Annotated in this window: 48 protein-coding genes (2 of these 48 cut by a window edge); 12 read left to right on the top strand and 36 right to left on the bottom strand. The window is 49.1% G+C overall.

Annotated elements, in window-relative coordinates:
* Window positions 1-571: the 5' portion of a CDP-diacylglycerol--serine O-phosphatidyltransferase gene (pssA, locus tag VC28_RS12540; protein ID WP_049630937.1), read on the bottom strand. Its footprint begins 260 nt before the window's first position; 571 of the gene's 831 nt are visible here — the first part of the coding sequence; its start codon is at window positions 569-571; its stop codon lies off the left edge, out of view.
* Window positions 572-663: 92 nt separating this feature from the next.
* On the bottom strand, window positions 664-1680 hold the full coding sequence (gene ilvC / locus VC28_RS12545) for a ketol-acid reductoisomerase (protein WP_049630938.1): 1017 nt from the start codon (window positions 1678-1680) through the stop codon (window positions 664-666).
* A 156-nt stretch (window positions 1681-1836) separates the two neighbouring features.
* Between ilvC and ilvY the strand changes: the two genes are divergently transcribed.
* A complete protein-coding gene (gene ilvY, locus VC28_RS12550; RefSeq protein WP_049630939.1) occupies window positions 1837-2703 on the top strand; it encodes an HTH-type transcriptional activator IlvY in 867 nt (288 codons plus the stop codon).
* 4 nt (window positions 2704-2707) lie between these two features.
* Here the strand turns inward: ilvY and VC28_RS12555 are convergent, their stop codons facing one another.
* The 9 genes from VC28_RS12555 to VC28_RS12595 all read right to left on the bottom strand — a co-directional run bounded on the left by VC28_RS12555 (window position 2708) and on the right by VC28_RS12595 (window position 13503).
* Window positions 2708-3268 (bottom strand): DNA-3-methyladenine glycosylase, encoded by a 561-nt coding sequence (locus tag VC28_RS12555; protein ID WP_049630940.1) that lies wholly within the window; start codon window positions 3266-3268, stop codon window positions 2708-2710.
* Between the two features lie 3 nt (window positions 3269-3271).
* Complete coding sequence (locus VC28_RS12560) at window positions 3272-4177, bottom strand: DUF6999 family protein (protein WP_049630941.1); 906 nt, start codon at window positions 4175-4177, stop codon at window positions 3272-3274.
* 3 nt (window positions 4178-4180) lie between these two features.
* Window positions 4181-6070 (bottom strand): StlD/DarB family beta-ketosynthase, encoded by a 1890-nt coding sequence (locus VC28_RS12565; RefSeq protein ID WP_049630942.1) that lies wholly within the window; start codon window positions 6068-6070, stop codon window positions 4181-4183.
* Window positions 6071-6073: 3 nt separating this feature from the next.
* A complete protein-coding gene (locus VC28_RS12570) occupies window positions 6074-6937 on the bottom strand; it encodes a fatty acid desaturase family protein (RefSeq protein ID WP_049630943.1) in 864 nt (287 codons plus the stop codon).
* 5 nt (window positions 6938-6942) lie between these two features.
* A complete protein-coding gene (locus VC28_RS12575; RefSeq protein WP_049630944.1) occupies window positions 6943-7695 on the bottom strand; it encodes a sterol desaturase family protein in 753 nt (250 codons plus the stop codon).
* A 24-nt stretch (window positions 7696-7719) separates the two neighbouring features.
* A complete protein-coding gene (locus VC28_RS12580) occupies window positions 7720-8649 on the bottom strand; it encodes a hypothetical protein (RefSeq protein WP_049630945.1) in 930 nt (309 codons plus the stop codon).
* Between the two features lie 172 nt (window positions 8650-8821).
* The gene (locus VC28_RS12585) at window positions 8822-11200 is read right to left on the bottom strand and encodes a translation initiation factor IF-2 associated domain-containing protein (RefSeq protein WP_049630946.1); all 2379 of its coding nucleotides are present in this window, start codon (window positions 11198-11200) and stop codon (window positions 8822-8824) included.
* A 76-nt stretch (window positions 11201-11276) separates the two neighbouring features.
* Window positions 11277-11768 (bottom strand): acetolactate synthase small subunit, encoded by a 492-nt coding sequence (gene ilvN, locus VC28_RS12590; protein ID WP_049630947.1) that lies wholly within the window; start codon window positions 11766-11768, stop codon window positions 11277-11279.
* Window position 11769: 1 nt separating this feature from the next.
* Window positions 11770-13503 carry an acetolactate synthase 3 large subunit gene (locus VC28_RS12595; RefSeq protein ID WP_049630948.1) on the bottom strand — a complete coding sequence of 578 codons (1734 nt, stop codon included), beginning with the start codon at window positions 13501-13503 and terminating at the stop codon, window positions 11770-11772.
* 496 nt (window positions 13504-13999) lie between these two features.
* On the opposite strand from VC28_RS12595, the gene VC28_RS12605 reads away from it, so the two are divergent.
* Window positions 14000-14428 (top strand): DUF4124 domain-containing protein, encoded by a 429-nt coding sequence (locus VC28_RS12605; RefSeq protein ID WP_197085525.1) that lies wholly within the window; start codon window positions 14000-14002, stop codon window positions 14426-14428.
* An 80-nt stretch (window positions 14429-14508) separates the two neighbouring features.
* On the opposite strand, the gene VC28_RS12610 is transcribed toward VC28_RS12605, so the two are convergent.
* The 6 genes from VC28_RS12610 to rluD all read right to left on the bottom strand — a co-directional run bounded on the left by VC28_RS12610 (window position 14509) and on the right by rluD (window position 24677).
* On the bottom strand, window positions 14509-18591 hold the full coding sequence (locus VC28_RS12610) for a S8 family serine peptidase (RefSeq protein WP_049630951.1): 4083 nt from the start codon (window positions 18589-18591) through the stop codon (window positions 14509-14511).
* Window positions 18592-18767: 176 nt separating this feature from the next.
* On the bottom strand, window positions 18768-21425 hold the full coding sequence (clpB, locus tag VC28_RS12615; protein ID WP_049630952.1) for an ATP-dependent chaperone ClpB: 2658 nt from the start codon (window positions 21423-21425) through the stop codon (window positions 18768-18770).
* A 126-nt stretch (window positions 21426-21551) separates the two neighbouring features.
* Window positions 21552-22073 carry a magnetosome magnetite crystal formation protein family gene (locus VC28_RS12620; protein WP_049630953.1) on the bottom strand — a complete coding sequence of 174 codons (522 nt, stop codon included), beginning with the start codon at window positions 22071-22073 and terminating at the stop codon, window positions 21552-21554.
* Window positions 22074-22109: 36 nt separating this feature from the next.
* The gene (locus VC28_RS12625; RefSeq protein ID WP_049630954.1) at window positions 22110-22868 is read right to left on the bottom strand and encodes a copper homeostasis protein CutC; all 759 of its coding nucleotides are present in this window, start codon (window positions 22866-22868) and stop codon (window positions 22110-22112) included.
* A gap of 89 nt (window positions 22869-22957) precedes the next feature.
* Window positions 22958-23719: a peptidoglycan editing factor PgeF gene (pgeF, locus tag VC28_RS12630; protein WP_049630955.1), complete on the bottom strand. Its 762-nt coding sequence runs from the start codon at window positions 23717-23719 to the stop codon at window positions 22958-22960.
* Complete coding sequence (gene rluD / locus VC28_RS12635) at window positions 23712-24677, bottom strand: 23S rRNA pseudouridine(1911/1915/1917) synthase RluD (RefSeq protein ID WP_049630956.1); 966 nt, start codon at window positions 24675-24677, stop codon at window positions 23712-23714. The genes pgeF and rluD overlap by 8 nt, the downstream gene beginning before the upstream one ends.
* Window positions 24678-24834: 157 nt before the next feature.
* Here rluD and VC28_RS12640 point away from each other — a divergent pair, with 157 nt between their 5' ends.
* Complete coding sequence (locus VC28_RS12640; RefSeq protein WP_049630957.1) at window positions 24835-25737, top strand: outer membrane protein assembly factor BamD; 903 nt, start codon at window positions 24835-24837, stop codon at window positions 25735-25737.
* Window positions 25738-25829: 92 nt separating this feature from the next.
* On the opposite strand, the gene VC28_RS12645 is transcribed toward VC28_RS12640, so the two are convergent.
* Window positions 25830-27458, bottom strand: coding sequence for an NAD+ synthase (locus tag VC28_RS12645; RefSeq protein WP_049632378.1), 1629 nt, complete (start codon window positions 27456-27458; stop codon window positions 25830-25832).
* 172 nt (window positions 27459-27630) lie between these two features.
* On the opposite strand from VC28_RS12645, the gene VC28_RS12650 reads away from it, so the two are divergent.
* Both VC28_RS12650 and VC28_RS12655 read left to right on the top strand, forming a co-directional pair.
* Window positions 27631-29298, top strand: a complete 1668-nt coding sequence (locus VC28_RS12650; RefSeq protein ID WP_049630958.1) for a sensor histidine kinase — start codon at window positions 27631-27633, stop codon at window positions 29296-29298.
* A gap of 38 nt (window positions 29299-29336) precedes the next feature.
* Complete coding sequence (locus VC28_RS12655; RefSeq protein ID WP_049630959.1) at window positions 29337-30740, top strand: sigma-54-dependent transcriptional regulator; 1404 nt, start codon at window positions 29337-29339, stop codon at window positions 30738-30740.
* A 31-nt stretch (window positions 30741-30771) separates the two neighbouring features.
* Here the strand turns inward: VC28_RS12655 and VC28_RS12660 are convergent, their stop codons facing one another.
* From VC28_RS12660 to VC28_RS12685, 6 genes are read right to left on the bottom strand one after another with little or no spacing between them, the layout of a single operon-like run.
* Entirely contained in the window at window positions 30772-31197 is a 426-nt protein-coding gene (locus VC28_RS12660; protein ID WP_049630960.1) for a type IV pilin protein, read from the bottom strand.
* Window positions 31198-31210: 13 nt separating this feature from the next.
* Window positions 31211-35656, bottom strand: a complete 4446-nt coding sequence (locus VC28_RS12665; protein WP_049630961.1) for a pilus assembly protein — start codon at window positions 35654-35656, stop codon at window positions 31211-31213.
* A 12-nt stretch (window positions 35657-35668) separates the two neighbouring features.
* Window positions 35669-36223 (bottom strand): pilus assembly PilX family protein, encoded by a 555-nt coding sequence (locus VC28_RS12670; RefSeq protein ID WP_049630962.1) that lies wholly within the window; start codon window positions 36221-36223, stop codon window positions 35669-35671.
* A 19-nt stretch (window positions 36224-36242) separates the two neighbouring features.
* Window positions 36243-37289, bottom strand: a complete 1047-nt coding sequence (locus VC28_RS12675; RefSeq protein ID WP_049630963.1) for a PilW family protein — start codon at window positions 37287-37289, stop codon at window positions 36243-36245.
* Between the two features lie 11 nt (window positions 37290-37300).
* A complete protein-coding gene (gene pilV / locus VC28_RS12680; protein ID WP_049630964.1) occupies window positions 37301-37777 on the bottom strand; it encodes a type IV pilus modification protein PilV in 477 nt (158 codons plus the stop codon).
* 17 nt (window positions 37778-37794) lie between these two features.
* The gene (locus tag VC28_RS12685) at window positions 37795-38355 is read right to left on the bottom strand and encodes a GspH/FimT family pseudopilin (protein WP_049630965.1); all 561 of its coding nucleotides are present in this window, start codon (window positions 38353-38355) and stop codon (window positions 37795-37797) included.
* Window positions 38356-38562: 207 nt separating this feature from the next.
* Here VC28_RS12685 and VC28_RS12690 point away from each other — a divergent pair, with 207 nt between their 5' ends.
* A complete protein-coding gene (locus VC28_RS12690; protein WP_049630966.1) occupies window positions 38563-39093 on the top strand; it encodes a GspH/FimT family pseudopilin in 531 nt (176 codons plus the stop codon).
* 54 nt (window positions 39094-39147) lie between these two features.
* Here the strand turns inward: VC28_RS12690 and ispH are convergent, their stop codons facing one another.
* From ispH to murJ, 6 genes are all read right to left on the bottom strand, one after another.
* Window positions 39148-40086 (bottom strand): 4-hydroxy-3-methylbut-2-enyl diphosphate reductase, encoded by a 939-nt coding sequence (ispH, locus tag VC28_RS12695; protein WP_049630967.1) that lies wholly within the window; start codon window positions 40084-40086, stop codon window positions 39148-39150.
* A gap of 2 nt (window positions 40087-40088) precedes the next feature.
* Window positions 40089-40538, bottom strand: coding sequence for an FKBP-type peptidyl-prolyl cis-trans isomerase (locus tag VC28_RS12700; RefSeq protein WP_049630968.1), 450 nt, complete (start codon window positions 40536-40538; stop codon window positions 40089-40091).
* Entirely contained in the window at window positions 40531-41088 is a 558-nt protein-coding gene (gene lspA / locus VC28_RS12705) for a signal peptidase II (protein ID WP_156184328.1), read from the bottom strand. The genes VC28_RS12700 and lspA overlap by 8 nt, the downstream gene beginning before the upstream one ends.
* Window positions 41057-43855, bottom strand: coding sequence for an isoleucine--tRNA ligase (ileS, locus tag VC28_RS12710; protein WP_049630969.1), 2799 nt, complete (start codon window positions 43853-43855; stop codon window positions 41057-41059). The genes lspA and ileS overlap by 32 nt, the downstream gene beginning before the upstream one ends.
* 28 nt (window positions 43856-43883) lie before the next feature.
* Window positions 43884-44867, bottom strand: coding sequence for a bifunctional riboflavin kinase/FAD synthetase (gene ribF / locus VC28_RS12715; RefSeq protein ID WP_231591740.1), 984 nt, complete (start codon window positions 44865-44867; stop codon window positions 43884-43886).
* 127 nt (window positions 44868-44994) lie between these two features.
* Window positions 44995-46614 (bottom strand): murein biosynthesis integral membrane protein MurJ, encoded by a 1620-nt coding sequence (gene murJ / locus VC28_RS12720; RefSeq protein ID WP_082191527.1) that lies wholly within the window; start codon window positions 46612-46614, stop codon window positions 44995-44997.
* 90 nt (window positions 46615-46704) lie between these two features.
* Here murJ and VC28_RS12725 point away from each other — a divergent pair, with 90 nt between their 5' ends.
* The 3 genes from VC28_RS12725 (at window position 46705) to VC28_RS12740 (ending at window position 49179) form a co-directional block, all read left to right on the top strand.
* Window positions 46705-47463: an MliC family protein gene (locus VC28_RS12725; RefSeq protein WP_156184329.1), complete on the top strand. Its 759-nt coding sequence runs from the start codon at window positions 46705-46707 to the stop codon at window positions 47461-47463.
* 74 nt (window positions 47464-47537) lie between these two features.
* Window positions 47538-47831, top strand: a complete 294-nt coding sequence (locus VC28_RS12730; RefSeq protein ID WP_049630970.1) for a YebG family protein — start codon at window positions 47538-47540, stop codon at window positions 47829-47831.
* Window positions 47832-48282: 451 nt separating this feature from the next.
* Complete coding sequence (locus VC28_RS12740) at window positions 48283-49179, top strand: type 2 periplasmic-binding domain-containing protein (protein WP_156184330.1); 897 nt, start codon at window positions 48283-48285, stop codon at window positions 49177-49179.
* A gap of 64 nt (window positions 49180-49243) precedes the next feature.
* Here VC28_RS12740 and VC28_RS12745 read toward each other — a convergent pair whose 3' ends face one another.
* Genes VC28_RS12745 through VC28_RS12765 form a run of 5 tightly spaced genes read right to left on the bottom strand, consistent with a single transcriptional unit; the run spans window position 49244 to window position 52856 of the window.
* Window positions 49244-49987, bottom strand: a complete 744-nt coding sequence (locus tag VC28_RS12745) for an ABC transporter ATP-binding protein (RefSeq protein ID WP_049630972.1) — start codon at window positions 49985-49987, stop codon at window positions 49244-49246.
* Window positions 49977-50735, bottom strand: coding sequence for an ABC transporter permease (locus VC28_RS12750; RefSeq protein ID WP_049630973.1), 759 nt, complete (start codon window positions 50733-50735; stop codon window positions 49977-49979). Before VC28_RS12750 ends, VC28_RS12745 begins: the two co-directional genes overlap by 11 nt.
* Before the next feature lie 37 nt (window positions 50736-50772).
* Complete coding sequence (locus VC28_RS12755; RefSeq protein ID WP_049630974.1) at window positions 50773-51198, bottom strand: cupredoxin domain-containing protein; 426 nt, start codon at window positions 51196-51198, stop codon at window positions 50773-50775.
* Window positions 51195-51797 carry an SCO family protein gene (locus VC28_RS12760; RefSeq protein WP_049630975.1) on the bottom strand — a complete coding sequence of 201 codons (603 nt, stop codon included), beginning with the start codon at window positions 51795-51797 and terminating at the stop codon, window positions 51195-51197. Before VC28_RS12760 ends, VC28_RS12755 begins: the two co-directional genes overlap by 4 nt.
* A gap of 15 nt (window positions 51798-51812) precedes the next feature.
* Window positions 51813-52856: an ABC transporter substrate-binding protein gene (locus tag VC28_RS12765; RefSeq protein WP_049630976.1), complete on the bottom strand. Its 1044-nt coding sequence runs from the start codon at window positions 52854-52856 to the stop codon at window positions 51813-51815.
* 275 nt (window positions 52857-53131) lie between these two features.
* Here VC28_RS12765 and VC28_RS12770 point away from each other — a divergent pair, with 275 nt between their 5' ends.
* The 3 genes from VC28_RS12770 to VC28_RS12780 all read left to right on the top strand — a co-directional run bounded on the left by VC28_RS12770 (window position 53132) and on the right by VC28_RS12780 (window position 56947).
* Window positions 53132-55189, top strand: coding sequence for a TonB-dependent copper receptor (locus VC28_RS12770; protein WP_049630977.1), 2058 nt, complete (start codon window positions 53132-53134; stop codon window positions 55187-55189).
* A 124-nt stretch (window positions 55190-55313) separates the two neighbouring features.
* Window positions 55314-56570, top strand: coding sequence for a glycerophosphodiester phosphodiesterase family protein (locus VC28_RS12775; protein ID WP_049630978.1), 1257 nt, complete (start codon window positions 55314-55316; stop codon window positions 56568-56570).
* A 116-nt stretch (window positions 56571-56686) separates the two neighbouring features.
* Window positions 56687-56947 (top strand): TIGR03643 family protein, encoded by a 261-nt coding sequence (locus VC28_RS12780; protein ID WP_049630979.1) that lies wholly within the window; start codon window positions 56687-56689, stop codon window positions 56945-56947.
* Window positions 56948-56964: 17 nt separating this feature from the next.
* On the opposite strand, the gene VC28_RS12785 is transcribed toward VC28_RS12780, so the two are convergent.
* A protein-coding gene (locus tag VC28_RS12785; protein WP_049630980.1) for a class I SAM-dependent methyltransferase crosses the window boundary here: on the bottom strand, window positions 56965-57671 show its 3' portion. The gene runs 529 nt beyond the window's last position; only the last 707 of its 1236 coding nucleotides appear in the window; its start codon lies beyond the right edge, outside the window — the gene reads right to left on this strand; it ends in the stop codon at window positions 56965-56967.

Below are 57671 nucleotides of genomic sequence, written 5' to 3' on the forward strand. Positions count from 1 at the left end.
CACCCCAGGGGGATTGGGGGACCACAGAGGACCAGACCCACACCATGCCAGCCACAACCGAGGCGGCCGCCGGACTCGCCAAGCCAATAAAATATTTTTTATCGACAACACCGATCTGGGTGTTAAACCGAGCCAACCGTAAAGCCGCACACGCCATGTAGATAAATGCGGCAGCCCAGCCCCAACGCCCCAAATCCTGCAATACCCAACTGAATACGACCAACGCAGGTGCAACACCAAATGAAACCATGTCGGCAAGACTATCGTACTGCTCACCAAATGCGCTTTGGGTGTTAGTCATGCGCGCAACACGGCCATCCATCCCATCCAGCAGCATGGAGACAAATATGGCGATTGCCGCATGGGTAAAATTGCCATTCATGGCAGAGACGATGGCATAGAAACCACCGAAAAGTGCCCCGGTTGTAAATAGGTTAGGCAGGAGATACACACCTCGATGACGCACTTTTTTACCACCCTCCGACACCTCTTCCACCAGATCACCAAAAGGCAGAGGCCCCTCATGATCAACGGGATCCTGCTTGGACGGTTCGTTATCCTGCTGATTCATACTTATCACTCCGATTAAGGGAGCGTCATTTTACACAGTCAGAAACAAAAAACGCGGCCTGAGCCGCGTTTTTTGTCGGAGCCAAAACTCAATTAGTTCTTGGTTTGGTCAACGATTTTGTTAGCTTGGATCCAAGGCATCATCGCACGCAACTTGGCACCAACCACTTCAATACCGTGCGCAGCATTGTTGCGACGGGCAGCAGTCATTGATGAATAGTTGGTTTGACCTTCCAGGATGAATTTCTTCGCGTATTCACCAGTTTGGATGTCTTTCAATGCCTGACGCATAGCTTTGCGCGACTCTTCATTGATCACTTTAGGGCCAGTCACGTACTCGCCGTATTCAGCGTTGTTAGAGATTGAGTAGTTCATGTTGGCGATACCGCCTTCGAACATCAGGTCAACAATCAACTTCAATTCGTGCAAGCATTCGAAGTAAGCCATTTCTGGCTCGTAGCCTGCTTCAACCAGAGTTTCAAAGCCCATTTTTACCAACTCAACAGCACCGCCGCACAATACAGCTTGCTCACCGAACAAGTCAGTTTCAGTTTCGTCTTTGAAGGTAGTTTCGATAATACCGGTACGGCCGCCACCTACGCCTGATGCGTAAGACAGAGCAGTATCTTTCGCTTTACCTGATGCGTTTTGGAATACCGCGATCAGATCAGGTACGCCGCCGCCACGTACGAATTCAGAACGCACAGTGTGGCCCGGCGCTTTTGGAGCGATCATGATCACATCCAAATCTTTGCGTGGAACGACTTGGTTGTAGTGGATCGCAAAACCATGAGCGAAGGCCAAAGTAGCGCCTTGCTTGATGTTTGGCTCGATCTCTTCCTTATAGAGTTTTGATTGGAACTCGTCCGGAGTCAGGATCATCACCACGTCTGCAGATTTAACTGCAGTAGCAACGTCAGTCACTTTCAAGCCATGAGCTTCTGCTTTTCTTACAGTCGCAGAACCAGTGCGCAGACCAACTACCACATCAACACCTGAATCTTTCAGGTTGCAGGCGTGAGCATGGCCTTGTGAACCGTAACCGATGATGGCTACTTTTTTGCCTTGGATGATAGAAAGATCAGCATCTTTATCGTAATAAACGTGCATAACAGACTCCTGTTGGGATGATTACCGCCTGAGAGTAGAAAATCACAAGGCGACTTGGATAAAAGGCGGCCAGTGTAGAGAAACACCTGCATCGCGTAAAATGATATATTCGCAATTCAATATTTCATTTTATGAAACACAGTTATTACTCGCTTTATGGATATCACCAAACTTCGCCTGTTTTGCAATCTCGCCAACAGCCTGCACTTTGGCCGCGCCGCCAATAGCAGCCACGTTTCTCCTTCCACACTTAGCCGCAATATCAAGCAACTGGAAGACGATTTAGGTGTGAGCCTGTTCGTGCGTGACAACCGCTCGGTGATACTCACCCACGAAGGCGAACAATTTTTAAGGTTTGCCAAAGAAGTGATCCAGCAGTGGGAGACGTATCAGGAATCGCTGCTGGCGCAAGCCGACCAACTGCGCGGCCAACTCAGCATCTACTGCTCAGTCACCGCTAGCTATAGCTTCCTCTATGAAATCCTTACCGAGTTCCGTGTCAAGCACCCAGGCATTGCAATCAAACTCCACACCGGCGATCCAGCGCAATCCATCGAGCGAATTTTGGCGGGTGATGAAGATATCGCCATCGCCGCCAAACCCGACAAATTGCCTGCAGGCATCAGCTTTAAGCCCATCAACAGCTCGCCGCTGATTTTTATCACTGCTAATAATGAAGATTGGCAAGACAAAGAATGGGATGAAATTCCGGTGATCATTCCGGAAGAAGGCTTGGCAAGGGAGCGCTTAAATATTTGGTTCGATTCACTCGGCATCAAACCGAATATTTATGCCGAGGTAAAAGGTAACGAGGCGATTGTGAGTATGGTGAGTTTGGGATTCGGTGTGGGGGTTGCGCCGCAAATCGTTGTCGATAACAGCCCACTTGCCGATAAAGTAAAACGTTTTGATCCGCAACCAGACCTCGGCCCTTATGACACGGGCATTTGTGTGATGGAAAAACGTTTGAAAAGTCCGATTGTGAAGGCGTTTTGGAGCCAACTGCGCGAACCGAATCGTTAGATATTTACCGAAAGGGTTTGCTCAGAAAAGGCGAGCCGGCCAAGCCAAAACGCCAAGGCAAATCCATCGCTTTGGAAATTCCGATGCGCGGGCCAGCCACCACATCAATGGGTGTCATTGCAGGCGATAAGTGAAAAGGTTTTTGTGTGAGCGAGCGCCCATTAAACGTATGAACAATTTCCAATGCCTGCCCCACTCGCCCTGGCCCTGAACATAGCAATTTTTCCGCATCAACACCGCGCCGCTCGCGCATAACGTCCAAACCCTGTGTGGGCTGTATCGCACGAATTAAAACACCTGCACCATGCCCTTCCGGCGCGCACACAAAATTCAAACACCAATGAATGCCATAAGAGCGATAAACATAGGCGCAACCCGGCGCACCAAACATAGCCATATTGCGCACACTCGGCCCAGAGAAAGTATGTGATGCAGGCTCGGATTGATCATAAGCCTCCACTTCAACAATTACACCGCCAACACCATTTACAAAAAAGTGCGCACCTATTAACTGGGGCGCAACTATGTGCGATGGTTGGGAGAAATCTATTGAGATACTTTTCATATGTTATTGTTGAGTGGAAGTAAAACCTTGCTGTTTTTTCAGCTCCATCAGCATTGCATGTAACATTTCCGTTGATAACCCATGCAACACCAAACGATAACCCGCGCGCAGGGTACTCATTGGAACTAGGGGGTGCTTGTTATTCAGCAGCACTAAGTGTTGTGGCGAATTTAAAATAGTCGCCACATACAAACCGATGGTTTCATCCAATTGCAGCGAGTTGGAGGCGCGCCAGAAGTCGTTATCGGTTAAAAATAATTGATAAGTCGGCGTGAACATTTCGATAGCCGTTTGCAGGTCGATGCCATTTAACCTGCCGCGCGGCATGGCTTCCAGTGTCACCTCCGGTTCTTTGATCATACTGAAATCTGGCTGCGCAACCGGCAGCAGTTTTTTATCGGCGTCGCGCAGGGCTTTGCCCAGACGAATCACGAAGTTAAATAAATTTAAATCGTGTTTTAAAAATAATTCGTCCTTCAAATCATCCAGAGTTATTGGTTTCAAAGGTGATGTTTCAACTTTCACCGGTGAATTAGCCGCAATAAATTCCAGTATCTGTGCGCCCATATGAAAGTGACGCAACACCAACCAGTTAGCCTCGGGGCGCACGCAATATTTCAAGCCAGTAGCGAGAATCCAGTGCAAGAATTTGGAGGCCGCCCACTTGCGCGGCACCACCACTTTAACAACTTGGATTAACACAATCAGCGTGCGCGCAATGGGGCGCACAAAGGGCAATAGAAATTGGCGCGATGGTGATGCCGAGTCAGTAAGCCAAGCCTGCTTAACATGATCCGGCAGGGGTGTGCTTTGATCCAAATACAGCGCAAGCCACGGATTAGGGTCGCGCGGATCGAATTCTGTTTGCAAAAACTCGGGTAACTGTTCTGTTTTTTCTACCTTATCCATCTGTTATGACTCCAGAATATGTTCGAACTGCATAAGATACAGTTGAGCCGTGCGTTTGGCCGCAGCGATAATCGCACTTGCCGCCTTAGGATCAATCGCCATCACCAGTTCAACCGCCGCCAACCAACGCGCGAGATGATGTTCGTCATTCGCTCCGTGATACTCCAAAAAGCGAAATGCACTTGCCGGTAAATCCACTTGTTTGCGCAGCAAGGGCAAGAGCGCAGGCACGATACGCTGACCAGTGCCTTCAATGATATAGATCGCACCTAATAAGCCAATGGGATTGGCTGTCGCGGCAAGCGAATGCAAATAGCTGTTCAAGGCTTCGCCACCGGGATTGCGGCGTAAATTATCCAACGGTTCAGTTCCACCTGCCGCGCAATAATCCTCATACAAAATTTTAAAATCGTTTTGCTCTTCGCCCGCATGAGTTTCAATTAATGCAGCAAGATCAGCATAGCTACCGGTGAGCGATGCCACGGCTTCGCGCATCCATTTACTGCCCTCGCGCACCTGCGGCACCCACTGTGCAGTCCAGCTGCGATAATCCTCCAGCGTAAATTCATTGCTCACTAATTTGTGAATCACCGGGCTGCGCCAGACTTGCGAGCGGTAGTCATGCCAAATACCTGCAAGGGTTGTTAATAAACTTTGCAAATGTTGCGGCGCAGATTGTGGATCGTGAGGTGCTGCAATAGCTGGTAGTTCGGTTTTTTCTGAGGCTGTCAATCTAATTGCGGGAGCAGGGTTGGCAACCAAAGGCGCATTAGCTTCTTCAACCTCAATCAACATATAAGCCGCCGTCATACGCCCCGACTCAGGAATAAAACAGAATATTTTTTCGCCCGGTTTAACCTGATGGGTGTCGAGAAATTCAGCCAGCATAATAAAAATCGAGGCGGAGCCGGTATTGCCGCGCGTGGTTAAGTTGCTGTACCAACGCTCGCGCGGAATGGTTAAGCCCGCCTTTGCCAGCAATTCTTCTACTACTGGAATAAAACGCGCCGATGAATAGTGACAAAGAAAATGATCAATCTCATTCGATGTAACCCAACCATCGTGGACGAGCTTTACATATTCGTGAATGCTCACATCAAACAAATGCGGCAGCAGGCGAATATCTTGCCGCAGCGACAACGCACCTGCTGCCTCTGCCTCACTGGATGACGGAAAATCCAAGAAAGATTTGCTGCGATCTTCGGTTAAACCCAGTTGCATGCAGACCGGATAATCACCGGCAAAACTTTTTTGGTGAATCCAGTTTATTTTTAAGCGCACACCATTTTTTGCTTGCGGAATATCGGTAAGCAACACTGCGCCAGCTCCATCAGATAACATCCAACGCAAAAAGTGCGCATCAAAATCACTGCTGTAGCCGCGCGGTGCAAAGCGGCTTTTTTTAAAAATGCGCGAGGGCATTTCCGCTGTCGCCACCAAGGCTTGTTGATGCGCACCCAGCTCCACGGATTGCGCTGCGTAATTTAATGCGGAAATACCCGCAGCGCAGACCCCAAGGCTCGATAAGGTTTCCATCGGCGGCGCACCCAACTCACCTTGCACCATGGCCGCAAAACCGGGGATTAGTGCATCACTGCCCGATGAACCTACCGCGAGCAAACTTACATCACTCAGGCTCGTATTGGCGCGCGCCAAACAATCGTGAATAGCATTGGCCGCAAGCTGCGTATGCGACGTCACTGTCTCGCCATTTTTATCAATTGCGTAATGGCGAGTTTGAATACCATTTTCTGCCAAAATTTTATTTTTGATGCGCAATGAAATGCGATTGAGCGGTGCAATAAAATCATCCATCGCCTGATTATCAACAGGTTCACCCGGTAGGTGATAGCCCGCTGATTGAATGTAAACACGATTAAAACGGGTAGGCATAAGCTAGTCCTTGTTGTGAAGCGAACGACTGCGCCAGCGCGGGTGCAGCAACGCCAATAAATAAGTGCGCAACATATAACGCAGTAAACTGTTTTCCTGCAACGCAGGATGAACTTGTGTTGCATACTGTTGGTGTAATTCCGGCAACTGCGACCAATGGGCACGCGGGTGTTGGTGGTGCGCAGTATGCAATCCGATATTAAATAACAAGGGGTTAAGCAAACCATAAAAATTGCGCGCAAACTGTAAATTATTGCCTGAACCATCGGCATGTGCGTGCTGCAAATAGTTAGTCGCCAACAACCAATGCAGCCCATGCAATTGCGGAATTAAGACCAGCACCAGCCATTTTTCCCAATCAATCCACGCCAGCGCAATCCATAACCCAACAACAAGAAAATACTGCAACACACAATAATAAAAATACGCACGTTGGAATTGATAACGGCGCTTTAAGTAAGCGAAAAATTCTGGATAGAGCACCGAAATCGCCTGCAGCGGATGCAACAAATAACCCAGTAAATGATTAGTGTCGCCGCGCGCACCGGGTGTATTAAAACGATAGGTGCGAGCCAGATCCTGCTCGCCATGTTGGTAGCGATGGTGGTTGCCAATATGGGAGGGATAAAACACAAAGGTGGGATGCCCCTGCAAGAGCGTGAGCCATAAATCCGTCAGGCGATTTAACCGGCGTGAAGTCCAGATACGCAAGTGAATATGGTTATGGTGAATCACCCCCACACCCAGCGTTAAAAATAATTCCAGCAAATACAGCGGCCAACTGAATCCCTGCTGCCATTGCCACACCACTAATGATGGCAACAGCAGCAAATAGGCAATGCTCTGCCAATCGCGCCAGTTACGCATCTTATTTAGCGCACACGCCAGCGGTTAATTTGTTTGTCGGCAGCATCGGCAGGCAAAGCGGTTTTAAAAATCCAATCCATAAACGGAAACATAAAACCGTAGTTGCCATTAAAACAGGCATGATGCAAATGGTGGCGGCGCGCACCGTTAAAAATCACGCGCGGCGAGCGCGGATTAAAATCAAAATTGGAATGACCAATACTATTGAACAGCAAACTAAACAAAGGCACAGAAAAAAGCGCATAAACACTAAAATCATGCACTAACATGGGCAGCAGAATCACGTTGCCCAACATCAAAGCTTCAACCGGATGAAACGCATAAGTAGACCAGGGAGTGGTCACTACCGAGCGATGATGCGGCAAGTGAAAACGGCGCAACCAACGTGTGTGCAGCAACCAATGGTTGATATAAAAATGGATTTCATTCCAGATAACCAACACAAAAATTTCCAGCAGGATTTGTAACCCAGAAGGATTCTCCGCCAACTCCGCCCAACCCAGTTGCAGCAATCCCCAAGGGAAAATCATCCCCACTCCAAAAATCCCAATCGAACTGGCAGACAACAACAGCTCTCGCCGCAACTGCCCCTCACCCAGTGGACGTGGATCAAGCTTGATGCCTATATGCACACGCGGCAGCAGCTGTTGGGTGAGCATCACACTCAGCGCGCCAAACAACAAATAAATCCCACCGAAAAAAGCGAGACCAACACCAGCAATTTCAAAAATATTGCAATTTAAAATAAAGTCGCGCATGGCTAATAAAACTCGTTGTTGCTTTTACTGCAACTGTTCAGGTGTTTGCAGTGGAGGTAAATCGTTTGGCTGCCAGCTATCGCCGCGCTTAGTAGACCACACTGTCAGTTGAATATGCTGGCTGATATCGGAACCATCTAACTTAACACTGTATTTCTCATTTATCTGCGTAACAAAATGGCCATTCTGATACTGAGTTGTTGCACCGTACACAGGCACCATACCCGAGTACATAATCAAACCGCCATTAGCGTCTTGCTTACCTTGATAGGCGTATGCCGCTTTTGCACCTTCAAGCAGGCTTTCATACACAGACTCTTTTGCTTTAGTCGGTAATGCGTCAATGGTAAAAGTGAGCGCGCAAATATCTTTTTCCGGCGATTGCGTCGAGCAAAACATCGAACGCGCATGAGTGACATCCCCCTCCAAAGTCTGGCCATTGCTGCTAATGGTCGCTTTTTTGGTTCCAGTCATAGGGACTTCCACTTCAATACCCACTCGCAATCCATCACCAATGTAGGAAACATCCGGCAAATTGATGCGGTATTTTCCATCGGGGTTATTAGTAATCGAACTCCACTGTGCCTGCATATTGTAGGTTTCATTGGTAGAGACCTCATCCTGATTAAAATCCATTTGCCCCGAAGCAACTACAGCACCTTGAACACGGGTCTCTTCGCTATCCAGTGAATATAAAGCACTATCTCCACTGCCTTCACGCACCACATCGGTTGCCAAGTAAATAGATGCATTAAGCTTGCGACTGGCATTAATTGAGGGTGACGCCAATGCATCCATAAAATCCAAACGTGCGTGCAAGGTAATTGGCTCGCCAGATGGAACCTCTTGCACCTCCTCAACAACATCACTTACTTGTTCCTCCTCTTTGGAAGATTGACCGCAGCCCGTAACGGCTAGCACACTTAAAAAACCAAGAGTGGCAATGTATTTCATAAACAAACCTTAATGAGAGAGCTGGTTGATAGAGGAGTAATCTACCGAGGTTACAAAATATAACGCTACGCAACTGAATGAACTAATCAATTTGTGATGGACGGCAATTATTTTAGACGGGAAATTTTTTGCACTAAAAACACTGAACTGCACTCGCAGTTCAACTTTCTGATTAGGTCATTGCTGGCAATACAAAGGCTTCCACATTGGCCACCAAAGACTGATTACCCTCAGCGGCCAACAAACTACGATAGGCTTTAATGAACGCTGTACTAACTAGCTTATTTCCAACACTCTCACCAAGTGATGCGGCCGATTCTCCGAACAACCGTCCCCATAATTGATTACGCTCTTCGAGATCATGCAGACTATTTAGATATTCCATCAGTATTAACGTTAATAACATTGGGTAAACTTTTGAAACAGAGGAATCTGCAAATTCAAATTCCGAAACATCTCTATCCATCAACGGCACATAGCTACGCATCAAATCATAACTATTGTTTAACCGCTTTAACTGCCGAGAATTCGACAGCTCGAAATAATTTACCCAGTGAATAAAGGATTCCTGCTGATCTTTTGAAAGTGCTTTTACAGGTTTCATCATGGGCGGGAGCTCAGCCTCCGCATTTGAGTGCAGACTATCGTCGATATCAACCGTATCAGTAGCCAGAGTACCTGGAACTTTATCGCCCACCGTTGAGGCATGCTGCGTTATACTCCCCTCATCAAGCCGACCACCACCTGCAGCACTTACACCACTACTCTCAGAAACATCAGTTGTATCCGCCGTTTCCAACTGGGGGTTACTGTCATTGATTTCCTTTTCAACTGTTTTATTCATTTCTTCCCAGAATGACCCCATAAACACTCGTACGTCATCCCCACTGGGTTTAGTCAAAACAATTGGCAGATTAATCACTTTAGATAAATATTCGCGCGCTATCGCATGACTATTTTTTAATTTATGGTGGGGTGAAAAATCTTTAAAGTGCTCGGACAGTGCCGCCAAAGCTATATGCTGATCTATAGCGATAATTACAATTACATTATCTAAATCCAAGACTAGACGAACGGCCTCCAACACCTTAACAATTGCCGAAGGACTACAACGATCAAGATCATCCACTAAAAATAATAGCCGGGGAGTTTTTCCATTTTTTTGCTTCAGGCGCAAGTTGCACAGCGTGCAAATGTGTTTTCGCATAACCGGTATGGTACCCAAATGCTCGGCATAGCTCGGTAAGCGCAAATAGGTCAACAGTTCTTTGGCTTGAGGGCTAATGATCAATTTGCCAAATTCGCGCAACGTATAAAGGACTACTCCGCCAGTCCATATCCAACTGCTTTTATTGCTAGCCGATTCTGAAAACTCAATTAGCCCATGAAACCAATCTGAAAACCAGGGCATTGCAGCAACCAACAACAACAACAGTATTTTTAGCAGCTCGACCGGATGTACTTTATAAGCAAACCTGAGTGTTAGTACGCATCTTTCACTAAGCCAGCGCAACGACATATTAGAAGACACCGGAATTGCATTGAGTATTGCAGCAAATATTTTACGCAGATCAGAAGATAGAATCGTTTTAAGCTTTTCAAAAAAGCTGGCTGTCGGGGCATATAGCGGTTGAAGAACATCAGGGCTGCCAGTAAGTGCATTTATCATCTCCTGCGCAACACCTGCCTGAATGTTGTCGGTATGTTCATAAGCCCAAGCATTGAACTCACCGAAGATAAACGGCTGTTCAGAATTTGATTCTTGTAGACGTTGTTTTAATAAATCCAGTACTGTGGATTTACCTGACCCCCACTCACCGAGCAATCCGATAGCGCGATGATGGTTGTTCGTTGGGCTAACTAAATTAACTGCCAGCGCATTAACCAGTTTCTGACGATTGAGTTTATCTTCCTTTGCAGGAATCTCAGGGTGAGATCTACCGGTGGCCTCAAAATTTAAGCGCTCTAAAGTCAACCCCTTGTCATCAAGGACATTGTTGATTCCCGACTGAATTTCAATTTGATCGGATGGTTCTTCTACACTTGCTGTACTCATACCACTCTTTGAAATCTCATCAGAATCTGAACCTAATCGAGAGTTATCAACGCTCAATCTGCTTTCAACATTCGAGCCAGCCTCAACGGACTGATCACCAAGCGTATGCTTATCCAAAACCTCCGCATAATCAGATAAGCTGATTTCATTATTTATTTCATCGCTAATTGCAGAAGACCCAGAATCCACATTCTCATCTTCACGCTTTATATAGGTTCTTTTTTTGCGAACCTCAACATCATGTACTTTTCGAGCATTCCCTTTCGGGGACTTGATGGTGGTAGTTGTCTTACGCTGTAAGTTAATTTTTTTAGGATCCGATGCAGATTTTTCATGACTGCTCTTTAAAAAATTTAGCAGGCGCTGCTTCTCATCATCTGAAACTTTCGCTTCGGCACCTTCGTGCTCCAAACCGGCTTCGTGCATTTGCTTTAGCAAACGCTCCACTGGCGCGCCTATCGATTTCGCTAGTTCGCCGACTGTAACCTCAGCCATTCTTTAACCCTCCTAGACCCATAAAAAAGGCCGATAACTTCACAGCTATCGGCCTTCCGAGTATCAACGCAGCAACTTACAAACTCAACACTTTCTCACCGCGTGAAATTCCACACACACCGGTGCGTACGACTTCGATAATCGCTGCATCACCGACTGCTTGTAAAAACGCGTCGAGCTTGTCGCTCGCGCCGGTGATTTGGATGGTGTAAAGCGTGCTGGTGACATCCACGATTTGACCGCGGAAAATATCTACGCAGCGTTTAACCTCCGCCCTTTGCGCGCCAGATGCTTTGACTTTGATCAGCATAAGTTCGCGCTCAATGTGCGAACCTTCGGTCAAGTCCACCAGTTTTACCACATCAATTAATTTATTGAGGTGTTTGGTGATTTGCTCGATTTTGTGATCATCGCCAATTGTTGTCAGCGTTAAACGCGACAGCGTTGGATCTTCCGTTGGTGCGACCGTGAGTGACTCAATGTTGTAACCGCGCTGTGAAAACAAACCAACCACACGCGAAAGTGCACCAGGAGCGTTTTCCAGGAGAACAGAAATAATTCTTCTCATTTTATGTGCGCTCCGTTTTGCTCAGGAACATATCGCGCATGGATTGTTGCGCAACCTGCATTGGATAAACGTGTTCGGATTGATCCACCATGATGTCCATAAACACCACGCGATCTTTTAGCGCAAAACACTCTTCCAATTTTTGTTTCAGCTCTTCGCGTTTGGTTACACGCATGCCTACATGGCCGTAAGCTTCAGCAAGCTTGACGAAATCCGGCAGCGAATCTTCATACAAACTTTCGGCGTAGCGGCCGGAGTACTGCATGTCTTGCCATTGGCGAACCATGCCAAGCGCCTGGTTGTTCAAGCAAATAATTTTTACCGGCAAGTGATATTGCGTACAGCAGGATAATTCCTGAATACACATTTGGATCGAACCTTCACCGGTCACGCATACAACGGTTGCATCGCGGTGCGCCACTTGTACACCCATCGCTGCAGGCAAACCAAAGCCCATAGTGCCGAGACCACCGGAGTTAATCCAACGGCGCGGCTTGTCAAAGCGATAGTATTGTGCAGCAAACATTTGGTGCTGACCTACGTCAGACGTTACATAAGCATCGCCTTTGGTCACTTCCCAAATCGCCTGAATCACTTCTTGCGGTTTGATTTTATCGCCTGACGTATCGAAACGATTTTTGGTGTAGATGCTGTGACGCTCGCGCCACTCATTGATTTGTTCCCACCAGGTTTTGAGCGCATCGGCATCCGGCTTTTCGCTGCTCTCTTTGATCAGCGCGAGCATTTCGGTGAGTACGCTATCCACTGCACCAACGATAGGTACATCGGCAACCACGGTTTTTGAAATCGATGCAGGGTCGATATCAATGTGGATAATTTTTGCGTTGGGGCAGAACTTGCTAACCGCGTTGGTTACACGGTCATCAAAGCGTGCGCCCACAGCCAGAATCACATCGCTGTGATGCATAGCGGTGTTGGCTTCGTAAGTGCCATGCATACCCAACATGCCGAGGAAGTTTTTGCCGGTGCCCGGATAAGCGCCCAAGCCCATAAGGGTGTTGGTCACTGGATAATTCAACAAGTCCACCAACTCTTTGAGCAAATGCGATGCATTGCCCTGCACTACGCCGCCACCGGTGTAGATCATCGGGCGCTTGGCACCAAGCAGCAATTGCACTGCTTTTTTAATCTGACCAGAGTGACCGCGCGTTGCCGGGTTGTAGGAACGCATTTTTACCTTCTCGGGATATTCGTACGGGAAGGTATAGAGCGGGCTCGTCACGTCTTTAGGCACGTCGATAACCACAGGGCCAGGGCGACCAGTCGCAGCAATGTAGTAGGCCTTTTTAACGATTTCCGGGATTTCACTGGCGTGTTTGACCATGAAGCTGTGCTTCACGATCGGACGGGAGATCCCCACCATATCGGTTTCCTGGAAAGCGTCTTCACCAATCAGGTGGCTCATCACCTGACCGGAAATCACCACCATCGGAATTGAATCCATGTAAGCCGTTGCAATACCAGTAATGGCGTTGGTTGCACCGGGGCCTGAAGTCACCAGCACCGAACCGACTTTACCGGTTGAGCGCGAATAAGCATCGGCTGCGTGAGTCGCGGCTTGTTCGTGGCGAACGAGAATGTGTTTAACGTCGTTTTGACGAAAGATGGCATCGTAAATATGCAGGGCAGCGCCGCCTGGATAGCCGAACAGGTACTCAACACCTTCGTCTTTCAGGGCGCGGATGAGCATATCTCCGCCGGAAAGCATTTCCACAATAATTCCCCTTTTAGGATATGGATCGCAAATAATGCGCGTGCGTCTTTGCCGCAATATGAAAAAGGCCGATGGCAACTATTACACAGGGCAAACATCACACAGGAAAGCGCAGGCACTTAGGGCAGGCCAACGCCGTGAATGATCCACGATCAAAACCCGGCAAGGTCAGGATCGGATCAGTGAAAACCGTGCAGGTAAACAACGGCTTTCCACGGTGACGCTCTGGTAGGAGCATCGCCATTAGATGGGTCGCCAAGAGGGTGACTTGGCGGGAAGCAGTGAAACGCCCAAGCTTAGGGGCAACTGCGAGCCATCTAGCGGAGCAGCAATTTTCCCAAGATACGCAACAAAGTCAAGAAATTAAGCGCCATTTGTGTCATTTTTTAACCACTGAGCGCATTTTGCGCTCGCTCACAGATTTTGGCGCACCGGTTTCGCCGATGGCACATTAGGTCTATAGTTGGCGGAGATGCATTCGCAAAAAGGCAAAACTATGAAGTACTTACGTTTGATCGGATTCTGTATGGCAGCACTCGCGCTTAGCCAGAGCGCCATAGCTGCCAAGGTCTACACATGGAAAGATAAAAATGGCGTAGTCCATTATGGCGAACGTCCGCCAAAAGATGTACAGGCAACGCTAGTGAAAACCCGCACGGGTCACAGCGAGCCAACACCAGAACAAATTGCAGCCTCCCAACCCAAGCCTGCCGCCGAGCAGCAACCGGCAGCACAGTCTGGCGCGCAGCAATCGCTTAAAGACCCTGAACGATGCGCGGCCGCAAGAGAAAATCTGGAAATACTGAATACGGTTGCCCGCCTGAGAATACAAAATGCAGATGGCATTATGGTTCCCATGACAGAAGAAGATAAAAAGCAGCAGCGTATTGAAGCTCAAAAGGTCATCGAGCAAGCCTGCGAGTAAGTAATTGTCCAACCGCCAACAAAAACGGCCACTGATTTGTGGCCGTTTTTATTAGTGTCCGGGTTTAGCGCATCTGCTACTTAGCTCCCACGACTGTTGTTCCGGTGATCCGCTATTCGTTTTGTGCGTGGATAAAATCGCACTGCAAGCAGTCCTGCCGATAACAACAACAGCCATAGGCTTGTCGAGCCACCGCCACCCCCACCGCCTGAACCGCCCCCACCACTACTGATGGGCGCTTTACTGCTGGCAGCACTACTCGCAGCACCTGCCGCTTTTACCGTAATGGTTTGGGTGACATACGCCAGATTGTAGCGCGAGTCGCTGGCATTCCAGATCACCTGACTGGTGCCAACCGGGAAGGATTTCCAATCCATTGTCCACGCGGTAATTTCACCATCAACAGCGTCATAAGCCGTCACTTGGGGCTGGGGAATATCCGTCAGTGTTCCCGTAGCCTCTACGGTGATATTGGCAGGCACCTGGATTACAGGCGCAGTAGTATCGCGCACGTCCAGCGATTGGAAGCCGGTGGCAGTTTTACCGGACGAGTTGGTCGCCTGCCAGCGGATAAGATGGTTACCGATCACATAAGGCCCCAGATTTGTCGTGGTAGCGGCGATCTGGCCATCACGCTCGTCCGTTGCAAACACCGCAGGCAAACTGTAAGGCGTTAGCACGGCAGACGCTTCTACAGCCAAAGAAGGCAATGCCGCAAAGCTCGGCGGGGTGATAACAGCAGCGGAGGCATCTTGGCCAAGCACGATAATATCCGTCAGTGTCTGCACCAGTTTCACGCTCTTATCCGCGTCTACAAGGGTGATGCGCAACGAGGTTTTTAGCGACCCTGACAAGACCGGCAATTTGCCCACATAGCGCGCTCCAGCCTTCGTCAATGCCACTGGCACCCAGTCGCTTGAGCCTGCCAATTGGTACTCCATCACTGGCATTTCACTGCTGCCCGCCGCTTCATTGGTCATGCTGAGCATATCGAGCTGCACCTGCAGATCGCTACCGTTCAATACCCGGCTCGCAGTGCCATCGCTGAAAAACTGCAACTGCTCGGGGAATTCTTTTAACAGATAGGTTTCACTTCCGGGAAAGCGGGTCACATCGAGCTCAAGCCGCAAATGGGAGGTGCTGGCATTGCCCAGAAAGCGCATGGGTTGATCCAGCTCCAATGCCAGCGCGCTGCAATTGTCACTACCTAACGGAAGGTTGAAATTACCACCATTGGTTTCCGAGCTGCTGGTCTGCGTGCCATTGCAGAACAACCGATAGACCATGGAATCGAAAAAGTTGTTCTGTTGAAGGTCGCGCTGGACGGTGTAATTACCACCCCACCAGTAGGGCTCCGACATACTCTGCACTTTTAATTCATTGGCGGGGCGACTGAAGTAAAATGCTGGCGCAGCAAAGTGAGCACTATCCGTTACGCGCAATTCGCGATGTTTGCTGCGATAGTTGGTTGCATCGGGCGTGCTGAACACACCGCGTAATTTGGTAAACGAGCTGGCATCCAAAAAGGCGAGTGTGCCGGTGTTCATCAACTGCAGATTCCAGGCAAAAGGATCATCGCTCACCTGATCTACACCCAAGGTCGGGTACCATTCACCTTTCTCTAAAGTCGAAATATCCGCATAAACCCTGGCGGATAATGGCTGGCTGTAAACGGTATTTCGCGTCCAGGACGTGCCAAAAGCGACGAAATCGAAACTTGAACGCATTTGGCTCAAGCCTTGGGCAAACTTGACCCCCTGCGCCAGAATATCCCGGTCGGCATAGGTGAAATCCACCCCGCCTGCGCTGCGCACATCAAGATCGAGATAGCGGGAAGACGACACTCCGGTGTAGGAGTCATGCAATAAGTAATAGTCGCCGGTAACACCGGGGCTGGTTTCGCGCCGGGCGATGTAGGCGGTCACATTGATCTGGATCTTATCCGACACATCGGAAAGCCACACAATCCGCTTGGTACCCGAGCTTAAAAACAGCAGGCTTCCCTGAGCGACATCGGTAAACCGCCACTCCAATTGCTGGCTGAGTGTTGTCAGTGTATCCAAAGCAAGTGCGCTGCCGTCACTGCCGGTCAGGGTGCCCACGGCCACTTCATGTACGGCACTGGCGCGCTCCAGTTTGACGCTGGTTTTATCCTGCAACGCGATGTTTTCTTTAAAAACCAGCGCATCGATAAAGCAATCCGGGTTATAGAAAGTCACCGACAAATGGTAAGTACCCGGTTTGAGATCAAACCCGAAATCCTTGGGGATATCCGTACAACTATTGAAATACTCCACCCCACCAAAGCTGCCATCGGCATTCAGCACATGCACCATGTAGGGTGGCGCATCAAATTCAACATTCAAGCGAGCCGCCTTGGCGAATACCAATGGCAGGCGCACCTCGCTACTGCCATAACGAATGTTACCTACTACTTCATGATGCAGGGTGACGCTATCCGCAAAGGGCAAAGTTTGGGTATCGACCGCAAGATTGAGCGTTGCTGTAGCAGACTCACCGGCTGCCAATGAGAGCGATCCCGGATTCAGCGCAGCACTGGCACCAGTGGGCATGGTTGCGGGCGCATTCAGGCTGACAGTGACCGGCGCAGTGGCGATGTTTTTCAATGTGAAAGGCACCGCAGCAGACCAGTTGGCTTGCTCAAGATCAACTGACCCGGCCGACAAGAGCGATGGTGTCACCAGCAGGCTGGCACTGGCGGCTTGCGCCAAGTCCATCATGCCCGCCCCTTGGGTAAACACATCCTTCCCGAGATCACGACTGGTATTGACCAACAGGGCTTTCAGCTCAGCAGGTGTGAGGCTGGGATACAACTGCTTCAACAGCGCCGCGCCACCTGCGACATGAGGAGTCGCCATACTGGTGCCGCTTAGACGCACATAGCTGCCGCCGGGTTTGGCAGAGTTGATATCCACCCCCGGTGCAACCAACTCAGGTTTGATATAGGTTTTGCCGATCACTGGCCCGCGCGAACTGAACCCGGCGATAGCGCCGTTATTGTCACTAGCTCCTACCGTCAGTACCTGCCCCGCATTACCGGGCGAGCCAATAGTGGAATAACTGCCGCTATTGCCCGCCGCCACAATCACGACAACGCCCGCCGCCATCGCATTATTGGCCGCCTCCGACAACGGCGAATCCGGCGCACCACCGCCGCCAAGACTCATATTGATGATATCGATCTGGTCATCCGTAAGTGGATTGCCATCGGGATCTACGGATTTTTCGATTGCTGCAATAATGCTGCTGTCCATGCCCCAGCCCTGATCGCTCAACACTTTGTACGCATAAAGGGTGACATCCGGTGCAACGCCGGTGAGCGTGCCTTTGGCAGCAATAATTCCCGCCACATGGGTTCCATGACCGTGTTTATCGATGGGATTACTCGCATCCTCACCCTCCACAAAGTTGTGGCCACCCGCCACCTTGCAACCGGCACCTATACAGCCACCCAGATCAGGATGGGTATAGTCGATGCCGGTATCCAACACCGCCACGGTTATTCCTTGCCCGGTGATGGATCGCGATTGTCCATCGCGCATTGACCATAGCTGCGGAGCCTTGGTGATATCCACGCTCTCGGCGAGGAAAGCCTCCACCCGATTATCCGGATAAACCGCTGCCACCTGCGGCAAGCGACGGATCTGCTCAATGCTGTCTGCCGTTGCGGTGATACTCAGGGTGTTGGTCAGCTGGGTAAATTGGCCGTGGACTTTTTGCATTAACTTTTGTTTGCGCAATTCGCCCAGCACCTGATTCTGGCTTTTTTGCACGCGCTGCAGTTGTGTTTGTGATGATTTGGCAAGCTGCTGTTGCGCACTGCGCGACAATTTGCCAGAGGGCGCGAGCTTTTCGCGCTGCTGCTTGAGATAAGGCTGTAACGGCTGGTCTTTCAACCGCACCAACCAGCGCTGCGACTGCTTGGGATCAACTGAATTGACCTGCAATTGCCCGCTGAGGTTATCAACACTGACGGCACCACCCGCAGGCATGGGGATGGTTTTGGTCTGGATTTGACCGGATGGATTACTTTGCTGTTGGTGGATATGGATAAATTGCTGCGCCGATGAATCTGCCCGTACCGGCAGGGCGCAAAAGGCCAAGACGACCAGTGCGGTCACTGACAATTTCCGTTGAAACATAACAACTCCATGCTTTTTTATGGTTAATTTTATTCGTGCTGCTGAGCCCGTGTTTGTACCATCACCGGAAACCGCTTATCAACTATCACCGCTTAATAAATAGACATAAAAAAACGCCGTCACTGCTGACGGCGTTTTATCGGATTGCGAAGGTCACACATTCTTATGGCAGATGTTTAATTCAATCGCTTGGGATCAAACACGATTTTCTCGCCCATCAAGCGGCCATGGATAATCGAGCCAGGCAGGAATTTTCCGCTGAGAATATCCTGCGCCAGCGGGTTTTCAATCAGCTGCTGGATGGCACGTTTTAACGGGCGCGCACCGTACACAGGATCAAACCCGACGCTCGCCAGTTTATTCATCACATCATCGTCCAATTCCAAACTCAGTTCGCGCTCAGCCAAACGTTTGCGCAGCAGCTCCAACTGAATATCAGCGATGCCACGAATTTGTTCGCGCCCGAGCGGATGAAACACCACAACCTCGTCGATACGGTTAATAAATTCCGGGCGGAAGTGACTACCAACCACTTCCATCACCGCATCTTTCATCGCGTTGTAGCGGTTTTCATTGTTGAGCGAATTGTTCAAATCATCGGTCACAAAGCTATCGAAACTTACGGTATCAAATGATTTGTCTTCCGCTAATTCCTGAATGCGATCCGAACCTAAATTCGACGTCATCACAATCACGGTATTGCGGAAATCCACCGTGCGCCCCTGGCCATCAGTCAAGCGTCCATCGTCCAACACTTGCAACAAAATATTGAATACATCCGGGTGCGCTTTTTCCACTTCATCTAACAACACAACAGAATAAGGTTTGCGGCGCACCGTCTCCGTCAAATAACCACCTTCTTCGTAACCAACATAGCCCGGCGGCGCGCCAATTAAACGCGCAACAGAATGCTTCTCCATAAATTCCGACATATCGATGCGCACCATCGCATCGGTGGTATCAAATAAAAATTCCGCGAGCGATTTACATAACTCGGTTTTACCCACACCGGTTGGCCCTAAAAATAAAAATGACCCGTTGGGGCGATTGGCATCACTCAGACCCGCACGCGAACGGCGCACCGCGTTGGCGACGGCAACAACAGCTTCGTGCTGACCAATTACACGTTTGTGCAGCGACTCTTCCATACGCAATAATTTTTCGCGCTCGCCTTCCAACATTTTGGATACCGGGATACCGGTCCATTTGGAAACCACCTCTGCAATTTCCTCGTCGGTAACTTTATTGCGCAGCAGTTTCATTTCCATCATTTCAGCCTGGCTGGCCATATCCAGCTGTTTTTCTAACTGCGGAATAATGCCGTATTGCAATTCGCTCATGCGCGCCAAATCGCCTTTGCGGCGTTTTTCTTCCAACTCAAAACGCGCCTGTTCCAATTGGCTTTTGATTTCATGGGAACCTTGCAGCGCTGCTTTTTCGGCGCGCCAGATCTCTTCAAGATCACCGTATTCGCGCTCTACTTTATCGATATCAAAATCAATTTTTGCGAGACGTTTTTTGCTTGCCTCGTCTTCGTCTTTTTTAACCGCTTCGCGCTCGATTTTTAATTGGATCAAACGGCGCTCCAAACGATCCATCTCCTCCGGTTTGGAATCAATTTCCATACGGATACGACTGGCCGCTTCATCGATCAAATCAATTGCTTTGTCGGGCAATTGGCGATCCGTAATGTAGCGCTGCGATAATTTTGCCGCGGCAATAATCGCCGAGTCGGTAATATCCACACCGTGGTGAACTTCGTAGCGCTCTTTCAAACCGCGCAAAATGGCGATGGTGTCTTCTTCGCTGGGTTCATCCACCAATACTTTTTGGAAGCGGCGCTCAAGTGCCGCATCTTTCTCAATGTATTTGCGATATTCATCAAGCGTGGTTGCGCCCACGCAGTGCAATTCGCCGCGCGATAACGCCGGCTTGAGCATATTGCCCGCATCCATTGCGCCTTCGCCTTTACCGGCACCGACCATGGTATGCAATTCGTCGATAAATAAAATAATGCGGCCTTCTTGTTTGCTCAGTTCGTTAATCACGGATTTCAAGCGCTCTTCAAATTCGCCACGGAATTTTGCACCGGCGAGCAGGCCACCTAAATCGAGCGACAACAAACGTTTATCTTTTAAACCTTCGGGCACTTCGCCGTTGACGATGCGCTGTGCAAGACCTTCTACAATCGCGGTTTTACCTACGCCCGGCTCACCAATTAATACCGGATTATTTTTGCTGCGGCGCTGCAACACTTGAATCGTGCGGCGGATTTCGTCATCGCGGCCAATCACCGGGTCAAGCTTGCCCGCTTCGGCGCGCGCGGTTAAATCCACAGTGTATTTTTCCAGCGCCTGACGGTTGCCTTCGGAATCCGCATCATCCACATTTTCACCGCCGCGCACTTTTTGGATCGCTTGCTGCAGACGTTGTGCGTTGCCGTGCTTTTTCAACAACTCGGCAACCGCGCCTTGCGATTCCGTCATCAGTACAATCAATACTGAATCGCTGGAGACAAATTTATCACCGACTTTTTGTGCATGGCGGTCAGCAAGATTCAACAGGCGCACCATTTCCGGTGACATGGTCACCTCGCCAGTCGGGTTTTTGATTTGCGGTAAATTTTCCAGATATTCATTGAGCGAAGTGCGCAAACCAGCCACATCAAAACCTGCCTGGCTGAGCAACAAGCGCACACTGGCCGCGCCTTTTTGGTCGATCATGGCAAGCAGCAAATGGCCGGGGTCAAGCTGGTTGTGATCCTGTCCCAGTGCGATGGATTGGGCATCGGACAGCGCAATTTGCAATGAGTTGGTTAAACGGTCGATACGCATGGATTACCTCAAGCGATGAGTGATTACTCGGTTGAAGCAGACGTGGGGGCTAGCGGGGTGATTTCAAGCAGGCGCAGGCACCTGCTTGATCTATCCAATAAAAAATAGGCGGGAAATTGTTTTAAATCAATTTTGTGCCACGGATGGGCGCGGCGTTTCGCTCACATCAAAAAACTTGATCGCCATAGGGTAGTTTTTAATGATCCCTTTGTTCGCATCCATAGCCCCCATAATGGTGAACACGATAGAGCAGATAAACAGCAACACAAGCAGTGGAATACCAATCAAAACAAAACACAAAATAATGGCGACCACGACGTAAATAACCGAACTGAATATCCAGTTCATGACCACCTTGCCCTGCTCATTGACATAGGGATCGTCTTTTTTGGATTGCCACATAATGAGCGGGACGATAATGCCCAGAAAGGGAAACAACCAGGAACAAAACTGGGTGAGGTGCATCACCATCGCATAGTCATAATTATTGGTTTGCATAATCGTATGCGGTTGGAGCTGGGTATCTGGCTGTGCAGCGCGCTGCGTTTGCGCCCCCAAAATGCGCTCTTTGGCTTGCTGGTATTCCTCTTCACTGATCAAGCCCTTTTGTTTCAGGTCATTCAGTTTTTCAATTTGGTCGAGATCCATAATGATTCCTTGTTGTGTGTAGGATAAAAACAATAACTAGTTGGCCGCCCGCGCGGCAGCAATGGTTGCGCGCACTGCATCAGCATCGGTCAACGTAATTTCATATTCACGCTCAAGTGCAGTTCCGCCCATGCCGACATGCGGGTTGCGAAATTCCATACGGCTTTTGATGGTTTTCAGTGCTGCAAAATGCATTTCATCAACGCCCGTTGCACGCCGCACCTGCGCGATAGTATCAACATCAAGTGCACCGCAACCCATGATAATAATTCGGCCATCCGCGAGTGCGACTACCTCCTTGAGAATATCGCTACCCTCTACGGCAGTGTCGCGTTGGCCGGACGTTAGCACGCGATCAACACCAGTGCGAATCAAGGCCTCAAGTGCTTCGCGATAATCGCGTGTCATATCAAACGCGCGGTGACAGGTGACTGTCATAGGTCGCGCCGCCTCAACCAAGGCTTTAGTGCGCACCTCATCGATAGCACCTTCTGGCGTAAGGCAGCCGATCACCACGCCGGCAACACCTATTTCCCGCAATGCAATGACATCCTCAAGCATGCTGCGAAATTCGAGTTCGGAATACAGAAAATCACCACCGCGCGGCCGGACAATCACGTGAAACGGAATAGTCGCTACACGCAAGGCTTCGCGGATCACCCCCATGCTCGGGGTTAATCCGCCCTCAAGCAAACTGGCACAAAGCTCAACCCTGTCTGCACCCGCTTGTTGCGCGGCCACCAGGCCATCAATACCTTCAACACAGATTTCGATTTTGAATGGATGTTTTGACATGGAATAACTTCAACTCATTCGTTAGTGGTGATCAGGCTCACTCAGGGTTAGATACCAATTGGACGCGGCTGGATTCACGTTACAGAAAATTATTCAACCCACACCAAACTCGCCATGCGGCCGGTGGTTTTATCGCGCCGGTAAGAATAAAAACGCGCACTATCAGCGTAGGTGCAATAACCGCCGCCGTAGACATCACTAACGCCCAACGCCGTTAACTCGGCACGCGCCAGCGCGTAAATATCGGCAAAAAAATGCAGCGGGCGATGGGCGGGGCTGAACGCAGCAGCAATCTGCTCGGCGTGAAGTGGATTGCGCGCGGTGTTAAAAAACGCTTCGAGCACATCGATGCCGACTTCAAAATTCGGCTGGGAAATCGCAGGACCGAGGTAAGCCATAATATCCTGCGGTGCAGCGTTGAATTTCTGGATGCCTATGGCGCAAATTCCCTTTGCCAGACTGCGCCAACCGCAATGCAGCGCCGCCACTTGGGTGCCTTGTTTATCGCACAATAAAATGGGCAAACAATCTGCCGTCATCACCAGACACGCTTGCCCGCGCTGGTTGCTGTAACTGCCATCGGCCGTGCGCACCAAACCATCTGCTGCGGCATCTACAACGCTTACGCCGTGCACTTGCTCCAGCCACTGCGGTGTTTTTTCCAAGCCCAGCTGCGTACACAACTGCGCGCGATTTTTTTCCACCAGCAGTGGATCATCACCCACATGCAAACCGACATTATTACTGGCGTAGGGCGACGGGCTCACACCGCCCGCACGGGTTGTGATAAAGGCGCGCACATTGGCAGGTGCTGGCCAGTCGGGCGTTATGCCATCAGGGCTACTAGTCATCGACAAGGGTATAGCCTGTGTTGAGTGCATCGAGCAGGTTTTTGAAATCGTCCGGCAATGGCGCGGTCCACTCGGTGTATTCGCCTGTGCCCGGATGCTCCAGACCCAGCTTGAATGCATGCAGCGCCTGACGCGGGAAGTTTTTCAAGGTATCGATCAAATGTTGATTGGCACCTTTGGGGATTTTGAAACGGCTGCCATAAGTTTGGTCGCCCACCAGCGGGTGACCGATATGCGCCATGTGCACACGGATTTGATGGGTGCGCCCCGTTTCCAGTTTGACGCGGATATGGGTGTGGCTCGGGTAGCGTTTTGCGACACGGTAGTGCGTCACCGCGCGCTTGCCGCCCGCCTTAAGCACCGCCATGAGTTTACGTTGGAGCGGATGACGGCCCATAGGCGCATCGACTGTTCCGCCGCCGGTCATGGCACCCACCGCAACCGCCTCGTATTCGCGGCTTACGGTACGGTCGGCCAATTGCTCTACCAAATCAGTGTGCGCCTCCAGTGTTTTGGCGATCACCATCAAACCCGTTGTTTCTTTATCAAGGCGATGCACAATGCCCGCGCGGGGCAAGTTCACCAAACCGGGAATATGGTTGATCAGGGCGTTAACCAGCGTACCGGTGTAATTACCCGCCGCCGGATGTACCACTAATCCGGCCTGCTTATTAATGACAATTAAATCGTCATCTTCATGGACGATATCCAGCGATATCTCCTCCGGCTCCCATTCGCCCTGGGCTTCCAGCTCGGCTTTTAATTCCAGCAGTTCGCCGCCGATCAGTTTATCTTTGGGTTTGGCGATACGGCCGTCCACTTTCAACTGGCCATCTTTGATCCAGCTTTGCAAACGTGAGCGCGAGAAGTCGGGGAACAACTCCGAGGCGATCTGGTCGAAGCGCATGCCGTTCATTTGGATCGGCACTTGTGCGCTCAGGTCAAAAACATCTTTCATTAAAAAACCTCTAGTGATTGTTTCTGGCTGCTCTGCCAAAAACCGGAATTTGGGCGCTTTTACTGTCGCCAGATTGGTATCCGCCAAGCTCTGTGTTTAAATACCCTGCCCCGCAAACGGGGTCTATGTTTACCGAGATATAAGAGTCTATAACCCTATGCGATTCCTGCCCTGTTTGATGCTGAGTAGCCTGGTGCTGCTGACTGCCTGCTCGTCCAAAGAGCCCGAATATACTACCGAGGCGGACTTGTACAACGCCGCGACCAAACAACTTGAAAACAGCCAATGGGAATCAGCGATCAAAAACCTGAACTCACTGGAAGAAAACTTCCCGTTTGGTACTTACGCCGATCAAGCGCAATTGGAATTGATCTACGCCCACTACAGCTCGGGTGAAGCGGATGCGGCCATCGCTACCGCTAATCGCTTCATTCGCCTGCACCCCCAACACCGCAATGTGGATTATGCCTACTACATGCTCGGCATGGCATCGTTCACCAAAGACAAAGGCATGTTCGAGCGGGTGATGCCTATCGATACATCCAAGCGCGATCCGGGCGCTGCGCGTGAATCCTTGGCGAATTTTACCCAATTACTCAACCGTTATCCCGACAGTAACTACGCCGCCGATGCCAAAAAGCGCATGCTCTTTCTGCGTAACCACTTGGCTCGCTATGAAATCCATGTCGCCAATTACTACTTCAAACGCGGCGCTTATGTTGCCGCTGTAGGCCGCGGGCGCTACGTGTTGGAAAACTTCCCCCAGTCGCCCGCCACACCCGACGCATTGGCCGTTATGGTACAGGGTTATCACATGTTGAAGATGCCTGAAAAATCCAACGAGATATTGGAGATCCTCAAACTTAACTATGCAGATTACCCGGCACTGAGCAAAAAAGGCGAATTCGATTACGACTTTATGTACAACAACGGTAAATCACCCTGGCTGGCTTACCTGACACTGGGCTTGTTTAGCAAAAATGAGATTACTGGTTTTGATACCCGCGCACTCTATGATCCGCAATACAAACCCTATGTTGATGTAGAGCGCGTGCAGTAAGTAGCTCCGCACCCGCACCCGTTCGGGATTGTATGTAAAGGCCGCACTTGCGGCCTTTTTTATTTCTCGCGCTGGCGTATCGCTAGCAGGATTTACTCGCCCAACTTCCAACCCGAGGTAATCGGATAACGGCGATCGCGTCCAAAACCGCGCTGGCTAATACGAATACCTACCGGAGCCTGACGGCGTTTGTATTCGTTGATATCCACCAAGCGCACCACGCGCTCTACCTGCTCACGTGCAAACCCTTGGCTAATAATCGCCTCAGCGCTGTAGTCTTGCTCAACATACAACTCCAGAATGCGGTCGAGGATATCGTACGGCGGCAGGCTATCTTCGTCTTTTTGATCGGGAGCCAGCTCCGCCGAGGGCGGACGGGTAATCACTGTTTCCGGAATCACCGGGCTGATGCTATTTCGATAGCGCGACAGGGCAAATACCAGGGTTTTAGGTACATCTTTAAGCGCATCAAAACCACCGGCCATGTCGCCATAGAGCGTGGAGTATCCCACTGCCATTTCGCTTTTGTTGCCAGTGGTCAGCACCAGATAGCCTTTCTTGTTGGAGATCGCCATCAGTAGCACACCGCGGCAACGCGCCTGCAGGTTCTCTTCGGTAGTATCGCGCTTGGTGCCGGCAAACTCATCGCTGAGCGCCGCCATAAACGCTTCGTACATGGGTTCGATACTGATAGAGCTGTAACGCACCCCGAGGCGCGCCGCTTCATCGGCAGCATCGTTTTTGCTTAAATCCGATGTGTAGCGGAATGGCATCATTACCGCTTCAACGCGGTCAGCGCCCAGCGCATCCACTGCCATCGCCAGCGTTAACGCGGAATCAATACCACCTGATAAACCCAGCACTACGCCTTTAAAACGATTTTTATTGACGTAATCGCGCATGCCCAACACCAGCGCCTGATAAACCGCCGCGATGTTTTCCGCGATGGGCTCAAGCGACTGGGCAGGCACATGAACTGACTGCTGATCCCACTCCAATTGCACCGCAAATTGTCCTTCCACAAAACCCGGAGCACGGAAACACGTCTGCCCGCTGGCATCAATCGCAATGGAACCGCCATCGAAAACCAATTCATCCTGACCACCGACAAGATTGGTATACACCACCGGCATTTTCCCTTCGCGCGCACGAGCAGCCACTACTGCTTCGCGCTCGTGTTGCTTGCCTTGGTGATAGGGCGAGGCATTCAAATTGAGCATCAATTTTGCGCCCGCACTCGCGGCTTGCGCCATGGGCCCTGCAAACCAAATGTCTTCACATACGCTCAGCGCTGTGGGGATACCTTTCAGATTGAATACACAGGGTTGATCGCCCGCAGAAAAATAACGCTTCTCATCAAACACCTGATAATTGGGCAAACATTGTTTGGCGTATTCCGCAATGAGCTTTCCGTTTTCAATCACGCCCGCCATGTTATAGAGCTGACCATTTTTGAAACGCGGATACCCCACGACCAATGCCAGAGGCAAGCTGGCCTCCTGCAACTCACGCAAAGCCCGCTCGATGCGCAATTCAAGGCTGGGGCGCAACAACAAGTCCTCAGGCGGATAACCTGTAAGTGTGAGCTCGGGAAAAATCACGGCATCGACATCACCTTGTGCAATCGCCATACGGGCGGCTTCCAGCACCTTGGCAGTGTTACCGGGGATATCCCCAACAAGCGTGTTGATCTGGGCGAGGATCAAACGTAGCTGCGACATAGGCATAAAGGTATCATCAGCAAAAAGACAGGCGCGCATTGTCCGCGATATACGCTTTCAAAGCCAAGAGGATTTTACCCGGCCATTGCCAAGCGCCTGTTATTTCCAATACCCGTTATTTCCTAATGCCCGTTATTTTCTAACGAATAGATACAAGGAATATGCACAAACCATGACATCCAGTTTGCTCAACAACCCGCGCAACTATAACCCCTATGATTTGCTGCGCATTTACACCTATTACCGCACCCTGCTAGGCAGCGTGTTGTTACTCATGTTTCAAATTGAATTTGCCCCTAAAGTGTTGGGCAATGACAACCCCGAGTTATTTTTTTACACATCCATCGCCTACACCGCGATCAACTTCATGACGTTAATCGTGATGTGGCGACTGAAATATTCGCCCTCACAACGCCAACTGTTTGGCTCCTTATTAATTGATGTGGTCGCGATTGGCGTATTGATGCACTCCAGCGGCGGCGCGATTAGCGGGCTGGGTTATTTATTATTGGTGGCGATTGCTGCGGGCGGAATAATGTTGCGTGAGCGCATTTCATTTTTCCTCGCCGCCATCACCACTATTGTCGTAATCGGCGAAGGAACATACCGTTTCCTGATTCTCACGCAAGACAATAAAGCGTTATTTGCGTCGGGTACATTGAGTGCCCTGGCATTTTTGACTGCGCTACTGTTTCAGCATCTCACTAAAAAAATCCGACTTTCCTATGCTGAAGCAGAGGCTCAAGCGGAGCATGCGGCGCATTTGCAAAAGCTGGCGCAATTGATTATTGAAAGAATGCGCACAGGCATATTGGTATTGAATAATCGCGCAGAGATAGAGCTCTGCAATCAGGCAGCATTAAAACTACTGGGCGCACCTCACCCGGCAGCAGGCGAAACATTGCGGCTCGACCGTTTTCCAGAGCTGTATCGCAAACATCAATCCTGGCAGCGCCATGCCAATGACCATTCGCCTTTTATAAAAATTGATGGCGACACTACCACCGAAGCAAAAGCCAATTTTGCCTACCTCGAACCAGGCAACACCGACAATATCCTCGTTTTTCTTGAAGACGTACGCTCACTCAACCAGCAGGCACAGCAACTAAAACTTGCATCACTTGGCCGGCTGACGGCTAGCATCGCCCATGAAATCCGCAATCCTTTAGGAGCCATCAGTCACGCCAGCCAATTACTCGGCGAAACCGATACACTTCCTGCCAGCGACCAGCGCTTGCTCGATATCATTAATAATCACAGCAAACGCGTAAACCAAATCATCGAAAATATTTTGCAGTTGTCACGGCGACGCCCAACCAAACAAGAACCGATTGATTTACGCAAGTGGATTCCGGCATTTATTGCCGATTACAAAGCCAGCAAAACCAACGGATACCAGTTGGACATACAACTTCTGGAAAAGAATCTGGGCGAAATCGCCAGTGATTTTATTTATGATGACATCCATAGTTTTACACGCATGGAAGCAAAGTTTGACATCAGCCAACTGCAGCAAGTATTGACCAACCTATTTGATAACGGCATTCGCTATAGTCCTGCTATAGAAGGGCGTGCGCAATTGCGAATTGAAATCGGTATTGATGTCACACAGCACCAGCCATACATCCGTGTTATCGACTTCGGACCAGGCATTAACGCTGATAACTATAAACATTTGTTCGAGCCATTTTTCACAACCGAAAATACCGGTTCCGGCTTGGGCTTATATATATGCAAAGAATTGTGTGAGGCCAACCAAGCCATTATTTCTTATAAACGCACCGATAAAGGTGAAAGCTGTTTCCACCTGCAACTGGCACATCCGGAAAAAACATCCTAAATACTTCGCAACACTTTTTATAAATATCAGGAACCACTATGACCGCAAAGCGCGCACTGATTATTGATGATGAACCTGACATTCGCGAGCTATTGGAAATTACCTTGGGGCGCATGCAAATTCATACCGACAGCGCAGCCACAGTCGCGAGCGCCAAGCAGTTATTAGCACAGCATCATTACGACCTATGCCTGACCGATATGCGATTACCTGATGGCAATGGACTGGAATTGGTGGAACTCATCCAACAACAGCACCCTCAACTGCCGGTTGCGGTGATCACTGCCCATGGCAGCATCGATACCGCTATTGAGTCAATGAAAGCAGGTGCATTTGATTTTATTTCCAAGCCGGTGGATTTAGCCACGCTGCGCAAGCTGGTAACTACCGCCATCGAATCAAGTCAATACACTCCTCCACCGCTACAAAAAACTACGCCCATTATTGGTGAGTCAAAAGCGATTCAGGATTTAATCCGCAGCATTGAAAAACTGGCGCGATCCCAAGCTCCGGTTTATATCAGTGGCGAATCAGGCTCGGGCAAAGAGTTGGTTGCGCACTCTATTCACGATCTGGGCCCACGTGCCAGCAAACCCTTTATTGCGGTTAACTGCGGCGCAATCCCACGTGAACTGATGGAGAGTGAATTTTTTGGCCACAAGAAAGGAAGTTTTACCGGCGCACATCAAGACAAAATAGGATTATTCCAAGCAGCAGAAGGAGGCACTTTATTTTTTGATGAAGTCGCTGATTTGCCACTGGATATGCAAGTAAAACTCTTGCGTGCCATTCAGGAAAAATCCATCCGGCCTGTAGGTGCTGCGGACGAAATTACTACCGATGTACGCATTCTTTGCGCAACACATAAAAATTTGGAAGTTGAGGTCAAAGAAGGCCGTTTCAGACAGGATTTATTTTATCGCTTGAATGTAATTCAACTGGCCGTCGCACCACTGCGTGAAAGGCGGGAAGATATTGCATTACTGACGCATCACTTACTGCAAAAGTTAGCAAACGATATTGGACTGGACGTACCCACACTGTCTGCCGACGCACAAAAGCTATTAAACAATTATCACTTTCCAGGCAACGTGCGCGAACTGGAAAACATTCTGGAGCGGGCATTTACACTTTGCGATAGCAATGTCATCGACGTTCAAGATTTGCAATTGCGCGATCAGGGGAATTCTTTCGCCTCAAGCGAAGAAAAAACCTATTCACAAAAAACTACTCAGCGCTCTAACAATCATTCAGTAGATTATCCTGCTCGCTGCGCAGAATATTCCTCTCTGGATGAATACCTTCAGGATGTTGAAAAAGAAATTTTATGCCATGCGTTGGAGCAGGCGAAATGGAACAAAACACTGGCAGCGAAACATCTTGGAATTACATTCCGCTCGCTCCGTTATCGCTTGCAAAAATTAGGATTGGATGATGAATAAAGCCGCTTTAAAAGCGGCTTTATTCATCAGATTACTTCCAACACTCTTCCGGTGCTTTTGCGCCAGTGTGCTCAAGGGTCAACTCATTGCATCCACCCTCAGTGTCTTCAGTCTGCGGCGATTTGATTGCTGTCGCCTTTAAACTGTAGGTTGTTGCCTCTGAACTGGCGGTATGGCTAATAGTGATTTTATAAAAACCAGTACCGGGGGTAATAACGCCCCCATCTTTCAGGTCTTTATACACAGCGCAATTTGTTTCATCATTAAATCGGGTATACGACGTATAACAACGCTGCAACCGTTGGGACAAACTCATTAACTCAGCTTTTGCTTCGGCACGATTACTTTTTCGCACCGAAGACAAATATGACGGGTATGCAATTGCCACTAGAACTCCAACAATCACCACTGCAATCATCAGCTCAATTAATGTAAAGCCATGCGTATTTTTTTTCATATTCAAATCCAATTTATTGCAGCTGACGCCATGATTGACGGCCTTCTATTGGCGCAGGCAATGAGAGATCTTCAGTTTCTATCTTCCCTAAAGAACTATTTTTAATAATATTGCCGATATCGCCACTCAAGGTCGCATTCAAATTACCCAGAATCAAATAATCAGCATAGGTCATTTCTTTGAGTATATTCACTCCCACATAGCGATCACCAATCGCAGGAACTTCCATCAGCCAACTATTACCGCCATATTTACACGCATGGTTGGACGGAATTAAGGTTGGGAAAATCAGTTTATCAAACAGCAATATCGCCTTCGTTGTTACACGCTCGCCCTGAGCACCCGTATCATCAAAATCCAACACCCACCCATTTTGAGTTCTCCAATCAGGATTCTGGTCTTTATCCAACTCACGCTTCGGTTTTGACGAATAGGTAGTGTTCATTGTTTTTTTACGCAAACTGGAAAGGCTGACTTTAGAGCCGATATCCGCTATTGCATAGAAGCTATGCTTAACACTGCCGACTGCGTCATCACCATCATCGTAATATTTGCCCGTTCCAAAATACACCATGGTTTTATAATCTTTGGGAACGTTAATACCTAAAGTTGGTGCAGCGGTAATGGGTTGCGCTTTTGTGCCATCTTTTGCCTCAAAAAGCTTATAAGCCAACTTCCAATTACTTACGTCATTAGAATCATTTTTGTCTGCATCGTAAAGATCAAAGCGCCATAAGTTACCATCGATGTCACCAGCATAAACCTGCAGCGCACGCCCCAAGGAATCAACCTGCAATGTGGGCGCAGACAAGCCAGTTCCCGCACCTGTATCGATTACTTTTGAATAACTTGAATTCAAAGGCTCCTCGAGATCAATCACAAATAGACTGGAATTACCGCCACTGCTATCGCCATTACCAAAAATCATTGTCCAGCGACCATTTTTCATGGGAGCAATAATCGGTTTACCTAACACGTAACCCATTTTAGGGTAATCTGTATCACTCAATTCAAATAGCAGTTTGGGTGTTGCATCAGTCACATCCAATGCATACACACCGCGTCCACCGGCCCCCAAAGTGCCAACCACAATCCTGCGCCATTCTCCTTTGTAAAAAACATCACTATAGGTTAATGGCCCATCCACTATGTACTTATGTGCACTTGCACCCAAGGTGTAATTAGGAGCCGTGATGGCAGCAATTTTCGCAAAGGCACCATTGGGAATAAATGCAAATTCCTCTTCCATGGTTTTGGCATTAAAGGCGTGAACCATACCGTCATTAGCGCCCACCATGACCAACTCAGCAAACCCAGGCGTTGTTCCACTACCCACTTTATCGCTTAAAAACTCTCTGTAAGTAGCGCCTGCATCACCAGGTAAATTGCTGTAACGAAAGTTTCTTGAGCCAACATACACAGGGTTTGAATTTACTATATCGCCCAGTATATTTCGATCATCGCCTTGGCCTCTATTTCTGAGGATACTCGCCGTTGTTTTCTTTGATTCTTCATAAGTGTCACTGCCGGTTATCCAGTCAGCGCGCTTTTGTGCGTTGGTAAAATCACTACCTTCTGATGCAAGCTTCAAGGCAGCCTGCTGCGTAGCAGTTAATGCACTCCAAGAAAACGAAACCAAATTGTTATTTTTATTAAAGTAAATATTTCTTCCCTCAGGCGACTGCTGCATGCTTCCTTCGCATAAAACACCAGTACCAGTAGCATCCCTGATGGTTGAGGTACAGAGTTCAGGTTTATCATCTAACACATCTGATTCAAACGTGTAGCCAAGCAAGCTTCCGGTCCAGTCTGAGCTATTAAATTGTGCTTGATAAACAAATGACCCCTCGCTAACGCGTGCGCTAACAGTCGCCACTGAGGATGCGGCACCTATACCCGCTGCAATGTCATTCATTACACTTTCCAGAGAGTCTTTTAATGCTCTAGGATCTGTCGCATAAAAATATGAATCAGATACATCCCTATCTTTAATCTTGGCGGTCAAATATTTATTGTCGAAAGTCGCTTTTTCTTTTGCTGCAGACGCTTTCGCTGCTGCCTCAAACGCTGTGGAATAACCGCCCCATTTTGCCGCCAGCTCCAATGGCGTCTTTAAAAATTGAGCATTAGTATCGGTATCGGTATCGGTAGCATCTTTTTCCCCTATGCGATATCTCTTTTGAGGGGTATTGGCTAAGTTATCGCAAGCTTTATTTTGCTCGTTTTTTGCATTACAGGTACATTTATCTGCCACATCACAATATGTCCCTTCCTCAGTAAAATCGACAATACCCGAATGTACTTTCCAGCCATCCTCAGCGGTTCCACTGATCACATAACCGAACCCCATGGGTGCACCTGTCGAATAGGTATATACCCTTGATGTAACACGAGCTTCAGCACTATCCACTTCGATATCCAGTGTACCCCATACATCCTGGTCAAAATCCAATCCCTGCTCAGCGGATTCCCAGTTAACATAAAGCTTCGCTTTATTCACAGTATTCGACTTTTCGATATCACTACTTACAATTTTGAAACCGACGATTGCACAATTGCCTTCTCTTTCTTCTTTAGCAACCGTTACACCATCTACTATTTTTGTCATACGGTTGCTTTTACATGCAGGCAAAACTTCAACTGTTTTATCGGAACCCGGAACAGGAATTTTAATGGATGGAACAGCAGGAGCCAAAGCAACACCAAATGTCCGAACGGTTTGGTCCCCTGTTATTGCAGTATTGATGTCATTTTGACGGGCAAAATAAGAGAGCCCAGCTATACCATAGCCCCCTTTAAGACGGGGCGCATCCGGGCAAGTGCCGAAGAGCTCCGACAACGCTGAATATTTTTTCCCCGTACAAATTCCATCTTTCTTGGTTGCATTAGTTCCCATAAAATAATTACCCGATAAATTTTCATGCGTAGCATTGCCAATTTTATTAGTCCACTCATTGAGATCGGATAGATTAATACCAGTACCACTCAACTCATCATCATCATAAGAAGAGCTGGAAGCATTAAACTGAATAATATTCAATGGGGCACAATAATTCGCTTCAGTAACAGGTTTGGTTCCCCATGCGATAGTATTAAGCCCTGCAATTCTAGCGCTATCATCTGCGGCAAATGCGCTGGTTGCTGTTGAGCCCGCCAGATAACGCAACGACTCCAAATATATTTCAGACTGCGGATTGCCCCAGTTACTACATTTACCATTCGCAAAACCGGATATAAGGTTGGGGCAACTATCATTGTCGGTACCATCAGAATAAGTGCCCGCGCCATAGTCATAACCGTAAATGCGCAAAACATCTAAGGTTTTAATGGCACCTGCTACACCGGTAAATGTGCCATTTGTGGTTGCATTGATTTCAGCTGACATATTTCCTATTGCTTTACGTAATACGCCACCCGACTTGTTTTTACCGTAGGAACCGGTCATCAAACCAAAATTAATTCGATTGGTCTCACCAAACTGCTGGAATAAACCGACAGGTTTCTTTGTACTTCCTGCTGCTGGGTATTGTTTACAATCTGCTTCTTCCAAACCGGCAACACATACTTTGACCCGCGCAACATACTCACCTTGTATGTGACTAGATCCTGCCGTCGGCGCATTGGCATAGGCGTTGATCCCTGAACCGCCTGGATCGTTAAAATTTGGAGCGCCGTCAAATCTGCACTGCCAACGTTCGTTACTTGCCCACAAGGAATAATTTCCTTTGACAACTCTCAATAGAGGAGGGCTTTTTAATTTTTGGGAAATATTCGTGCCCGTATCAGTGTCTGCAGTGGTATTACAAATCGTTATTCCCGTTGCAGGCGTGCCCTTCTGCATTTTAGGGACCTCATCAAATGGTGTGAGCTTATCAATGTCATCACCATCATAAAATTTTGCAAAAGAGTGGGCATCATGCGGCAAGAAGGCACGCTCTAACACAGTTTCGGAGGCGGTATCTGTAGAGCGATAACCACCATAAAGTATTTTACGAACCGCATCTATTCTGGTCATTGATGCCCAGTTAAGAAAGTTACCACTCCACTCATTACCGCCGGAGGTGCAGTAATGGTCGCTATCGGCAGCATCGTGTGGTTCAAAACGGTTGTTATCGGTGGAGTATATGTAGCATTTTTTGCTGTCGAAATAGCCGTAGTACTCATACTTCGGAATGTAAGTAGTATCTGGAATGCCGTCTTTCTCTCCACCGGTTGGATTGGTGATATCACTGTAATCATCGTAGACTTTGAAATAGAGTTGATGATCTCGCGAGAGATTCAACATCATGATCGGCGTTACAGGGTTCGTTTGAAACAATGGGGCTTGTGCGGGAATTGAATGCGCCGTATGTGCAATTGACATTGCAAAAAACGCAACCACAGAAGCCACGCCCATTCGAGGCAAACAACATTTTTCGGCAAGTTTGCGCACAGCAGCTTTCGTTTTGTTGATTAACATATGTCTACTCCATTAATCAGGAATGCGTTTTAAATACGATTGGAGAATTACAACAGTATCCGTGCTTGCACCAACCCCACGAGCAGATGCGCGATAAGGAACGGTTTCAAAAGAAAGGCTTTCCTGATCTATTCCACTGCCTGAAATAGCTGCCTCTTTGCCAATATCAGAGTTCAGTTCTTCCACTATGTATACCGGTTCACTGGCAACCCATGTTAAGTCGGATGTTATTTTTTTGACCCAATTCGTTTCATCGGCCCACTTTTCATCGGTAAACGAAGCAACAGAATCTGCAGGTGTTTTATTCAAGTCGAAATGCAAACCATCTTTTCCATTAAAAAGCGGCAGCGCCGCCTGCATAACAACAGACTCACCTTGCCGCAAAGCAGATTCAGCAGCCTGGAAAGCAATATTTCTGTCGCGCATGTTTCCCGCCATTCCTTCCTGCAATCCAGTTCCCCGAATAGCAGCAAGACTCACAATGGCAATCAAAAGCACCATTATCAACCCTACCAGCAACACAGCTCCGTTTTCATTTGCCTTGGGCGATTTTGCTGAAAACTTCATACTAAATACCTATTTCCGATTAATTTTCACGACTACGAATACCAATAGTGGTCGTAAACACCTGACGTAAGTAGCGATCGTCCGGATCTGCCTCTGCAGGGTCAACCAATACATCACCAAATGTGTAAGACTGCGGATCTTCTTGCACATTGTTTTCCAAACTGCGAACTAACAATTCAACTCTAACCGAATTAATTAATGGCCATTCTGTAGCATCAATGTCTGCAGCAAGACTATAAGTAGGGTTTGGATTAACAATCGTTGCTCTTGGTGCGTATGTAATGCGCATCCGTTCAACACCTTCGAGCAATTCAAGAGCATTCTCATCATTTTTTCTTTGCCACAAACTTGGCTGACCACCAGCCCCCTCGGCAATAAAATAAACGGTAGTGGTAACAGGAGCGACTTCTCCTTCAGAGAAAATCTCCAGCTGTTTTGCGGCATCACCCCCCCATCCCGGGGCATGGGTAATCGTCAGTGTATTTGCAGCAACCGATAAATCTGTTACCTGAAAAACGCGCGACGAGTAACAATCACTCACAATCACGGCTTTGTTTTTACAAATATCACCCACGCAATTGTCAGTTACTGCAGTTGCGCTGGTATAAGCAAAAACCTGAGTGCCATTACTGGTGTTATTGACTGGAAAACCAACATCAGCTGCGGAGCGTAAAACAATAATACTTTCGTCTTCATCTATCCTTTCTTCTGCAAGCCCCAGATCTTCCTCTGCGCCATTGGGCAAATCCTCTGCAGAATCATATCCCCTCACACCTTCAGCGAAATCAGTGTGAAGACCACCAAGATCCAAGTCACCATCCTGCAAAATCACGTTGTTAGTCGCAGGGTCGGAGCGCAAACAACCATAGCGTGCAGCAGCACGTATATCACGCGACATAAATTCAATGCCCAATCGCCCTGTTTCCTGAATTCTGGACATGCCTTGCTGGGTGATAAATACCCTCTTGCTCGATAAAAACATCTGCACCACACCGGCCATTAATACCAAGCCTAATGTAATAGAGATCATCAACTCCACTAGGGACAATCCTGCCTGCTTGCGCATCACGTTAATCCTCAAAGCCTCGCCTTGTAGCTAAAAGTGGTTTTGTCTTCTGACTCTTCATCAGAGCTATTTATTTCATCCCACTCAATGGTAATTTCACAAATTCTATTGCCATCATCACACTCAATCGCACCTGTTCCATTAGGCAGACTCGATGCTATGTTTTTTCTCCAGTGATACAGATCAACTGCAGACATAGGCTCTGTTGGCGGTTCGGATTCCTCAAATGCGGCTTTCTCGATCGTGTATTTAGATAAGTTCTCGCGTGCATCACTAATACGTGAATTGTTAATTCGGATTCGCTCCAAAATATCGTAGGCATATATATTTGCTTGCGAGCGGAAATAGGCCCCCTGATTAAACTGTAGTGATTTAGTCTGCAATGCAGACAACGCGATCAGCGAGGTAGATAAAATCAGCAGAGTCACCAAAACCTCTATAAGCCCAACTCCGCGCTGGGAGCATGAAGATGCCTTATTCATATCCATACTACCTTCCACTCTACTTAAGTAACCGGACATGCCTTGCGCTCCAAACTGACCAACCCCGATAAACCTATGGTAATTTCCCAGGCCGCATCGCCCGTACAATCCTGAAATTTCGATTCAATAATAATTGGGTTTTCATCTATGCGTGCCAAGGTGCCTATATTGGTGTAGCGCACAAAAGTAACATCGCTTCCACCTCTGGTTACTTTTATCTCTGCACGAGGATCCTGCTTTCCCCATACCTTCAATACTGTACTCTCACTGTGAGAGGCATCGGTGAGTACGGGCGTAGACTCTTTATCACTTGTAGCGTGATCTACAACCACAATAAAACCATCTACCCAATTACCGCTGCACGAAGCGCCGTCATCGCTTGCACACAGCGTGACTCTTTTGCTTCGTTTGACCGCTTCCAGACGGGCAAAATTAATTGCTGATGCAAAATCTTCACCGAGTGCTACTGCGCGATTATTCAGCATCTGCGAATTAAAGCTCGGAATCGCCATCCCCAACACAATTGCGGTAACAACCAATGTCACCAACAACTCAATCAACGTAAAACCTCTGTATGAATACATGTATTGCTTCTCAAGTTACATACTCTAAGGACACGCCAATAACGCCTAGACAGAGAGATTGGCATTAATTATATTTGGCCAGCTTAGCACGGCCTGTGTGAGCGCCTCTTGAAGATGGCGACATCCGGTCATGATGGATGCATAAGCGGCCACCAATGGCACCAAAATCAACTCATTACCCGCAATCGGTATCAGGAAGGATCCAGGATGAAATCAAAGGGATTTACGTTATATGAACTGCTTATCACTTTAGTGATTATCGGCATCACGCTTGCGATAGCCATTCCCAGTTTCAATAAACAACTTTACCAATCGCGAACAGAGGTAGCTGCACTCACGCTACTGGATGCCATTGAAACAAGCCGCTCCACCGCAATATTCAAAAATACCCGCACGATGCTGTTAGCTAACGATAAAAAATGGCACAGCGGGTGGATATTGTTTGTCGATAGCGATAATGACGGCACTTACGACGAAGACGAAACCATGATTCGTAGAGAGGGAACACTTACAGGCGTATCCATCAGCAGTGCAAAAGCGCCGATGGATAGCTACATATCATTCATTGGTACGGGAGAGGGAAGAAAACCAGGGAAGGCAAATGCCGGGGCATTTTTGGCAGGAACGATAAAAATTTGCCCGGAACAATATGGCAGCGGCTACGTACTTGTTCTATCGCGCGGCGGGCGAACGCGTATAGCCAAATTGCCTCCCGAAGAGTGCACCTTTACTCGCTGAGCAAGCTCTATTGCCAGCACGAACTAAGCGCTAATGTAATTTCCAACTGTATTTTTAAATCCGCAGCGCTTTAGGCAAGGAAAAACTAATATTTTCCGGAGTACCATCCATTTCTATAGGAGCCTGTGCACCGCAGGCTTTTAATTTATCGATCACTTGTTTAACTAAAATTTCCGGCGCTGATGCTCCCGCTGTAATACCAATCGCCGTGCGATTTTGTATCCACTCAGGATTAATATCCTCCGGTCCGTCAATTAAATAACTTTCCGTACCGCAACGCTCTGCCAATTCGCGCAGACGATTTGAATTGGATGAATTTGGGGACCCCACCACTAACACAAGATCGCATTCTAAGGCGAGCTGGCGCACTGCATCCTGGCGATTGGTAGTGGCGTAACAAATGTCGTCGCGACGAGGCCCTTGAATTTTGGGAAATTTATTACGCAGAGCCTCAATCACTTTGGCAGTATCATCCATGGATAAGGTCGTCTGTGTTACATAGGCAATATTTTCCGGGTCATTCACAATCAGCGCATCAACATCTGATTCATCTTCCACCAAATAAATAGCGCCACCATTACTGGTGTTGTACTGCCCCATAGTGCCTTCGACTTCCGGATGCCCTTCGTGACCAATCAGAATACATTCGCGCCCTTCGCGACTGTAACGCGTCACTTCAATATGCACTTTGGTCACTAGAGGACAGGTTGCATCAAACACTTGCAAACCACGCGCCTCTGCTTCCTGACGCACAGCTTGTGATACCCCGTGCGCACTGAAAATTAAAATAACATCATCCGGAACCTGTTCGACCTCATCGACAAAAATGGCTCCGCGCTCGCGCAAAGAATCCACCACAAATTTATTGTGTACAACTTCGTGGCGTACATAGATCGGGGCACCGAACACATCCAGAGCGCGATTTACAATATCAATCGCGCGATCAACGCCAGCACAAAAACCACGGGGATTAGCGAGTTTTATTTGCGTCATGATCAGTGCACCTGAACCGGTTCGATTTTGATAATAGCTACTTCAAATAAAATATCGCGCCCTGCAAGCGGGTGATTAAAATCGACTACAACGACCTCATCATCGAATCGCTGAACTACACCTGGCAACTCTGTTTTTTGCGCATCAGCAAATGACAGCATCAGTCCTTCACTCAACTCCAAGTCAGGGCTGAATTGGCTGCGGGCAATCTCTTGAATATTATTCGGGTTACGCTGGCCAAAACCGTCTTCCGGTTTAATCACCAACGTTTTGTGCTCGCCCTCAAGCATGCCGAACAATGCTTTCTCGAAGCCGGGCAACAAATTACCATCACCCACAGTAAACGTAGCGGGATCGCGCTCAAAATTGGAGTCAACAATATCGCCATTATCTAATTGCAACGCAAAATGCAGGGTAATTTTGGTACCTGGTCCAATTGCCAAATCACGCATTTTTTGAATTCTCTTTACTATTTTCTTTACTGAATAACATATCGATAATCAATACAACAGCGCCTAAACTGATCGCCGAATCAGCAAGATTGAATGCAGGCCAATAATTATCCTGGTAATGCACCACAATAAAGTCCACCACATGCCCCAGCACAATCCGGTCATACAAATTGCCTATAGCGCCACCTAAAATAAACGCCAAAGCAAAAGCTTCACGTGGCTTTTGTTGGACACAGCGCGCTATCCATACACTTAATAGCACGCTAGCCACTAACGCAATCACCGCAAAAAACCAACGCTGCCAACCGCCGGCATCAGCAAGAAAACTAAATGCCGCGCCGGTGTTATAGGCCAAGGTAAAATTGAAAAACGACGTAAACACCAAGGTTTCGCCATACTCAAAGGCGGCTTCAATTGCGTGCTTGCTGGCTTGATCCAAAGCCACAATCACAAGCGCAACGACATACCAAAACCAGGCTTTCTGATAAATTTTCAACGGCAATACCCACTGAGTTTCATTAAGCAAAGTGACGGGATTCACCCGCACCATCAACGTTTTCCACGCAACGCAAACAAATGGTTGGATGCGCGGCGTTAGCACCTACGTCGGCGCGATGATGCCAGCAGCGCTCGCATTTAGCGTGCTCTGATTTTTTCACTGCCACCTGAAGACCGGCAACATCAGTTACCTCGGCTTGCTGGGCCTGAGCCAAGGGGCGAATCTCAGCAGTAGACGTAATCAGAACAAAGCGCAATTCATTGGCGAGTTTTTGTAACTCGCTTTGCAATTTTTCGTCGCAATACAAAATCACTTCCGCGCCCAATGAACCGCCAACCTCACCAGCAGTACGCTTTGCTTCAAGCACTTTATTTACGGCATCTTTGACTTGGGCGATCAAATCCCAGTAGCTGTCAGCAAAGGAATCCGCTGGCATGGCTGGCAATGCGTACCACTCTGCAACAAACACATTGGCTTCGCGCTCGCCGGCAATTTCTTTCCAAATTTCATCGGCGGTGAAACTTAAAATCGGCGCGATCCAGCGCACCATAGCTTCGATCACATGTTGCAATGCCGTCTGTGCCGAGCGGCGCGCCAGTGCATCACCTTTTACGGTGTATTGGCGATCTTTAATAATATCGAGATAGAAACCACCCAATTCCACCACACAGAAGTTGTGTAGCTTTTGGTAGATCAAATGCAATTGGTAGCTGTCGTAGGCAGCGATAATTTCTTGCTGCAACTGCGCCGTTCGCGCCACAATCCAGCGATCCAACTGCAACATATTTTCTGGCGCGACCGCATCTGTCGCCGGATTAAAGCCGGTCAAGTTAGACAAAATAAAACGCGCGGTATTGCGAATACGGCGATAAGAATCAGCGGTGCGTTTTAGAATTTCATCGGACACGCTCATCTCGGTGCTGAAATCCGTTGCCGCGACCCACAGGCGCAATACATCTGCGCCCAAATCATTCACGACTTTTTGCGGCGGAATCACATTGCCAATCGACTTGGACATTTTGCGCCCTTGCGCATCCACCACAAAACCGTGGGTTAATACGGTTTTGTAGGGCGGCACGGCGTGCATCGCCATAGAGGTTTTCAGTGATGACTGGAACCAGCCGCGATGTTGATCTGAACCTTCCAGATATAAATCCGCAGGGAAACGCAAACCGGCGCGCTGGGCGAGTACTGCAAAATGGGTAACGCCGGAATCGAACCAAACATCCAATGTGTCGGTGACTTTTTGGTATTTATCGGCATCGGCACCAAGCAGTTCGGCCGCATCCAATTCAAACCAGGCATCCATCCCGCTTTGCTCAACTTTTTGCGCAACCGCTTCAATCAAACGTGCAGTTTCCGGATGCAATTCTTGTGTTTCTTTATTCACAAACAGCGCGATGGGCACACCCCAAGTACGCTGACGCGAGATACACCAATCTGGTGAAGTAGCAAGCATGGCATCAATCCGCGCCTTACCCCAATCCGGCACCCATTGCACCCCATCAACGGCTTTTGCCACTTGATCACGCAAATTATTTTTGCCCATGCTCACAAACCATTGCGGCGTAGCACGGAAGATTAACGGGGTTTTAGTGCGCCAGCAGTGCGGGAAGCTGTGAGTGATTTTGCCTTGGGCGAGCAGTGCATTTTTTTCAATTAACAAAGCGATGACTTTTTCATCCACTTTGTAAACATGATCGCCCGCAAAAATCTCTACGTTGGGGCGATAGGTGCCGTGATCGTCGATGTAATTGAGTGTGCCGATTCCATATTTCAAACCGACATTAAAGTCGTCGGCACCATGATCCGGTGCGGTGTGCACAAAACCGGTACCGGCATCGGTCGTGACGTGATCGCCAAGAATCACCGGCACCTGACGCGCATAGAAAGGATGTTGCAGCAACAGTTTTTCCAGCGCCGCGCCTTTTACACGACCAACGATTTCATGACTTTCGATTTTTGCACGCGCAAGCACGCTACCAATTAAGGTTTCAGCAACCAGCAGACGTTCGTCACCAACTTGTACCAAGGCGTAATCCACTTCGGCATTGGCAGAAACTGCTTGGTTTGCCGGAAGAGTCCAAGGCGTGGTAGTCCAAATGACTAAGGAAATTTTTCCGCTGCCGCTTAATTCGGAAATGACTTTTTCAATCGCAGCCTGATCGACAAACGCAAATTTTACGTCGATAGAAAAAGAGGTTTTATCTTGATATTCCACTTCCGCTTCAGCCAGTGCAGAACCACCGACCACGCTCCAGTACACAGGTTTAAACCCTTTGTGCAGATGGCCGTTTTCAGCGATTTTGCCGAGCGCGCGAATAATGTCCGCTTCAAATTTGTAATCCATGGTGAGATAGGGTTTGTCCCACTCACCTAAAACCCCCAAGCGTACAAAGTCAGCTTTCTGGCCATCCACTTGTTTGGCGGCGTATTCGCGACATTTGTTGCGGAAGGTTTTTACATCGACTTTATCGCCCGCTTTGCCGATTTTTTTCTCCACGTTGTGCTCAATGGGCAAACCGTGACAATCCCAACCAGGCACATAGGGCGCATCAAAACCGCTCAGGGTTTTGCTTTTGACGATGATGTCTTTAAGAATTTTGTTAACCGCGTGACCGATATGAATATCGCCATTCGCATAGGGTGGGCCGTCGTGCAAAATAAATTGCTCGCGCCCTGCACGCGCTGCACGAATTTGTTGATACAAATCGCTCGCTTGCCATTGTTTGAGCATGTCCGGCTCGCGCTGGGCGAGGTTTGCTTTCATCGCAAAACCGGTGTTGGGCAAATTCAGTGTGGCTTTGTAATCAGTCATGATTCACGGTCAACTTTGTTAACGATAATTAAACAGGGAAGTGTGAGAAAAATTGTCGGGCTTGGGCAATGTCCGTTTGCAATTGCAGTTGCAGCTCTTCCAATGAATTGAATTTTTTTTCATCGCGCAATTTTGAATGAAAAATCACATCGATCATTTCGCCATAGATGGTGCGCGTGAAATCAAACAGGTGTACTTCAAGTAACGGTTTTTTGTCGCCCGTTACTGTTGGGCGAACACCAATATTGGCAACTCCCTGCTGTGTACTGCCATCGCGAAATTTTACCGAGACAGTAAACACACCATGCAGCGGTGAACGATACCGATGCAAATGCACATTCGCCGTAGGCACACCCAATTGGCGACCCAATTGTTGCCCGTAGCCGATGCGTCCGTGAATGCTGTAGGGTTTTCCAAGCAAAATTTCCGCTTGCGCAAAATCGCCTGCTTCAAGCAATTGCCGGATGCGCGTGCTGCTGACACGCTCACCCTTTATTTCCAGAGTACAGGTATCGCTTACATCAAAACCGCGCTCGCTACCGATGCGCTGCAGGAGCGCAAAGTCGCCGCGGCGATCACAGCCAAAGCGAAAATCATCGCCCACAACCAAGTGTTTGATCGCCAAACCATCAAGCAGAACTTTTTGCACAAAAGCTTCGGCAGAAAGGCTGCGCAAGGAGTCGTTAAAGCGTACACAGAGTACGCGCTGGACACCGGCAGCGAGCAGTGCCTGAATTTTATCGCGCAGGCGCATCAATCGTGCAGGTGCTTTATCGCGCGAAAAAAATTCGTGCGGTTGGGGCTCGAATACAATGACCACTGCAGGCAAGTTATGGTGTTTGGCAACATCAATCAGTTGCCGAAGGATGGCCTGATGACCAAGGTGCACGCCATCAAATGAACCGATAGTTGCCACGCAGCCACGGTGCCAGGGGCGCAGGTTGTGTAACCCGCGAATAAACGCATGTGCCGCTGGATTCACTCGTGTACTGACCTCGCCCTGATTTGCCACAGCTCGCCTTGATTTGCCACAAAGTGGCCGGAAAAATCGCCCAAAAAATAAGGCGGGCAGTATACAGGAGCGGCGGCACCTGAGCCTACCCCGTGGAAAATCCGGACAAATGCGCCGGCGGATGAGATTACTGCTGTGCTTTGAAATCCCGCAAACGGACACCAACGGCAAATAACGCCGCTAAATAGACCGCCAACCCCGCCATGCAGACCAACGCCAAACGCAGGATTCGCTCCATCGCACCCCACTCTGCCCACAGGTTCCACACCCAGAGGAACCCAAGCAACACGCCGACCATCGCCAAATTCGCCGCGCCATAGCGCAACCACAGCCTTGGCCAGCTAGCCGCAGGGTGATAAACACCGCCCTTGCGCAAGCCGCGATACAACAAATACGCGTTGACGTAGGCCGCCATTGCGGTGGTGAAGGCGAGCCCCACATGGCCGAGCCCCCAGAGCATAACCAAAGGAACAACCACGATGGGCTTCATCACAATATTGGCAAAGATGGCGATAATTCCGGTGCGCACTGGGGTTTTCATATCCTGCCGCGCAAAATAACCCGGCACCAACACCTTGATCAGCATGAACGCAAACAGCCCTAGCGCGTAGGCTTTGAGGCTGTAGGACGACATCAAAATATCATCCTGTTTCATCTCGCCGTGATAGAACAGCGTGTACAGAATCGGCTCGGCCAGAATGATCAGTGCCAATGTTGCAGGCAGTGCGATGAGCACCACAAAGCGGATCGCCCAATCCAGCATCTGGCTGAATTTTTCGCCCGACTGCGCCGCGCTCAAGCGCGATAAACCGGGCATGATCACCGTCGCAATCGCAACGCCAAACACCCCGAGCGGCAACTCCACTAAACGATCGGAATAGAACAGCCAACTCACTGCACCATCGCCCAACATGGTGGCAATCACCGAATCCAGCAGCAGGTTCAATTGGCTTACGGATACTCCAAACAGCGCCGGTGCCATCAAAACCAAAATGCGCTTTACGCCGGGGTGCGACCAATCCAACTTGGGCGATGGCAACAAATGAATTTGTTTTAAAAACGGCAGCTGGAACAGCAGCGAAAACACACCGGCGGCCACAATACTCCACGCCAATGCATACGCAGGGCTGGAGAAGAAATCCGCCACCAGCAGCGCCGCAGCGATCATAAAAATATTGAGGAAAACCGGAGTGACCGCCGGAATCGCAAAGCGGTCGTAGCTATTTAGAATCGCACCGGCAAATCCCGTCAGGGAGATCAACATCAAATAGGGAAACGTGATGCGCACCAGCTCGACCAGCAGCGAAAACTTTTCTGGCTCATCGGCGTAACCGTAACCAAATACAAAAGCAAAACCGACTGCGCCGACCAACCCCAACAGGGTGAATAACAGGAGCATCGAGCCGAGACAACCGGCGACTTTATCGACCAATTCTTTTACGGCGGCGTGGGAGCCTTTCTCGCGATACTCGGACAACACCGGAATAAACGCCTGGGAAAAAGCACCCTCGGCAAACAAGCGTCGGAAAAAATTGGGAATTTTTTGCGCGATGGCAAAGGCATCCATCGCCCCGCCCGCACCCAGCACATTCGCCAGCACAATGTCGCGCACCAGCCCCAGCACACGCGACACCATGGTCATCGAACCGGTCAGCAAACTGGAGCGCAACAAGCTGCGCGGTTTGGCGGTGACGGTCGAAGGCGGCTGGTCTTTGGAAGGCGGGGTTGGCAACTCGGAATCTGACACGGAACAATCCTGTGCGGATGAAAAGATGCCGCATTATCCACGGCTGATATACTCGGGGACAACACCCGTATCGCACTCAAGGAGAAAGTCATGGTTAAAGTATCACTTGGGCTTGCCGGTTTTATCATCGGCGGCCTCTCGCTTATCGCCTGCGAACAAAAGAGCACCACTATCGAAACCAGTGTCCCACCACCAACTTCCGCACCCAGCAAGCAGATGCACCCCAGCTGGGATGCCGACAACAATGGCGTTAATGATTGCGAGACCAACGGCAGCTGCGACCATAGTATCGACTACACCCAGCCGCGCCCCGCTGCGGTGGCCACGCCCACATTCGATTGTGCAAGCGTCGAGGAAGGTAGCACCGAGCATTTAATCTGCCAGGAACCCGCACTCGCGCAATTGGATAACACCCTCACCAGCATCTATAAGGCCGCCTCCGCAAAAGTGGCACCTGAGCAATCTGCAACCCTCACTGCAGAACAGCGCGGTTGGATCAAAGGACGCAATGATTGCTGGAAAGCAGAGGATAAATTTGCCTGTATCAAAACCCAATACGAGCGCCGCATCGCCGAGCTACAAGCGCGCTATGCATTAGTCGCCGCCAATGGCCCCATCCGCTTCCAGTGCGGGGCGACCGCCGGTGAACTATCGGTAACGTTTTACCAAAGCACCCCGCTGACCTTGATCGCCCAGCGCGATGATGAAGAATCACTTATGTATATTGCTCCCGCCGCCAGTGGCAGCAAGTATGAAGGCCGCACTGAAAGCTTCTGGGAACACCAGGGCGAAGCGCGCGTGACATGGGGTTATGGCACACCTGAATTCACTTGCACCAAAATCCAGTAAAAATCTGTTTGACATTCAACGCACCAAACAATACTGTATATAAAAACAGTAACAACACTTTCGAGGGTTTACCCATGGCAGTAGTCGCCGTATGGCTATGTGATCGGGATGGCAGCATGTTTGAAGATAGAAAAGTCGCAGAAGAGCACGATAAGTATCTGGAGCTGGCCGCCAATATCACTCAATTAATTGAAGACAATATTCCCGGCATCGATGAACAGCACAGCGAAGCCATCGGTATTTTGTTAGCCCAACGCCGCGAGTTATTGGCCAAAGCCTGCAAGGGCAAACCCGATGAATTATTACAGCCTTTCACTTATGAAAAGCCTGTAACCCTGAACAGCAAAACCACCCCCGCCAAGGACTAGGAACACCAGGCAGAGGTAGTTGCTGCAAGTACCGGTTCGCCCACATAGCCGGTACAGCCAATCGCCGCCCACACAGCGATTGGCAACAAACACCTGAATTCACTAAGGGGCAGCTTTGGCAGCCCCAGCGCCTTCAGTGGTTTGTAACGTGTAAGAGTGAGCTTTTTGGATGTGAAGTGACTTCTCCCCAGCGGTGACTTCTCCATCCAACTGGCTCACTTGCTTCCAATGACTCATTACAGACAGGTCGTTCAGCCACACCTGATTTCTGTAATGGGCTGCTTTTGCCACCGCACCTTTCTTTTGGCGACTGCCCTTTTAGGGGGCTGCCGTTAGGGAAACCTCAACGGGTGTGGTGGTTTTTTATCGCCTTCCAGTATTAAAAAGCCCATGCAATTGCACCAAATTCAACTAAAGTAATGGGATTGTATACTAGTGTAGGACTTCACCAATGGCTCATTACCTCCTCGCCGGCTTACGCCGTATTTATCCCGGCCGCATCTGCACATTCACTGTTATCGCCTGCCTGTTTGGATTGTCGTTGCCCGCCCAAGCCAAACCTGTGCGCACAGTGCAAGGCAATAACAGTATCGAAATTTATGCTAAAGGCCTGCTGCAACTTGCGCTCAGCAAGGTGCCAGGAAAATATGCCGTGCAGGAGACCATCCCCAATACCAGCGAAGAGCGCATGGTCAGCATGCTGATCGACAACCAACTGGATGTCGTCTGGTACGCCACGACAAATGATCTGGAGGAGCGCCTGCAACCCATCCGCATCTGTATTTATCGCGGCCTGTTGGGTTATCGCGTTTTGATGATCAAAAAAGGCACCCAACACAAATTCGATGGCATTCAAAATCTGGAGGATTTGAAACGCGTATCGCTCGGTCAGGGGCGTTTTTGGGCAGATACCAACGTACTCACCGCCAACAATCTGAATGTGGTGAAAGTACTGAAATACGAAGGGCTTTTTTACATGCTCGATGGCGACCGTTTTGATGCGTTCCCACGCGGTGCACACGAACCCTGGGCAGAAATGCAACGCCACCCCAAACTGGCGTTGGATGTTGAACAAAACCTGCTGCTGTCCTACACCAATCCTTTTTATTTTTTTGTGAACAAATCCAACACCCAATTAGCGGCAGACATTGAGCGCGGCCTGCGCATAGCTATTGAAGATGGCAGTTTCAACGATTACTTTTTTAATGACCCCACCGTGAAAGACGCGATTGAGAAAACCAATCTGAAAAGCCGCACACTAATTCAATTACAAAACCCCGGGCTTCCGCCCAAGACACCGGTGGATGATAAATCCCTTTGGTTTGATCCCTATGCACTCAACGAGTAGCGCAAGTATTTGCTCAATAATTAATATCTCGACAACCTGAAAAAGTCGGCAATGCGCCGACTTTTTAACACTCAATTCCTAACTCGCGCAAAATATCGTCGCGCAATTTTTGTAGTGCAGGATCGGATAATTTTCGTGGATGCTCAAACGGCACTTCAAAAATCGTTTGGATACTTGCCGGGCGATTGGAAAGCACGACAACACGATTCGCCAGATGCACAGCTTCTTCAACATCGTGAGTAATCAAGATTACCGTATGGCGCTCTTCCTCCAGAATGCGCAACAACTCTGTGCGGATACGCAAACTCATTAACGCATCGAGCGCAGAAAAAGGCTCATCCATGTACAGGATTTCCGGTTTAACGGCGAGTGCGCGCGCAATTTCCGCGCGTTTCAACATACCACCCGACAACTCGCGCGGATAATGTTGCTCAAAACCTTTCAAGCCCACTAAATCCGCATAATGATCGGCAACGGCTGCTTTATCGCTGTGTTCGTCACTTAAACCAAACATCAAGTTTTGTTGCACGGTTAACCAAGGGAAAACCGACCCATATTGGGAAATTAAAATGCCATTGGAGTTGGGGCCTTTGCGCACCACACCGTCAATAGCAATGCTGCCCTCATCGGGCAACATAAATCCGGCGATCATGTTCATCAATGTGGATTTGCCACAACCGGACGGTCCTACAATCGCAATAAATTCGCCATCCGCAATCGTCAGATCAATACCATCGATGACAGTTTTGGTTTCATTGCCAGATGCAAAATGTTTTTTAATATTTTTGATAACAATCTTATCGGTCATAACGCCACCTTACTGATTTATGCCCTTCCATTAGTCGCATCAAGCCGTCCAATAAAAGTCCGATGACGCCAATAATAATCATGCCCGCAATTACCAAGTCATAACGATTACCAGCATTGCGCGAATCCATGATCATGTAACCAAGACCAGAGCGCAGCGCGATCATTTCTGCCGCAACCACGACCAACCAAGCTACACCCAGCGAAATTCGCATACCCACAATTAAATCGGGCAATACTGCTGGAATTACCACTTGCCGATAGAGTTTGTAACGCGACACACCAAAATTTTCAGCGGCATTTAAATAGCGCGGTTCAATGGTGTGAACTCCTGCAGCCGTCTGCACAATCAACGGAAATACCGCAGCGATAAAAATCAAAAATATCGGCGATGCATTACCCACACCAAACCAAAGAATGGCCAACGGAATCCAGGCGATAGGTGAGATGGGGCGCAAAATTTGGAATACCGGATTCAATGTAGCGTAAGCGCTATCAACACGCCCCATCCATAATCCCAATGGGATCGCCGTAACGACGGCTAGTAAAAAACCAGTACCAACACGCATCAGTGATGAGCTGATATGCTCCCATAAGGTTCCATCTTCAATTAATTCCAGCGTTCCGGTTACCACCTGCAATGGTGTCGGAAAAATCACACTGCCGGTTTTGACAACCACTATCCACCAGACTGCAATTAGCGTTGTAATCAACACTACTGGCGGGATTATTTTGTTAAGTTTTATCACAGCAACTACCCTTTTATTATGTAAATTTTTACAACGATTATCGCAGCAAATTTTTCATCCGCCACCGCAAACGATTCCACCCTGGCGTGGGCTCCGGATCCACCACCACACGCATTTGCCCGCTCGCATGGGCGGTACAGGCAAAATCATATTCAGAAGCTAATTCAAACGGCAGCTTGAAACTTTGCCCCGGCATAATCAATGTCGGCCCAAACATTTGCGGCACATCATCCAGATTGCGCAACACTAACAAGTCGCGCACCCCCAGCGCCAAATAAATCTGGTCGGGCAAAATACTGACAGGATTACCTGCCATACGCTGCGCCCATGTACCTTTGGGAATTTCAAAAATTTCTTCGCGGGAATCGTAGCGAACCGGAAAAAAAGCGATCAGCGACACCAACGCAATAACAACACCAAAAACTATCGATAACCAACGCACAGTCCCTTTCGTCAGCGTCATAGTGTTGCCTGTTGCTTTTTAGTTTGCAGCAATATTTTTATGTCATGGGTGATGTCATCTGCGCTTTTTCCAAACGGCACCAGAGCACGCAAGAAACCCTCGCGGTCGATCAAATAAAGATACGAAGAATGGTGCACTTCATAAGTACCGCCATTTTTGTGCACTTCTTTTTTCGCAATAATGCCGTAAGCCTGACGCACAGCCGCCAGCTCGTCAGCCGAACCGGTGACGCCAATAAAATGCGGATTAAAATTGGCAAGATATTCACGCAGGCGCGCCGGTGTATCGCGCTCGGGATCGACCGTCACATACACCACTTGCACCTGATCCGCGAGGGCTCCGAGATGTTTAGCGGTTTGCGCAAGGTTGGCAAGCGTCATAGGGCAAACATTCGGGCAATGGCTGAAACCAAAACCCAATACAATTAATTTGCCGCGCTGTTCGCTGAGTGTGAATAGATTATCGCGGGAACTCGCCAAGGAAAAATCCGGTGCCATGCGTGGCGGTTCAAACACGCCAGACTTTAAAGTCGCATTATCGGCAACAGCATTGTTTGCGATAGCAAAACAAAACACACTCATCAGGATTAATCGAATCATTTTAAAATCCTGATACTAAACCGTGATCGCAACAGACTTGGCGTTATTGACGAAGGTTTCATCCACATAACTTTCAAACGCAACCGGCTTGGTCAGCGTACCCGCGGCAATCGACAGCTCCATCAGTTCATTGAACTCATCTTTGATCATGCGCATATCGCCGTAGGTCACACGGTCTTCCGGGTTTTCCATTACAAAGCGAATGATATTGGGATCCTGATTGAAAAATTGTCGGCCAGCGGCAATCTGTACCGCCTTCTCGCGGTTCACCATTCCCTGATCCAACCAGGCCCCCGCACTCATCACATGGTTAACCAGATCCTGCACAACTTCCGGTTGCGATTGAATCAACTCTTCGCGCACGGTGAGTACGCAGCAGATGTAATTGCGCCACTCGTCGCGTGTCATCCGCAATGGGCGCGCGTAACCGGCCTTTTGTGCCGCAGCACCGAAGGGTTCGCCGGTACAGTAAGCATCCACCGCATTGGCATAGAGTGCAGCGGGCATATCCGGCGGCGGCATTTCAACAATTTCAATATCAGTGTGGGTCATGCCCTCTTGCGCCAGCATTTTGCGCAAGAATAAAAAATCCACCGCAAACCGGCTCGGGATCGCAATGCGTTTGCCTTTCAATTGGCTGAAGTTTTGATAGTCGGAATCGGTGCGCACCATAATCACTGCACCAGACCTGTGCCCCAAGGAGACAACCTTGAGCGGGATTTGCTTGGTAGTGAGATCCATCACCAAAGGAGCCAGCATATATGCTGCCTGAATGCGGCCGGTCATCAGCGATTCTTTGATCTCTGGCCATCCGCTGTATTTACTGTACTGAAAACCAATCCCCTGGGGATTGGTTTGTACGCCAGCCAGTGAATGGGCGGCACAGGCAACGGGCAGAGTCAGGTTGCAGGTGACGGGTAAACCACCCACTACCAGTAATTTGCTGTCTTCGGCCGGGGAACAGGATGCCAAACCAAAAGGCAGTGAGGCGGCAGCCATGCCCTTTAGCAATTGGCGGCGCTGACGGAAATAAGCAGCCTGAGGGTCGTTGGTGTTCATGTAATACCTTTGCGCGATGCTGTCACGCTAATCAACAAAAAAATTCACGTGAGTATTAAGCATCCTCTTTAGGTCGTCCAGAGAACCTCCATAGATAAAACCTATGGCATTTGCGCAAGTATTATCCTGCTCAACCACCGCCTGTTTGCACCAAAATCGCCCTAAATTACATAGTCAAAATCTATGGGATCTTGATTGCGAGTCTTTGGACCCCTCATCTATAACGCCACCCCTTTAATCCGTCCTTTATTTTTAACAATAAGATCGAGAACATCATGATTGCCAAACCGCGATTAATTAGCCTGGCCATTTGCACGCTGCTTACCCCTTGGGTGCACGCCGATACCAAAACCAAAAATGACACCATTACCGAAGAAATGGTCATCACCGGCGTAAAAACCGAAACACCACTCACCATAGAAACCGACCCCAAAGCCCCGCGCCAACCGCTGCCTGCACAAGACGGGGCGGATTATCTGAAAACCATCCCGGGCTTTTCGGTGATCCGCAAGGGCGGCACCAGCGGTGACCCAGTCTTTCGCGGTATGGCCGGTTCGCGCCTTTCGCTGCTGCTGGATGGCGATCTGGTCTTGGGTGGCTGCGGCAGCCGTATGGATCCACCGACCGCCTATGTATTTCCTGAAACCTATGACCGCATTCGTTTGGTCAAAGGCCCGCAAACGGTTATCCACGGCCCCGGCAATTCCGCCGGTGTCGTTCTATTTGAGCGCGACCGCGAACGACTGGCCGAATCCGGTTGGAAATTCCATAGCAGCTTGTTAGGGGGCAGTTTTGGACGGGACGATGAAGTGATCGATCTGCAAGGCGGAACACCGGACTTTTACCTGCGCGGCATGGCCAGCCATTCACAGCAAGACAACTATGAAGATGGCGATGGCAACGAAGTCCATTCGCAATACGACCGCTGGAACACCAATCTCGCCCTGGGCTGGACACCCAGCGACGATGTGACTGTCGAAATCAACGGCAGCCGCAGTGATGCCGAAGCGGCCTATGCCGATAGGAGCATGGACGGTTCACAGTTCGCGCGCGACAACATCAGCGCAAAAGTCATCGTAAAAAATCTGAGCCCGGTTTGGAAAAAACTGGAGACGCAGGTTTACTACAACTATGTCGATCACGTGATGGATAACTACTCCCTGCGCAAGCTGACGGGCATGACCGCCATGCAAATGGCCTCCAACCCGGATCGCCAGACAGAAGGCGCGCGGGTGTTGGCAACGCTCAACCCAATCTCGTCCGCCGAGCTGATCATCGGTGCCGATACCCAAACCAATGACCACACCAACCGCTCCACCTCCAACCAGATGATGATGCCCTATCAGGATATGCCGCGTGTTGGCGATGCCCACTTCGAACAACTTGGTATCTTTGGTGAGTGGACACAAACCCTGACCGGACAACAGCGCGTCATTGGCGGACTCCGCTTAGATGACTGGAGCGCAGAAGACCAGCGCGCAGCCACCCGCATGATTGGCAACATGCAATACACCAATCCCACCGCAGGCAAAGAGCGCAATGAAAATTTATCCAGCGGCTTCTTGCGCTACGAAAAAGATGTGCACCCCATTACCCTGTATACCGGTATTGGCCACAGCGAACGCTTCCCTGATTATTGGGAGCTAATCAGCAAAGAGTCGCTCGATTCCATCAGCGCATTTAATTCCAAACCGGAAGAGACCACACAGCTGGATATAGGCGCGATTTATACTCAACATAAATTGAAAAGCAGTGTGTCGGTGTTTTACAGCGAAATTGATAATTACCTGCTGATCCAGTCGCGCGTGAACAAACCGGTAGGGGCAACAGGTTCGAGAGTCGCCACCGTCACCCGCAACGTCGATGCCAGCACCTGGGGCTTGGAAGCCGACATCAGCTATGCAATCACCGACAGTTGGCGCACAGAGGCATCATTGGCCAGCACGCGCGGCACCAATGAAACCGACGATACCCACTTATCGCAAATCCCACCACTGGAGCTTCGCCTCGGTCTCAACTACACCAACCCCACCTGGTCTGCCGGTGTGTTCTGGCGCGTGGCAGATGACCAAACACGGGTAGACATCAACAAAGGTAACATCGCCGGACAAGACATAGGTGCCAGCGATGGCTTTAATGTACTGTCCTTCAATGCCGGTTGGCGCGCACATAAAAATCTGTTGATCACCAGCGGTATTGATAACCTGCTCAACGAAACTTATGCGGAGCACATCAGTAAAGCAGGAGCGATGATTGCGGGTTACGACCAAACAACGCGCATCAATGAACCGGGAAGAACTTACTGGTTGAAAGCACAACTGAGTTTTGAATAAAAAAGAGAACGGCGACACAAAATCCCGTTCCGTCACCAATCGGTCATCAAACCAGAAAATAACCTTCACAAAACACGGCTAGGGTGGCAGTGCAATTCCACCCTAGCCCCAAGGAGGTTTCCCCATGCTACGCCAGGTTCATCTCACCGCCGGCCTATTGGCCTTGCTTGTTGCCATCCCCTTTAGTGCCTGCGCACACAGCGATAAAGCACAACATCATCATTACGACGACGATAAAAATCCACGCATCCAACTGGGGCCGCGCCCATTCTTTTTAGTGGATGACATGGACGAAAGTGCGCTGAAAAAGAAATTACAAAGCTGCGTGAATAACCCGGTTAAAAAAACCAACTTCTCGATTGGCCATCGCGGTGCGCCGTTGCAATTTCCCGAACACACCAAAGAATCCTACGAAGCAGCCGCAAAAATGGGAGCAGGGATTTTAGAGTGCGATGTCACTTTCACCAAAGATAAACAACTGGTGTGCCGCCACTCACAATGCGACCTTCACACCACCACCAATATCCTCGCCACGCCACTCGCGAGCAAATGCAGCCAGAATTTTTCGCCGTTTGATCCTGTCAGTGGCAAAGCAGCGGGTGCCAATTGTTGCACCAGCGATATCACCCTCGCCGAATTTAAAACCCTGCAAGGCAAAATGGATGCATTCAACCCCAAAGCCACTAGCGTCGATGAATATTTAAAAGGCACTGCCAATTGGCGCACCGACTTGTATGCCAATAGAGGCACACTGCTGACACACGCCGAGAGCATCCAGCTGTTCAAAAAGCTCGGGGTAAAAATGACGCCCGAATTAAAATCGGCCAGCGTATCCATGCCCTTTGAAGGCACCTACACCCAGGCTATGTATGCACAACAAATGATTAACGAATACAAAGCCGCCGGTGTAAAACCGCGCGATGTCTGGCCACAATCATTTGATATACAGGATGTTCGTTACTGGATTAAAAACGAGCCGGAATTTGGCAAGCAAGCTGTATATCTGGATGATGCTAACACTATCGCCGACGTGCCTACCGCGGCCGATTTACAACTCTACGCCGATGAGGGCTTTAACATAGTCGCCCCACCCATTTGGGTTTTGCTCGCGCTCGACAACAACAATAAAATCATTCCATCGGAATATGCGCGCAATGCAAAAAAAGCCGGATTAAAAATCATCACCTGGTCATTTGAACGCTCAGGCCCATTAAAAAATGGCGGTGGTTGGTATTACCAAACCATCAATCCAGCAATTAACAATGATGGCGATATGATGAATGCCTTACACGTACTGGCAAAAGATGTCGGCGTAATCGGAATTTTCTCTGACTGGCCCGCCAGCGTGAGTTATTACGCGAGCTGCATGGATTTGAAATAACAACACACTGTGCACAATAAAAAATCCCGGTCAGGGCAATGGCCGGGATTTTTTATGTTACTCAAATGATCTGCATCGCCACTGCAACGTAATAACCTGAATTTACAGGTGACGTTATGCAAACAAATATCGCTTTTTCCGCTGCCGATATCTCGCGCATTATTGAAATGGCGTGGGAAGATCGCACCCCCTTTGAAGCAATCGAAACGCTGTACGGTTTAGGTGAACCCGATGTGCGCTTACTGATGCGCAAAGAGCTCAAACCGTCATCGTTCCGCTTATGGCGCGCTCGCGTGAGTGGCAGGAAAACCAAACATCTTTATCTGCGCTCACCGGACGTTACCCGCGGCTACTGCCCCACACAATACAAACGCTGATACACACTCGTGCCCGGTTAATCCTGCAGCAAAGTCTCCAGACAATGTTCCTGAATGCCATAAAAATCTTTAATCGCCGCAATCTGTTGCAAAATATCGGAATTGTCGCGCGGGGTTTTATGTGATGAAGAGCTGCGTTTTTGCGCAAGGATCATTTTATTTTTACTGGTATGTTCGAGTGAAATAAATTCAAACACTTTGGTGTCGTAACCATGTGCCTCCAGTAATAGCGCGCGCAGGCCATCGGTAATCATTTCAGCTTCTTGCCCCAAATGAATTCCATGTTGTAAAACCGGTGCAAGCAGCGCGGGGCTTTTCATTTGCGGGCGAATCTGTTTATGGCAACAGGGCGAACACATAATAATCTCTGCACCGGTACGAATACCCATATTGAGCGCGTAGTCAGTCGCCGTATCGCACGCATGCAAGGCGATCATAATATTGATGTTTTGCGCCGAAAAATGTTGCACATCGCCCTGCTCAAATTTAATGCCCGCAAGCGATAACCGCTGCGCCGTCTGGTTACATAAATCGACCAAATTCTGGCGCAACTCAACACCCGTCACTTGCGTTTTTACTTGCATGTTCGCCGTCAAATAATCATGCACAGCAAACGTTAAATAAGCTTTGCCGGAGCCGAAATCGGCGATATGCAACTCTTCACGTTTATCCAAACCGGTTTGCTGGATTGCAAGCGACAACACTTCAATAAATTTATTAATCT

Origin of the sequence: Cellvibrio sp. pealriver, assembly GCF_001183545.1 — a bacterium.
In the GTDB taxonomy this organism is placed as follows: Bacteria; Pseudomonadota; Gammaproteobacteria; order Pseudomonadales; family Cellvibrionaceae; genus Cellvibrio.

Bases quoted from the DNA above. Each gene is read 5' to 3' on its own strand.
- ilvN (WP_049630947.1), bottom strand. From the start codon at position 11,768: ATGAGAAGAATTATTTCTGTTCTCCTGGAAAACGCTCCTGGTGCACTT.
- pilV (WP_049630964.1), bottom strand. From the start codon at position 37,777: ATGGATATGAATAAGGCATCTTCATGCTCCCAGCGCGGAGTTGGGCTT.
- VC28_RS12700 (WP_049630968.1), bottom strand. From the start codon at position 40,538: ATGCGTGATTTGGCAATTGGACCAGGTACCAAAATTACCCTGCATTTT.
- VC28_RS12670 (WP_049630962.1), bottom strand. From the start codon at position 36,223: ATGAAGTTTTCAGCAAAATCGCCCAAGGCAAATGAAAACGGAGCTGTG.
- ileS (WP_049630969.1), bottom strand. From the start codon at position 43,855: ATGACTGATTACAAAGCCACACTGAATTTGCCCAACACCGGTTTTGCG.
- VC28_RS12570 (WP_049630943.1), bottom strand. From the start codon at position 6,937: ATGCGTAACTGGCGCGATTGGCAGAGCATTGCCTATTTGCTGCTGTTG.
- VC28_RS12780 (WP_049630979.1), top strand. From the start codon at position 56,687: ATGCAAACAAATATCGCTTTTTCCGCTGCCGATATCTCGCGCATTATT.
- VC28_RS12675 (WP_049630963.1), bottom strand. From the start codon at position 37,289: ATGCGCAAGCAGGCAGGATTGTCCCTAGTGGAGTTGATGATCTCTATT.
- VC28_RS12665 (WP_049630961.1), bottom strand. From the start codon at position 35,656: ATGTTAATCAACAAAACGAAAGCTGCTGTGCGCAAACTTGCCGAAAAA.
- VC28_RS12580 (WP_049630945.1), bottom strand. From the start codon at position 8,649: ATGAAATACATTGCCACTCTTGGTTTTTTAAGTGTGCTAGCCGTTACG.
- VC28_RS12585 (WP_049630946.1), bottom strand. From the start codon at position 11,200: ATGGCTGAGGTTACAGTCGGCGAACTAGCGAAATCGATAGGCGCGCCA.
- VC28_RS12765 (WP_049630976.1), bottom strand. From the start codon at position 52,856: ATGAACACCAACGACCCTCAGGCTGCTTATTTCCGTCAGCGCCGCCAA.
- VC28_RS12775 (WP_049630978.1), top strand. From the start codon at position 55,314: ATGCTACGCCAGGTTCATCTCACCGCCGGCCTATTGGCCTTGCTTGTT.
- VC28_RS12605 (WP_197085525.1), top strand. From the start codon at position 14,000: ATGAAGTACTTACGTTTGATCGGATTCTGTATGGCAGCACTCGCGCTT.
- VC28_RS12575 (WP_049630944.1), bottom strand. From the start codon at position 7,695: ATGCGCGACTTTATTTTAAATTGCAATATTTTTGAAATTGCTGGTGTT.
- VC28_RS12755 (WP_049630974.1), bottom strand. From the start codon at position 51,198: ATGACGCTGACGAAAGGGACTGTGCGTTGGTTATCGATAGTTTTTGGT.
- VC28_RS12565 (WP_049630942.1), bottom strand. From the start codon at position 6,070: ATGCCTACCCGTTTTAATCGTGTTTACATTCAATCAGCGGGCTATCAC.
- VC28_RS12730 (WP_049630970.1), top strand. From the start codon at position 47,538: ATGGCAGTAGTCGCCGTATGGCTATGTGATCGGGATGGCAGCATGTTT.
- VC28_RS12645 (WP_049632378.1), bottom strand. From the start codon at position 27,458: ATGTCGCAGCTACGTTTGATCCTCGCCCAGATCAACACGCTTGTTGGG.
- VC28_RS12610 (WP_049630951.1), bottom strand. From the start codon at position 18,591: ATGTTTCAACGGAAATTGTCAGTGACCGCACTGGTCGTCTTGGCCTTT.
- VC28_RS12655 (WP_049630959.1), top strand. From the start codon at position 29,337: ATGACCGCAAAGCGCGCACTGATTATTGATGATGAACCTGACATTCGC.
- ispH (WP_049630967.1), bottom strand. From the start codon at position 40,086: ATGACGCAAATAAAACTCGCTAATCCCCGTGGTTTTTGTGCTGGCGTT.
- clpB (WP_049630952.1), bottom strand. From the start codon at position 21,425: ATGCGTATCGACCGTTTAACCAACTCATTGCAAATTGCGCTGTCCGAT.
- VC28_RS12560 (WP_049630941.1), bottom strand. From the start codon at position 4,177: ATGGATAAGGTAGAAAAAACAGAACAGTTACCCGAGTTTTTGCAAACA.
- VC28_RS12640 (WP_049630957.1), top strand. From the start codon at position 24,835: ATGCGATTCCTGCCCTGTTTGATGCTGAGTAGCCTGGTGCTGCTGACT.
- VC28_RS12770 (WP_049630977.1), top strand. From the start codon at position 53,132: ATGATTGCCAAACCGCGATTAATTAGCCTGGCCATTTGCACGCTGCTT.
- pgeF (WP_049630955.1), bottom strand. From the start codon at position 23,719: ATGACTAGTAGCCCTGATGGCATAACGCCCGACTGGCCAGCACCTGCC.
- VC28_RS12625 (WP_049630954.1), bottom strand. From the start codon at position 22,868: ATGTCAAAACATCCATTCAAAATCGAAATCTGTGTTGAAGGTATTGAT.
- lspA (WP_156184328.1), bottom strand. From the start codon at position 41,088: ATGGTGCGGGTGAATCCCGTCACTTTGCTTAATGAAACTCAGTGGGTA.
- ilvC (WP_049630938.1), bottom strand. From the start codon at position 1,680: ATGCACGTTTATTACGATAAAGATGCTGATCTTTCTATCATCCAAGGC.
- VC28_RS12725 (WP_156184329.1), top strand. From the start codon at position 46,705: ATGGTTAAAGTATCACTTGGGCTTGCCGGTTTTATCATCGGCGGCCTC.
- VC28_RS12740 (WP_156184330.1), top strand. From the start codon at position 48,283: ATGGCTCATTACCTCCTCGCCGGCTTACGCCGTATTTATCCCGGCCGC.
- VC28_RS12620 (WP_049630953.1), bottom strand. From the start codon at position 22,073: ATGGATCTCGACCAAATTGAAAAACTGAATGACCTGAAACAAAAGGGC.
- VC28_RS12745 (WP_049630972.1), bottom strand. From the start codon at position 49,987: ATGACCGATAAGATTGTTATCAAAAATATTAAAAAACATTTTGCATCT.
- VC28_RS12650 (WP_049630958.1), top strand. From the start codon at position 27,631: ATGACATCCAGTTTGCTCAACAACCCGCGCAACTATAACCCCTATGAT.
- VC28_RS12555 (WP_049630940.1), bottom strand. From the start codon at position 3,268: ATGAAAAGTATCTCAATAGATTTCTCCCAACCATCGCACATAGTTGCG.
- VC28_RS12685 (WP_049630965.1), bottom strand. From the start codon at position 38,355: ATGTATTCATACAGAGGTTTTACGTTGATTGAGTTGTTGGTGACATTG.
- VC28_RS12660 (WP_049630960.1), bottom strand. From the start codon at position 31,197: ATGAAAAAAAATACGCATGGCTTTACATTAATTGAGCTGATGATTGCA.
- ilvY (WP_049630939.1), top strand. From the start codon at position 1,837: ATGGATATCACCAAACTTCGCCTGTTTTGCAATCTCGCCAACAGCCTG.
- rluD (WP_049630956.1), bottom strand. From the start codon at position 24,677: ATGAAAGATGTTTTTGACCTGAGCGCACAAGTGCCGATCCAAATGAAC.
- VC28_RS12760 (WP_049630975.1), bottom strand. From the start codon at position 51,797: ATGATTCGATTAATCCTGATGAGTGTGTTTTGTTTTGCTATCGCAAAC.
- VC28_RS12690 (WP_049630966.1), top strand. From the start codon at position 38,563: ATGAAATCAAAGGGATTTACGTTATATGAACTGCTTATCACTTTAGTG.